The 57511-nt window shown below is 64.4% G+C and carries 49 protein-coding genes and 2 pseudogenes (1 of these 51 running past the window's edge); 32 read left to right on the top strand and 19 right to left on the bottom strand.

What is annotated here, in order from left to right:
- Positions 1 to 158 precede the first annotated feature (158 nt).
- The gene (locus tag DW352_RS12980) at positions 159 to 674 is read left to right on the top strand and encodes an isochorismatase family protein (RefSeq protein WP_162826934.1); all 516 of its coding nucleotides are present in this window, start codon (positions 159 to 161) and stop codon (positions 672 to 674) included.
- A gap of 4 nt (positions 675 to 678) precedes the next feature.
- Here the strand turns inward: DW352_RS12980 and DW352_RS12975 are convergent, their stop codons facing one another.
- From DW352_RS12975 to DW352_RS12955, 5 genes are all read right to left on the bottom strand, one after another.
- Positions 679 to 3075: a xanthine dehydrogenase family protein molybdopterin-binding subunit gene (locus DW352_RS12975; protein ID WP_115691724.1), complete on the bottom strand. Its 2397-nt coding sequence runs from the start codon at positions 3073 to 3075 to the stop codon at positions 679 to 681.
- Positions 3072 to 3560, bottom strand: coding sequence for a (2Fe-2S)-binding protein (locus DW352_RS12970; RefSeq protein WP_115691723.1), 489 nt, complete (start codon positions 3558 to 3560; stop codon positions 3072 to 3074). The genes DW352_RS12975 and DW352_RS12970 overlap by 4 nt, the downstream gene beginning before the upstream one ends.
- Positions 3553 to 4395: an FAD binding domain-containing protein gene (locus DW352_RS12965; protein ID WP_115691722.1), complete on the bottom strand. Its 843-nt coding sequence runs from the start codon at positions 4393 to 4395 to the stop codon at positions 3553 to 3555. Before DW352_RS12965 ends, DW352_RS12970 begins: the two co-directional genes overlap by 8 nt.
- Before the next feature lie 63 nt (positions 4396 to 4458).
- Positions 4459 to 5364 (bottom strand): NAD(P)-dependent oxidoreductase, encoded by a 906-nt coding sequence (locus DW352_RS12960; protein WP_115691721.1) that lies wholly within the window; start codon positions 5362 to 5364, stop codon positions 4459 to 4461.
- A gap of 6 nt (positions 5365 to 5370) precedes the next feature.
- The gene (locus tag DW352_RS12955; protein WP_115691720.1) at positions 5371 to 5757 is read right to left on the bottom strand and encodes a 5-carboxymethyl-2-hydroxymuconate Delta-isomerase; all 387 of its coding nucleotides are present in this window, start codon (positions 5755 to 5757) and stop codon (positions 5371 to 5373) included.
- 124 nt (positions 5758 to 5881) lie between these two features.
- Between DW352_RS12955 and DW352_RS12950 the strand changes: the two genes are divergently transcribed.
- The 4 genes and pseudogenes from DW352_RS12950 (at position 5882) to DW352_RS12935 (ending at position 9025) form a co-directional block, all read left to right on the top strand.
- Entirely contained in the window at positions 5882 to 6736 is an 855-nt protein-coding gene (locus DW352_RS12950) for a fumarylacetoacetate hydrolase family protein (protein ID WP_115691719.1), read from the top strand.
- Positions 6733 to 7557 (top strand): annotated as a pseudogene (locus DW352_RS12945) (shikimate dehydrogenase); the annotation flags it as partial. The gene DW352_RS12950 and the pseudogene DW352_RS12945, both read left to right, overlap by 4 nt.
- Positions 7558 to 7738: 181 nt before the next feature.
- The gene (locus DW352_RS12940) at positions 7739 to 8299 is read left to right on the top strand and encodes a DUF5666 domain-containing protein (RefSeq protein WP_245434430.1); all 561 of its coding nucleotides are present in this window, start codon (positions 7739 to 7741) and stop codon (positions 8297 to 8299) included.
- An 81-nt stretch (positions 8300 to 8380) separates the two neighbouring features.
- Positions 8381 to 9025 (top strand): hypothetical protein, encoded by a 645-nt coding sequence (locus tag DW352_RS12935; RefSeq protein WP_245434429.1) that lies wholly within the window; start codon positions 8381 to 8383, stop codon positions 9023 to 9025.
- Between the two features lies 1 nt (position 9026).
- Here the strand turns inward: DW352_RS12935 and DW352_RS12930 are convergent, their stop codons facing one another.
- The 5 genes from DW352_RS12930 to DW352_RS12910 form a co-directional block, all read right to left on the bottom strand.
- Positions 9027 to 12539, bottom strand: a complete 3513-nt coding sequence (locus DW352_RS12930; protein ID WP_115691716.1) for an error-prone DNA polymerase — start codon at positions 12537 to 12539, stop codon at positions 9027 to 9029.
- A 163-nt stretch (positions 12540 to 12702) separates the two neighbouring features.
- Positions 12703 to 14295: a Y-family DNA polymerase gene (locus DW352_RS12925; RefSeq protein ID WP_115691715.1), complete on the bottom strand. Its 1593-nt coding sequence runs from the start codon at positions 14293 to 14295 to the stop codon at positions 12703 to 12705.
- On the bottom strand, positions 14216 to 14986 hold the full coding sequence (locus DW352_RS26780; RefSeq protein ID WP_162826933.1) for an ImuA family protein: 771 nt from the start codon (positions 14984 to 14986) through the stop codon (positions 14216 to 14218). The genes DW352_RS12925 and DW352_RS26780 overlap by 80 nt, the downstream gene beginning before the upstream one ends.
- A gap of 408 nt (positions 14987 to 15394) precedes the next feature.
- Positions 15395 to 17590 (bottom strand): heavy metal translocating P-type ATPase, encoded by a 2196-nt coding sequence (locus DW352_RS12915; RefSeq protein WP_245434428.1) that lies wholly within the window; start codon positions 17588 to 17590, stop codon positions 15395 to 15397.
- A gap of 146 nt (positions 17591 to 17736) precedes the next feature.
- Positions 17737 to 18972 (bottom strand): bifunctional alpha/beta hydrolase/OsmC family protein, encoded by a 1236-nt coding sequence (locus DW352_RS12910; RefSeq protein WP_115691712.1) that lies wholly within the window; start codon positions 18970 to 18972, stop codon positions 17737 to 17739.
- Between the two features lie 164 nt (positions 18973 to 19136).
- On the opposite strand from DW352_RS12910, the gene DW352_RS12905 reads away from it, so the two are divergent.
- Positions 19137 to 20834, top strand: coding sequence for an NAD(P)/FAD-dependent oxidoreductase (locus DW352_RS12905; protein WP_115691711.1), 1698 nt, complete (start codon positions 19137 to 19139; stop codon positions 20832 to 20834).
- A 154-nt stretch (positions 20835 to 20988) separates the two neighbouring features.
- Here DW352_RS12905 and DW352_RS12900 read toward each other — a convergent pair whose 3' ends face one another.
- Positions 20989 to 21399, bottom strand: coding sequence for a hypothetical protein (locus DW352_RS12900; protein WP_115691710.1), 411 nt, complete (start codon positions 21397 to 21399; stop codon positions 20989 to 20991).
- A 44-nt stretch (positions 21400 to 21443) separates the two neighbouring features.
- Complete coding sequence (locus DW352_RS12895) at positions 21444 to 22745, bottom strand: DUF3422 family protein (RefSeq protein ID WP_115691709.1); 1302 nt, start codon at positions 22743 to 22745, stop codon at positions 21444 to 21446.
- 179 nt (positions 22746 to 22924) lie between these two features.
- On the opposite strand from DW352_RS12895, the gene DW352_RS12890 reads away from it, so the two are divergent.
- Positions 22925 to 23944 (top strand): LLM class flavin-dependent oxidoreductase, encoded by a 1020-nt coding sequence (locus DW352_RS12890; RefSeq protein WP_115691708.1) that lies wholly within the window; start codon positions 22925 to 22927, stop codon positions 23942 to 23944.
- A gap of 91 nt (positions 23945 to 24035) precedes the next feature.
- Here the strand turns inward: DW352_RS12890 and DW352_RS12885 are convergent, their stop codons facing one another.
- Complete coding sequence (locus DW352_RS12885) at positions 24036 to 24470, bottom strand: acyl-CoA thioesterase (RefSeq protein ID WP_115691707.1); 435 nt, start codon at positions 24468 to 24470, stop codon at positions 24036 to 24038.
- A gap of 4 nt (positions 24471 to 24474) precedes the next feature.
- A complete protein-coding gene (locus DW352_RS12880) occupies positions 24475 to 25674 on the bottom strand; it encodes an alpha-hydroxy acid oxidase (protein WP_115691706.1) in 1200 nt (399 codons plus the stop codon).
- A gap of 263 nt (positions 25675 to 25937) precedes the next feature.
- On the opposite strand from DW352_RS12880, the gene glmM reads away from it, so the two are divergent.
- From glmM to DW352_RS12865, 3 genes are all read left to right on the top strand, one after another.
- Positions 25938 to 27281: a phosphoglucosamine mutase gene (glmM, locus tag DW352_RS12875; protein WP_115691705.1), complete on the top strand. Its 1344-nt coding sequence runs from the start codon at positions 25938 to 25940 to the stop codon at positions 27279 to 27281.
- A 190-nt stretch (positions 27282 to 27471) separates the two neighbouring features.
- Positions 27472 to 27939, top strand: a complete 468-nt coding sequence (locus DW352_RS12870; RefSeq protein ID WP_115691704.1) for a carboxymuconolactone decarboxylase family protein — start codon at positions 27472 to 27474, stop codon at positions 27937 to 27939.
- The gene (locus DW352_RS12865; protein ID WP_115691703.1) at positions 27936 to 28796 is read left to right on the top strand and encodes a sigma-70 family RNA polymerase sigma factor; all 861 of its coding nucleotides are present in this window, start codon (positions 27936 to 27938) and stop codon (positions 28794 to 28796) included. The genes DW352_RS12870 and DW352_RS12865 overlap by 4 nt, the downstream gene beginning before the upstream one ends.
- Positions 28797 to 28826: 30 nt before the next feature.
- On the opposite strand, the pseudogene DW352_RS27350 reads toward DW352_RS12865, so the two are convergent.
- Positions 28827 to 28928: pseudogene (locus tag DW352_RS27350) on the bottom strand (YciI family protein); the annotation flags it as partial.
- Between the two features lie 373 nt (positions 28929 to 29301).
- On the opposite strand from DW352_RS27350, the gene DW352_RS12860 reads away from it, so the two are divergent.
- From DW352_RS12860 to DW352_RS12815, 10 genes are all read left to right on the top strand, one after another.
- Complete coding sequence (locus tag DW352_RS12860) at positions 29302 to 29523, top strand: (2Fe-2S)-binding protein (RefSeq protein ID WP_115691702.1); 222 nt, start codon at positions 29302 to 29304, stop codon at positions 29521 to 29523.
- 117 nt (positions 29524 to 29640) lie between these two features.
- The gene (bfr, locus tag DW352_RS12855; protein WP_115691701.1) at positions 29641 to 30126 is read left to right on the top strand and encodes a bacterioferritin; all 486 of its coding nucleotides are present in this window, start codon (positions 29641 to 29643) and stop codon (positions 30124 to 30126) included.
- A 246-nt stretch (positions 30127 to 30372) separates the two neighbouring features.
- Entirely contained in the window at positions 30373 to 31299 is a 927-nt protein-coding gene (locus tag DW352_RS12850) for an outer membrane protein (protein WP_115691700.1), read from the top strand.
- Between the two features lie 156 nt (positions 31300 to 31455).
- A complete protein-coding gene (locus DW352_RS12845; protein WP_162826932.1) occupies positions 31456 to 32187 on the top strand; it encodes an outer membrane protein in 732 nt (243 codons plus the stop codon).
- Positions 32165 to 33016, top strand: a complete 852-nt coding sequence (locus DW352_RS12840) for an outer membrane protein (protein ID WP_115691698.1) — start codon at positions 32165 to 32167, stop codon at positions 33014 to 33016. The genes DW352_RS12845 and DW352_RS12840 overlap by 23 nt, the downstream gene beginning before the upstream one ends.
- A gap of 120 nt (positions 33017 to 33136) precedes the next feature.
- Complete coding sequence (locus tag DW352_RS12835; RefSeq protein WP_115691697.1) at positions 33137 to 34309, top strand: phosphoserine transaminase; 1173 nt, start codon at positions 33137 to 33139, stop codon at positions 34307 to 34309.
- 157 nt (positions 34310 to 34466) lie between these two features.
- Entirely contained in the window at positions 34467 to 36050 is a 1584-nt protein-coding gene (serA, locus tag DW352_RS12830; protein WP_115691696.1) for a phosphoglycerate dehydrogenase, read from the top strand.
- Positions 36051 to 36187: 137 nt separating this feature from the next.
- Positions 36188 to 38023 (top strand): PHA/PHB synthase family protein, encoded by a 1836-nt coding sequence (locus DW352_RS12825; RefSeq protein ID WP_115691695.1) that lies wholly within the window; start codon positions 36188 to 36190, stop codon positions 38021 to 38023.
- 181 nt (positions 38024 to 38204) lie between these two features.
- The gene (locus DW352_RS12820; protein ID WP_115691694.1) at positions 38205 to 39494 is read left to right on the top strand and encodes an adenylosuccinate synthase; all 1290 of its coding nucleotides are present in this window, start codon (positions 38205 to 38207) and stop codon (positions 39492 to 39494) included.
- A gap of 65 nt (positions 39495 to 39559) precedes the next feature.
- Complete coding sequence (locus DW352_RS12815; protein ID WP_115691693.1) at positions 39560 to 40897, top strand: hypothetical protein; 1338 nt, start codon at positions 39560 to 39562, stop codon at positions 40895 to 40897.
- Positions 40898 to 40944: 47 nt separating this feature from the next.
- Here DW352_RS12815 and DW352_RS12810 read toward each other — a convergent pair whose 3' ends face one another.
- The 4 genes from DW352_RS12810 to DW352_RS12800 form a co-directional block, all read right to left on the bottom strand.
- Entirely contained in the window at positions 40945 to 41448 is a 504-nt protein-coding gene (locus tag DW352_RS12810; protein WP_342634901.1) for a PadR family transcriptional regulator, read from the bottom strand.
- Complete coding sequence (locus DW352_RS27345) at positions 41445 to 41690, bottom strand: hypothetical protein (protein ID WP_245434426.1); 246 nt, start codon at positions 41688 to 41690, stop codon at positions 41445 to 41447. The genes DW352_RS12810 and DW352_RS27345 overlap by 4 nt, the downstream gene beginning before the upstream one ends.
- Positions 41691 to 41789: 99 nt before the next feature.
- A complete protein-coding gene (locus tag DW352_RS12805) occupies positions 41790 to 42374 on the bottom strand; it encodes a D-glycero-alpha-D-manno-heptose-1,7-bisphosphate 7-phosphatase (protein WP_245434425.1) in 585 nt (194 codons plus the stop codon).
- Positions 42305 to 43273: a lysylphosphatidylglycerol synthase transmembrane domain-containing protein gene (locus DW352_RS12800; RefSeq protein ID WP_115691690.1), complete on the bottom strand. Its 969-nt coding sequence runs from the start codon at positions 43271 to 43273 to the stop codon at positions 42305 to 42307. Before DW352_RS12800 ends, DW352_RS12805 begins: the two co-directional genes overlap by 70 nt.
- A 371-nt stretch (positions 43274 to 43644) precedes the next feature.
- Here DW352_RS12800 and DW352_RS12795 point away from each other — a divergent pair, with 371 nt between their 5' ends.
- The 12 genes from DW352_RS12795 to DW352_RS12745 all read left to right on the top strand — a co-directional run.
- Positions 43645 to 44631: a UDP-glucuronic acid decarboxylase family protein gene (locus DW352_RS12795; protein ID WP_115691689.1), complete on the top strand. Its 987-nt coding sequence runs from the start codon at positions 43645 to 43647 to the stop codon at positions 44629 to 44631.
- An 87-nt stretch (positions 44632 to 44718) separates the two neighbouring features.
- Positions 44719 to 45678, top strand: coding sequence for a GDP-L-fucose synthase (gene fcl / locus DW352_RS12790; RefSeq protein WP_115691688.1), 960 nt, complete (start codon positions 44719 to 44721; stop codon positions 45676 to 45678).
- A gap of 177 nt (positions 45679 to 45855) precedes the next feature.
- Entirely contained in the window at positions 45856 to 47097 is a 1242-nt protein-coding gene (locus DW352_RS12785) for a nucleotide sugar dehydrogenase (RefSeq protein ID WP_210209976.1), read from the top strand.
- A gap of 2 nt (positions 47098 to 47099) precedes the next feature.
- Entirely contained in the window at positions 47100 to 47858 is a 759-nt protein-coding gene (locus DW352_RS12780) for a glycosyltransferase family 2 protein (protein ID WP_162826931.1), read from the top strand.
- Complete coding sequence (locus DW352_RS12775; protein WP_115691686.1) at positions 47855 to 49765, top strand: nucleoside-diphosphate sugar epimerase/dehydratase; 1911 nt, start codon at positions 47855 to 47857, stop codon at positions 49763 to 49765. The genes DW352_RS12780 and DW352_RS12775 overlap by 4 nt, the downstream gene beginning before the upstream one ends.
- Before the next feature lie 14 nt (positions 49766 to 49779).
- Positions 49780 to 50361 carry a D-sedoheptulose 7-phosphate isomerase gene (locus DW352_RS12770; RefSeq protein WP_115691685.1) on the top strand — a complete coding sequence of 194 codons (582 nt, stop codon included), beginning with the start codon at positions 49780 to 49782 and terminating at the stop codon, positions 50359 to 50361.
- A 147-nt stretch (positions 50362 to 50508) separates the two neighbouring features.
- Positions 50509 to 51366: an IclR family transcriptional regulator gene (locus DW352_RS12765; protein WP_115691684.1), complete on the top strand. Its 858-nt coding sequence runs from the start codon at positions 50509 to 50511 to the stop codon at positions 51364 to 51366.
- A gap of 49 nt (positions 51367 to 51415) precedes the next feature.
- Complete coding sequence (locus tag DW352_RS12760) at positions 51416 to 52585, top strand: zinc-dependent alcohol dehydrogenase (protein WP_115691683.1); 1170 nt, start codon at positions 51416 to 51418, stop codon at positions 52583 to 52585.
- 139 nt (positions 52586 to 52724) lie between these two features.
- Positions 52725 to 53633, top strand: a complete 909-nt coding sequence (locus tag DW352_RS12755; RefSeq protein ID WP_115691682.1) for an FAD binding domain-containing protein — start codon at positions 52725 to 52727, stop codon at positions 53631 to 53633.
- The gene (locus DW352_RS27495) at positions 53626 to 55503 is read left to right on the top strand and encodes a molybdopterin-dependent oxidoreductase (protein ID WP_170153523.1); all 1878 of its coding nucleotides are present in this window, start codon (positions 53626 to 53628) and stop codon (positions 55501 to 55503) included. Before DW352_RS12755 ends, DW352_RS27495 begins: the two co-directional genes overlap by 8 nt.
- Positions 55503 to 56525 carry a xanthine dehydrogenase family protein molybdopterin-binding subunit gene (locus DW352_RS27490; RefSeq protein WP_281011469.1) on the top strand — a complete coding sequence of 341 codons (1023 nt, stop codon included), beginning with the start codon at positions 55503 to 55505 and terminating at the stop codon, positions 56523 to 56525. Before DW352_RS27495 ends, DW352_RS27490 begins: the two co-directional genes overlap by 1 nt.
- Positions 56526 to 56603: 78 nt before the next feature.
- Positions 56604 to 57511, top strand: partial view of a Bug family tripartite tricarboxylate transporter substrate binding protein gene (locus DW352_RS12745; protein WP_162826930.1) — the 5' portion only. 70 nt of this gene lie beyond the right edge of the window; only the first 908 of its 978 coding nucleotides appear in the window; the start codon lies at positions 56604 to 56606; its stop codon lies beyond the right edge, outside the window.

Below are 57511 nucleotides of genomic sequence, written 5' to 3'. Positions count from 1 at the left end.
CGTTTCCTCGTGTGTTTTCGTTGTCGCGGCCGTGTGCAAGGGCTCGCTCGAGGCAATTTTGGCGGGCCGCCGGTGTTTCATCAAGCGGGGGTACTGCTTTCGTGCGACTTGGCTATCATCGCTGTGACGAACCGCCTCATGGTTCAGGGAGAAGTTTCATGAAGTGCAAACTGTTGGCCGTGGCCGCTGGCGTACTGTTGGGCACCGCTGCTCACGCGAACATTGTCGATCAATGGTCCAGCATTCCGGCGCCGGCGCCGCCCGCACTCAAGCCTGTGACAGTGGACCCGAAGACCACTGCGCTTCTCATGCTCGATTTCATGCCGGCCAACTGCGGGAAGAACGAGCGATGTCTGGCCACGCTGCCGGCCATGAAGAAGCTGCTGGAGCGCGCCCGCGCGGCCAAGATGCCGGTGGTTTACACGGTGATCGCGAATACGACGGCCGCTGACGTGTTGAAGGACGTTGCGCCGCTGCCGGGCGAGCCGAGCGTGTTGTCGGGCCCCGACAAGTTCGTTCGCACCGACCTTGAGAAGATACTCAAGGACAAAGGCGTCAATACCGTGATCACGGTCGGTACCGCGTCGAACGGCGCGGTGCTGTTCACGGCGGACGCGCAGCGATATGATCAAGTTCTGATCTTCTTATCCCTCCCCGCAACCGGGGAGGGATAACAGTTCATACCTTCCCGAGCGCCTGCAAAATCTTGTCCGGCGTGAATGGCATATCCGTGAGCGGCTCCGCGGCGAGGGGACGGAGGGCGTCGTTGATGGCGTTCATGATGCAAGCGGGGGCGCCGGCCGTGCCGGCTTCACCCGCGCCCTTGGCGCCGAGTTCGGAATCGGCCGTGGGCGAAACGACATGGCCGCATTGGATATCGGGCATCTCGGTTGCCATCGGCACGAGATAGTCCGCCATGTTGCCGTTGAGCATCTGGCCGCGTTCGTCATAAAGACATTGCTCGTAAAGGGCCGCGCCGATGCCCTGCACGACACCGCCGCGGATCTGTTCGTTGACGAGCTGCGGATTGATGATGGTGCCGCAATCCTCGACGCACCAGTGGTCGAGCAGCTTGACGAAGCCGGTATCGATATCGACCTCGAGATAGCTCGCCTGGATGCCGTTGGTGAAGGCGAACGGCCAGCCGCGCGGCACATAATGCCGCGTTACCATGAGTTCGGCCTGGACGCCGGCCGGCAGGGTGTCAGGCCGGAAGTAAGCGACTCGCGCCAACTCTTCGAGCGGCAGACGTTCATTGCCGGTCCCTTTGTCGACGACGACACCATTGCGGATGTCGAGATCGCCCGGCTTCGCCTGCAGCATCGCGCCCGCGACTGCGAGCACATTGTCGCGCAGCGCTTTGCCCGCCTGCCATGCCGCTTCGCCGCCAATGCCGGCGGCGCGCGAGGCCCACGTGCCGCCGCCATAGGGCGTATTGTCGGTATCGCCGATAATCACGCGCACTTTGTCGATCGCGATGCCAAACGACGAAGCGACGCACTGCGCGAGCACGGCCTCGGTGCCCTGGCCCTGCTCGGTGACGCCGGACTGAATCACGACCGCGCCCTGCGCATCGAGCTTCACCGTGGCGCCGTCCTGCGAGGTGATGCGCGCGCCGCCAACGCCGTAGAACGCGGCGGAAGGGTTGGTCACCTCGATGAATGAAGCAAAGCCGATGCCGCGATAGATCCCTTGCGCGCGCAAGCGCTTCTGCTCCGCGCGCAAGCCGGCATAATTCATCATGCTGTCGAGATGTGCCAGCGCCTCATGATGCGACAGCAATTCGAACTTCAGGCCGGAGGCGGACTGAGTTGGATAGGCGTCATCTGGAATGAGATTGCGACGGCGCAGTTCCAGGGGATCCATGCCGATCTTGGCGGCCGCGAGTTCGACCAGACCTTCGGTCACCGCCACGGCAACAGGATGGCCGACGGCCCTGTATTGGCACATGACGTTTTTGTTGGTGAAGACGACACGCGTCTGTGCACGGTAGTTTGGGCATTTGTAGGGTCCACCGACGAGGTTTACCACTTGGTTCGCCTCGATACCCGATGTGCGCGGATAAACCGAATAGGGGCCGATGCCGGTCAGGTCGTCGATCTCGAAGGCGGTGATGGTGCCGTCGTTCTTGACGCCGATCTTGGCCTTGATTCGATGGTCGCGCGCGTGAATGTCGGTGACGAAGCTCTCGATGCGGTCGGCGACGAACTTGACGGGCCGCTTGAGCAGCTTCGACAGCGCCACCGCGGCCATTTCGTCGGCGTAAGTGTGTACCTTGATGCCGAACGAGCCGCCGACGTCCTTGGTCAGGACGCGCACCTGCGCGTAAGTGAGCCCGAGATGCTTGGCGAACAGGTCTTGCATCATGTGCGGCGCCTGCGTGCCCTGATAGACGGTCAGGCGTTGTTCGCCCTCGTTCCAGTCGGCGACGATGGAGCGCGGCTCATTGGTGACCCCGGTATGGCGGCCGGTGCGGAAGGTCGTTTCCACCACGGCATCGGCTTCGGCGAAGGCTTTGTCGACCTCTCCGGCGTCGAGCCTGCGTTCGAAACACAGGTTGTCGCCGAGGCTTTGATGGATTAACGGCGTCTTCGGATCGAGCGCCGTTTCCGGATCGACGACCGCGGGCAGTTCTTCGTACGTCACCTCGACCAGCTCCGCGGCATCCTCGGCGCGGGCGCGGGTGGTGGCTACAACGGCGCAGACGGCTTCGCCGCGCCAACAGGCGCGGTCGACGGCGATGGCGTGCTGCGGCGCCGATTTCAGGCCCTTGAGATGCGTCAGCACGCCGACCCAGGGTGTCATCACCTCGGCGAGTTCGGCGCCGGTGACGACCGCGATCACGCCCGGCGCCTTTTTCGCGGCGTCGGTGGCGATACCGACGATGCGGGCATGGGCGTGCGGCGACCGCACGAAGGCGACATGCCCCATGCGCGGCAGCATGATGTCGCTGACATACTGGCCGCGGCCTTGCGTCAGGCGCTGCAGGTTCGGCCGCGGCACGGAACGGCCGATATAGGAGTTCGGCCGATCGAGCGCGGTCAGCACGGGTGGCGAGTCGTCGACGATCTTCATTCCGCAGCCCCCGCGCGTTGCTTGGCGACCGCCTCGACGGCGTCGACGATGGCATGATAGCCGGTGCAGCGGCAGTAATTGCCGGAGATGTGCTCGCGGATTTCCGCGCGGCTCGGCACGCCGCCACGCGCGAGCAGGTCCTGCGCCGTCGCCACCATGCCCGGGGTGCAGAAGCCGCATTGCAAGGCGTTGCGCTGCTCGAACGCGCGCTGCAGATCGGCCACCTCGCCGGAGTCAGAGAGCCCTTCGATGGTCTCCACGGTCGCGCCGTCGCATTGCACCGCGAGCGTCAGGCAGCCGCGCACGATCTCACCGTTCATGCGCACGGTGCAGGCGCCGCAGACGCCATGCTCGCAGCCGACATGGCTGCCGGTGAGGCCCAACGCCTCACGCAGGAAGTCGACCAAGGTCGTGCGCGCATCGACACGCTCGGCTACGGCTTCGCCATTCACCGAGAGCGATATGTCGAAGCTGTGCTCAGGCATGAACCGCCTCCATCAATTGCTTGGCCACGCGCCGGAGCAAGACGCCGGCCAGATGCTTCTTGGTCGCGGCGGTAGCCTGCACATCGTCGTGCGGCGAGAGGTCAAGCGCGCCGACGGCGTCGTCGATGTTGCCCTCCGCCAACGCGGTTTCCGCCTTGCGCGCGCGAACCGGCGTGTCGCCGACGCCGAAGTAAGCGAGCCGGACGTCCGCAAGTTTCTCGCCCGTCGTGCGTGCGGTCGCGGCAAGTCCAACGATCGCGTAATCCCCGTGGCGGCGCGCCAATTCGGCAAAGCCGATACGGCTGTCGGGCCTGGCCATCGGAACGCGCAGCGCGGTCACAATCTCATCGGGCGACAACGCCGTCTCGAACAGGCCCTTGAAGAAATCGTCGGCCTTGATCGCCCTTGTGCCGTTCGGGCCGCTCGCAACGATCGCGCCGCCGAGCGCCAAAAGACAGGCCGGCAGCTCCGCCGCCGGATCGGCAAAGGCGATCGAGCCGCCGAGCGTGCCGCGGTTGCGAATGGCGGGATGCGCGATATGCGGCATCGCGCGGGCGATCAGCGGGACATGCTTGGCAATGACATCGGATCGTTCGGCCTGCGCGTGGCGCACCAGCGCGCCGATCTCGATGGCATCGCCTTTCACCTCGATGCGGTCGAGCCCGGCGATGCCGTTGATGTCGACGAGCAGGGTGGGCGCCGACAGCCGCATGTTGAGGGTCGCGATGAGGCTCTGCCCACCGGCCAGCAGCCGCGCATCCTTGTGGGCGGCGAGGTGGGCCAAAGCGTCGTCGAGCGACCGCGCCTTATGATACGCGAATGGCGCCGGCTTCACCTGTTTCCCCCTTTATTCGTTACGTTCATTGTGGCTGGGAAACGGGGCCTGCGCAATGCGTCGCTAGGTCCCGATCGTTTTCACGATATCGATGGCCCGCCGCAGCAATGTCATCGAGGCCTCGGCGGTGCGGAAGGCGGCGTGCGCCGTCAATGTCACATTGGGCAATTGCGCCAGCGGGTGGTCCGCCTTGAGCGGCTCGTTGTGGAAAACATCGAGGCCGGCATGGCGGATGTCGCCGCTCTTGAGCGCGTCGATCAGCGCCTGCTCGTCGACCAGCGCGCCGCGGGCGGTGTTGACCAGAAGCGCGCCGGGCTTCATGCGCGCGATGCGCTCGTGCGAGAGGAAGCCGCGCGTCTCGTCGTTGAGCACGAGATTGAGCGAGACCACGTCGGACTCTGCCAGCAGCGTGTCGAGATCGACCAGCGGGCAGGGCGTGTCCGCGCGTGGCGTGCGGTTGTAGGCGATCACGTTCATGCCAAGGCCTTTGGCCATGCGCACGACCTCGCCGCCGATGCCGCCGATACCGATGACACCGAGCGTCTTGCCGAGAAGCTGCATGCCCTCGCGCGGTGTCCAGGCGCCCGCGCGCACGTCGCGGTCCATGCGCGCCACATCGCGGGCCGCGGCGAACATCAGGGCGATGGTGTGTTCGGCCACCGCCGTGTCGCCATAGCCCTTGATCGTGTGGACGGCTATGCCGCGCTCTTTCAGCTCGGCAATGTTCATGTAGCTCGCCGCGCCCGTGCCGAGAAAGACGATATGCTTGAGGCGCGGGCACTGCGCGACCAAGGAGGTCGGCATATAAGAGTGATCGTCGAGCGCGATTTCGTTGTCGCCGATCACCTGGGGCAACTCGTCGCCCACGCGGTCGGTGTGGTGGACGGTGATCGCCGGATCGTCGGGGCGGATGACCTTGGCCCAAACAGGCGCAAGCTGATCGTTACAATCGATGAAAATGGATTTCATGATACCTTAAGCGACGTTCTCTGCGCGTTCGCGTAACGTGTTGCGGCGGAAGGTGAGATGATCGATCTCATGGATCTCGACGGTCAGGCCGAGAGGATGCGCTTTATATACTTCAGCAAGCCGTTTGTCGGCGGCATCGAATAGCAGTTGTCCGAGGTTCTTGCGCTGCTCCTCGCTGCGCCCGACGCGCAGACGCGCCACAATGTGAACGAAACCATTGGCGGGGTTGCCGTCGGCGACGCGACAATGTAAGCGCCGCGCGGCACGGCTGCGGATGGCCGCGAGTTCCGCCACTTGGGCCTCGATGGCCGCCCGGTGCAAATCATCCACAAGTCCTTGGACGTCGAGACAATCTTCCAGATTGGCCGAATACTCGGCGATGATATGCGGCATGCGCCCTCCGGCGTTGACGGCTCCCCGGGCTGCGGACTAGATCGCTGCCGCAGGTCTGCTAAGCATATCGCCGAACCGTAACTTTCTCCAAGCGGCCCGTGGCCGGTCAAAGTCTGGACAGCCGATGAAATTGGCAAGCTACAGGGTGAGGGGGCGCGAGAGCTATGGCGCGGTGGTCGGCGACGGTGTGGTCGATCTCAAGCTGCGGCTCGGAACGCGCTACGAAACCGCGCTCGATCTGCTGCGCGACGGCGCGCTCGACAATGCGCGTGCCGCCGCCGAAGGCGTGCGGGCGGATTACCGGTTGAGCGAAGTGGAAATGCTGCCGCCGCTCCTGGCGCCGGAGAAGATCCTCTGCATCGGCATCAATTACCTCAATCGCAATGCCGATTACGGCGACCAGGAGATTCCGAAATATCCGAGCATGTTCTATCGCGCGCCGGATTCGCTTGTCGGCCATCGGCAGCCGATCGTGCGTCCAGTCGAATCGGAGCAGCTCGATTACGAAGGCGAGATCGCGATCGTTATCGGCAAGGTGGGACGCCGGATCGCGCCCGAGACCGCGCTCGATCACGTCGTCGGCGTCACCTTGTGTAACGAAGGAACCATTCGCGACTGGCTGCGCCATGGCAAGTTCAATGTGACGCAAGGCAAGAACTGGGACGCGACCGGCAGCATCGGCCCCTGGATCGTCACCAGCGACGAAGTCGACCTCACCAAGCCGTTGCATCTCACGGTCCGCGTCAACGGCGCGGTCGTGCAGGACGACAACACCGGCAACATGATCAAGTCGTTCGCGGACCTCATTGCCTATGTCTCGACCTTCATGACGTTGAAGCCGGGAGACATCATCGTGTCCGGCACCCCGGTGAAGCTCGTGAAGAGCGATCCGCCGGTCTGGCTGAAGCCGGGCGATACGATCGAAGTCGAATGTCCGGAGATTGGAATTTTGCGTAACGAGGTTGTCGCCGAACAATGACGAAGCGCGCGTGTATCATCGGCTGGCCTGTCGCGCATTCGCGCTCGCCGCTGATCCATAACTATTGGATCAAGCAGCACGGCCTCGACGCCGAATACCGGCGCGAGGAAGTGGCGCCCGACGCATTCGGCGACTTCGTGAAGAACCTGCGCGATCATGGGTATGTCGGCGCGAATGTCACCGTGCCGCACAAGGAAGCGGCGCTCGCCCTGACGCAGCCGGACGAGCGCGCCCGCGCTGTCGGCGCGGCGAACACGCTCTGGGATGCCGACGGCACGCTGCGTTCGACCAATACCGACGTTGAGGGTTTTCTGGCGAACCTCGACAGCGCGACGCCGGGTTGGGACCGGGGCCTCGAGAATGCCGTGGTGCTGGGCGCCGGGGGCGGCGCGCGCGCCGTGGTGTTCGCCTTGCTGGCCCGCGACGTGCAGCGTGTCTATGTGGTCAACCGCACCATCGAACGCGCCAAAATATTGCAGAAGCAATTCGGGGCGCGGGTGAAGCCGGCGGCTTGGGACGAAATCACGGGGCTGCTTGGCAGTGCCGGACTTCTGGTCAACACCACCTCCCTTGGCATGGTTGGCCAGCCGCCGCTGGAGATCAATTTGCGCTGCCCGCCGTCGTTGGTGGTCACCGATCTCGTCTACAGCCCTTTGGTGACCAAGCTGCTGGCGACCGCGCGCGAGCGCGGACTGCGCACCGCGGACGGCCTCGGCATGTTGCTGCATCAGGCCGTGCGTGGGTTCGAGCTTTGGTTCGGCGTGAAGCCGGAAGTGACGGCGGAACTCAGAGCCTTGGTCGAGGCCGACTTGCGCGAAAAGGTGCAAGAGAAGCTCCCGGCGGCCAAGCAAGAAAAAGTGAAGACGAAACCGGCCAAGTCGCAGGGGAATATGTAGCCGCGGCAGGGGTTCGTCCGGGCGCAGTCTTCAGCGCCTTCAGGAGGAACCCATGCGGAAGGTCACGGGGATTCGATCTGCTTTTGGTCTTGCGATAGCCGTTCTCATGATGACGGCCGCGTCGGCGCAGCAGCCGACACGCATCCGCGGCGAGATCGAGAAGACCGACGGCACAACGCTCCAGGTCAAGGACCGGCGCGGTGCGACGGTGAACGTCAAGCTGGCCGACGATGCGCGCGTTTCGGCGCTGGTGAAGGCCTCGCTGGCCGATATCAAGAACGATACTTTCGTCGGTGTCGCCGGCATGCCGCGGCCAGACGGCAGCATCGAGGCTTTTTCGATCCACATCTTTTTGCCGGCGCAGCGCGGCGTGGTGCCGGACCGGCATGGGCCGTGGGACGCACGTCCCGGCAGCACGATGACCAATGCCTATGTCGAGAGCAAGGTCGAGGCGAAAGACGGCGAGTCGCTCACCGTCAAATACAAGGACGGCGAGGCGAAGATCGCCGTCACGCCGGCAACCGTCATCACCGCCGTGGCCGTCGGCGACAAGAGCGAGCTGAAGCCGGGCACCGCGGTCATCGTTATGGGTGGCGACAAGCAGCCGGACGGCTCCGTGATCGCGAAAACGTTATACGTCGGTCGCGGTATCGTCCCGGCGATGTAGCTATATGTGTTCGCGATAAAGCATCGGGAAGCACCGATGTGGTTTGCGGGGCGACGCAACAGAGTGTTGAAAGGAATAGCTATGATGCGGTCTCTGCCGGCGGTGGCCGGTGCGATTTTTGCGTTTGCCCTTGTCCCGGCGTTCGCGCAGGTCAAGCCTTCCATCGTGCGTGGCACGATTGAGCAGGTGGACGGGCCGCTGTTGACCGTGAAGTCGCGCAGCGGCGAAACGCTGAAGGTCAAGCTCATCGATGCCAAGATCAGCGCCGTGGTGAAGGCCTCGCTCGCGGACGTCAAGGCGGGCGATTTCGTTGGTGCTACGGCCGAGCCGGCACAGGGTGGCGGCTGGAAGGCGGCCGAAGTGCACATCTTCCCGAGTGCAATGCGCGGCACCGGCGAGGGCGATCGCGCTTACGATTATCGGCCGAAGAGCACCATGACCAACGGCACGGTCAGTGCGATGGGCAATGGCGCGGCGGCGGGGCCGAGCACGGTGGGCGGCAGCGTCGCCAAGACGAGCGGCACGGCCCTGACGTTGAAGTATGGCGACAGTGAAAAGACCGTCGAGGTGACGCCGGAGACCAAGGTGGTCAGTCTCGTCGCCGGCAATAACGGCGATCTCAAGTCGGGCGCCCAGGTTGTCATTCCGGGGGCGACGCATCAGGCCGACGGCAACTGGGCCGCGGCGCGCATCATCGTCGGGCGCGACGTCGCGCCGCCGATGTAGATCAGCGCGCTTTGCGGGCGGGCGCATGCGCGGAACCGCGCGCATGCACGCCGAGATCGGCCGCTAGTTCCGGCATTTCGCGGATGAGCCGCGCCAGCCGACTATCGCGGCCGGCATTCGCGCGGGCCTCGCGCATCTCTTCGATCGGGCGCCGCACCTCGTCGCAGCGCGCGAGGCCGTCGATGTCGGCACCGTGTTCGGCAAGTCTCGCGAGCCACGGCGTCAGATCCTCGAGCTCTTCCGCGACCACGTGGATGACGCCCGATTCCGACTGCACGCGGCCGCGGATCGCGACGTAACGCGCGCCGAGCACGATGGGCCGCACGCGCTCGAAGACCTTCGGCCACACGATGGCGTTGGCCACCGCGCTTTCGTCTTCGATGGTCATGAACACCACGCCGTTGGCCGAGCCTGGCCGCTGCCGGCAGGTGACGAGGCCGGAGATCTGCACGCGCGCGCCGGAGGCGATGGTGCGCAGCGCTTCGTTGCGCAGGATGCCGCGGCGGCCGAGGTCCTCGCGCAGGAACTGCGCCGGGTGCGCGCGCAGCGACAGGCGCAGGAAGCGGTAGTCGTTCACGACCTCTTCGCCGATCGGCATGGGGGGCAAGGCAACGTCGGGTTCGCTTGTGCGGGGCATGACAGCGGAGTGGCGCGGCCTGCGGATGAACAATGGCAGATCGTCGTCGCCATCGCCGACGCGGCCGAGCGCCTTGGCGGCCCACAGCGCATCGCGCCGCGTGAGGCCGAGCGAACCGAAGGCATCGGCATCGGCGAGCCGCTCCAGGACGCGCGTCGGCAGGCCGGTGCGCAGCCACAGGTCGCGTACCGAGTCGTAAGACCCACCGCGCCGCGCGGCGATCAATTTGGCATCCTCCTCGCTCATGCCCTTGATCTCGCGCAGGCCCAGGCGGATGGCGTGCGTGGTGCGGATATCGCCATGCATGTCGCGGTGCATATCGTGCGGCGTGGCGAGCGGCGCGGGCTCCAGCGTCGAATCCCATGCCGAATGGTTCACGTCGGGCGGCAGCACCGTAACGCCGTGCTCGCGCGCGTCGCGCACGATTTGCGACGGCGCGTAGAAGCCCATCGGCTGCGCGTTGAGCAGCGCCGCGGCGAACACATCGGGATAATGGCACTTCAGCCAGGCCGAGGCATAAACCAGGATGGCGAAGCTCGCCGCATGGCTTTCCGGAAAGCCGTATTCGCCGAAGCCTTCGATCTGGCCGAAGCAGCGTTCGGCGAAGTCGCGCGCATAGCCTTTCGCCAGCATGCCGTTCACCATCTTGTCGCGGAAGGTGCCGATGGTGCCGGTGCGTTTGAACGTTGCCATGGCGCGCCGCAGCTTGTCGGCCTCGCCGGGCGTGAAGCCGCCGGCGACGATGGCGATCTTCATCGCCTGCTCCTGGAACAGCGGCACGCCCAGGGTCTTCTGGAGGATCGATTCGAGCTCGTTGGCCTCGCCATAAGCCGGCTTGGGGTAGTCGGGCTTCTCCAGTCCCTGCCGCCGGCGCAGATAAGGATGCACCATGTTGCCCTGGATCGGGCCGGGGCGGACGATCGCCACTTCGATGACGAGGTCGTAGAAAGTCTTCGGCCGCAGGCGTGGCAGCATGGTCATCTGCGCGCGGCTTTCCACCTGGAACACGCCGAGCGAGTCGGCGCGGCTGAGCATGCGGTAGACGGCGGGATCTTCGGGCGGGATGACTGAAAGATCGACGGCTGTCGTTGCATTCTCTTCCCTGGCGGGAGAGGGCAGGAGAGGCGCGAGCCGCGTTTGTGGCAGTGCTTTCGGATAGTGTTTGACGGCCAGATCGAATGCCTTGCGCAGGCACGACAGCATGCCGAGGCCGAGAACATCGATTTTGAGAATGCCGAGCGCGTCGAGATCGTCCTTGTCCCATTCGACGAAGGTGCGCTTGTCCATCGCCGCATTGCCGATCGGCATGACCTCGTCGAGCCGGCTGCGGGTGATGACGAAGCCACCGACATGCTGCGACAGATGGCGTGGGAAGCCGTTGATCTCGCGGGCGAGATCGAGGACTTGCCGCATCCGCGGGCTGGTCGGATCGAGGCCGGTCCGCTTGACCGCGTCCTGCGACACGTCACCGCCACCGCCGCCCCAGATCGACGACGACAGCGCGCCGATCATGTCCTCGCTCAGGCCGAAGGCCTTGCCGACCTCACGGATCGCCGAACGGCCGCGGTAGGAGATGACGGTGGCGGCGATGCCGGCATGGTCGCGGCCGTATTTCTCGTAGATGTACTGGATGACTTCCTCGCGCCGCTCGTGCTCGAAGTCGACGTCGATGTCGGGCGGCTCGTCGCGCTCGGTGGAGATGAAGCGCTCGAACAGCAGGCCGCCGCGTACCGGATCGACCTCGGTGATGCCGAGGCAATAACAAACCGTCGAGTTGGCGGCCGAGCCGCGGCCCTGGCAGAGGATGCCTTGCGAACGTGCATAGCGAACGATCTCGTAGACGGTGAGGAAGTAGGGCGCATATCGACGCTGGGCGATGAGCGCGAATTCGTGGGCAAGCGTCTGGCGGACCGCGTCGTCGATGCCGTTGGGATAACGCCGGGCCGCGCCTTCAAAGGCAAGATGCTCGAGCGCTTCCTGTGGCGAAGCGAAACCATCCACACGCTCGTCGGGATATTCGTATTTCAGTTCGTCGAGCGAGAAGCCGAGTGCTTCGCTCAGCGCGAGGGTTTCCTCGATGGCTTCCGGGGCGTCGCGGAACAGCCGCGCCATTTCCGCCGGCGGCTTCAGGAAGCGTTCGGCATTGACGGCGAGTTTGCGGCCGGCGCTGTCGATGGTGACCTTCTCGCGGATGCAGATGAGTACGTCGGCAAGCTGGCGCCGTTCGGGATGATGGAAGTGCACATCGTTGATCGCGATCAGCGGCACCTTGGCCTCGCGCGCGATGTCCTTGAGATGCGCAAGGCGCGCCCGATCGCGTCCACGATAGAGCATCGAAGCTGCCAGCCGCACCCGGCCGGGAGCGATGGAGCGGAAAGTGGAGAGAGTTCCCTTGAGTGCCTGCCCGGGTTGCGAATTTTCGTGCGCAAGTCGGCCAAGCCAAGCTTGCGATGGGGGAGGGGGCGGCAACTGAGAGAGCGCCTCAGACGTCGACGTCGTCATCACCACCAGTTCGATTCCAAACGCATGCGCGATCAAATCCTCGCGCGTGAGAATGCATTCGCCCTTCTTGCCGCGCAGATTGCCGATCGTGAGCAGCCGCGTGAGCCGCCCCCAGCCGGCGCGGTTCTTCGGATAGACGAGGATGTCGGGCGTGCCATCGGTAAAGACGAGCCGCGTGCCCGGATGATAGCGCAATGGCAGATTATGCTCGCGCTTGGCCAGATGCGCGCGTACGACGCCGGCGACGGTGTTGCGATCGCATAGGCCAAGACCGGTGAGCCCGGCATGCGTTGCCTGCATCATCAGCTCTTCAGGATGCGAGGCGCCGCGCAGGAAAGAGAAGTTCGAGGCGACGGCGAATTCGAGATAACGCATGAACTTGGTACTCTCTCGCGCCGACTAACCCTCTGCCCTCGTGGGAGAGCGTCGCGGCCGAAGCCTGCGGGGTGAGGGCGCTTGCTCGATCGTCATTTCCCCCACCCGGCTCGCAGCTAACGCTGCTCGTCACCCTCTCCCACAGGGGGAGAGGGTAAAAGAGTTACGCGCACGTGCCGTGCACATACCAGGCCGGTGCCGGCATGCCGGGCATCAGTTCGCGATAAAGGCCGGCGCGAAACAGCCAGAAGCGCAGCCCATTCTTGTCCTCGACGCGGAAGTAGTCGCGTGCGGGATTTCCTGAACGATGCCCGCCGTGTTCGCTCCACCAGACGCCTTCAATGCGTTCGGGACCTTCGGCGGCGACGATCTGATGATGTGCGCGGCGCCAGACGAAACGCAGCGGCGGCCCGTCCGGTACCTCCGCGATCGCCTCAATCGGCTCGGGCTGCGCCAACAATCGCAACGGACGTGGCGCCAGATCGGCATCGGCGCGATGACGGCGGAAGGTCGCCCAGCCATCGTCATCCCGGACAGCCTGCGCCGGCGCTGCCACTGCCGCGAGTTCGGGAATATGACTGTCCCGCGCGATGAGACGCCGCACGCGGCCGCTGCCGAGCCGCGCGCTTAAGTGATCGACCATTCGGCCAATCTCGGCGGCATCGCTGGCGCCGCCGATGCCGATCTGTTCCGGCGGGCATTGCTCGGCTGTCAGCACCGCCAGCCGCGCCATGTCGAAACCGAAACCGGGATCGAAGGCATCGGCGAGCGCGGCCAGTCGCTCGACGAACAAGGCGCGGATCTCTTGCGGATCGCGTAAAGGGCGTGACGTGCCGGCGGCGATGCGGCGCACGGCGCCGTCGGTGCGAAACAGCGTGAGCTCGAGGCGCCGGGCGCCGTCGCCGCGCCGTTCCAATGCGGTTTGGAGTCGCGCGGCGAGCCGCTCGGTCACCGCCAGCACATCCTCTTCACGCGCGATCGGTTCGGCAAAACGCTGCTCGGCGACGTAAGGCGCGACCGGCAAACGCGGCGTCAGGGGTTCGTGCTCGCGCCCCAAAGCGCGGTCGAGTTGCCGCATGAGATCGGCGCCGAAGCGGGCGGTGAGCGGTGCGCGCGGCAGGTCGATGATGTCGCCGATGCGCTTCAAGCCGACGCGCGCGAGCGAAGCCGCGGTTGCCGGCGTGATGCGCAGCGCCAAAAGGGGCAGCGGCGACAAGAGCGTGCGTTCCTCGCCGCCGGCATAGCGGCCGGGATTGCCGAAGCGCGCGGCGGCCCAGGCGGCGCCGATGGTGCCGGCAATGGCGATGGAAAAGGCAAAGCCCGCCGCTTCCAACCGCGTGCTCAGATCGGCGACGAGCGCGTCCTCACCGCCGTAAAGATGCGCACAGCCGCCAATGTCGAGCAGCAGGCCGTCGCGGCCGTCGCAGGCGACGAGCGGCGTATAGCGCAGGCACCAGTCGGCGATCTTCTCGAGCAGCGCCGCATCGGCTTCGGCATCCTCCGGCACGACATCGATCGCCGGATGCATGGCGCGCGCCTGCGCAAGGCCAAGGCCGGGCGAAAGCCCCAAGCTTTCCGCCGCCGCGTCGACCGCCACCAGCACATCGGCAGTGCCGCGTTTGCCGGCGACGACGACTTCTTTATCCTTCCCCTGGAGGGGGAGGGATAAAGAGCTCTCACGCGATCTTGCGATGCGGTCGGTGAGGAACCGGTTGAGCCACAGGCTGAGCATGCGTTGCGGGGATGAAGCGTGCATCGCTTTCACTCCATTCGATGATCCAGGTGCCGGCGGGACCACGGCGGTTGCGCACGAGTTGGGCGGCAAAGCAGGGGGTACCGAGGCCGTAAGCGTTCGGCGCCGAGGGAGCCGCGCCGATAATCCAGCGGGTGGCGGCGGTGGAGGCGTCGCTTGCAGGCATCGCGCGCAGCAGCACGGCGAGGGCGCCGCTTTCGGCCGCAGCGAGCGACAGGCGCCGCACCGCCATGGTGTCGAGCGCGCCACCGCGCAATTCGCCGATCACCACGCCGATCGAACGGCAGCGCAGGGCTTCTTCCATGGCCCATAACAGATCGCGCCGGTGTCCGGCCGCGACCATGACCAGCCGCTCAGGGGCGAGGCCGACATCGATGAGACCGGGACCGTGGAGCGAGCCGCTCTCGGCGAGCGCCATGTCCTCGGCGATCCAGACGGCGCCTTTGTGATCTCTCCCCGCTTTCAGAAAGCGAGATGGGGCGCACGAGAGCGCCGCCACTCCCGCGGCAAAGCCGGCGGCGGAGGGGATATGGGCCTCGCCGGCCGCGGCGATCTCATGCAGTGCGCCGCGGGTGAGGCCGCCACCGAGCACCTGATCGATGCCCTCAATCCCAAGCGGCACCGTGCCTGGATCGTCTTCGAGACCAGGCGGGCGCTCAAGCGCCTGGAGGCGTTGGCGTAATTCTTCGAGCATCCTATAAGCCTCTGGAGACGTAAGGTTATTCGGCCTTTGTTCAAAGCCGTTGGCGTCTCATTGTTCCCTATTTGTTCTAGTTTGGCCGAAGCCCCAGAGACCGTCAAGCCGCTACAAATGGCGGTGCTGAGGCACGTCGGGCCCAAGCTCAAGGAAGATAACGGGAAAGAATCTTCGCCTCAGATTCGCGCGACGTAGAGCACGAACACGGCCAGGGCGAGCACGGTGGCAGCCCAGACGAGGCGAGGATCGGCGCGGCGGTTGAGGTTCATGTCAGGCTCGTGCGCAATTCAATCATGTATGACTAAAGTATAACAAGCACGATTTGTGCCATGCCACGGCGCTGTAGTTGGCCTGCCGTCCCGTCCTATGGGGGGAAATTGAAAAAAGTGAGGTCGGGGCCCCGGTTTACCCGGCGGCCTTGGAACCCTTGAGCAGCCGCAGCCCGTTGAGCACCACCAGTAGCGATGCGCCGGTGTCGGCGGCGATGGCCGCCCACAGGCTGGCCATGCCGGCGAAGGTCAGCACGACGAAGGCCGCCTTCAACGCCAGCGAGAAGCCGATGTTCTGGCGGATGATGCCGAGTGTGCGCTTGGCGTGGCGCACGAGCCAAGCGAGCTTCGATACGTCATCGGTCATCAGCGCGATGTCGGCCGTTTCGATCGCTGCGTCCGAGCCGATCGTACCCATGGCGATGCCAAGATTGGCGCGCGCCAGCGCGGGGGCATCGTTCACGCCATCGCCGACCATCGCCACCGTGCCGTAACGTTTGACCAGTTCCTCGACCTTGCGGACCTTGTCCTCGGGAAGCAGTTCGGCGTGCACCTCGTCGATACCAACTTCGCGGGCAATGGCCTCCGCCGTCACACGGTTGTCGCCAGTCAGCATCGCGACGTGGGCAATGCCGGCCTCGTGCAACTGCCTCACCACCGCGCGCGCTTCCGGCCGGATCGTATCGGCAACGGCAATGAGGCCGCAGACATGGCGCTGGTTGCCGACGACGATGACGGTCTTGCCGTCCGCTTCCATCGCCTCGGCTGCGCGTACGATGTCAGGCGTACTTTGGTTGCGCTCGGCGACATAACGATGCGAGCCGAGCCAGAACTCCTCGCCGGCAAATGTCCCGGTCAGGCCTTTGCCTTGCAGCACCTGTACGTTGGTGGCCGGCTCGGCCGCGATGCCTTGCGCTTGCGCATAACCCAGGATGGCGCGCGCCAGCGGATGCGTCGAGCGGGCTTCGAGCGCGGCGGCGCGGGCGATGAGCTCCGCTTCGGTGTGGTTGCCGAGCGGAACGATGCGCGCGATCTGCGGTTCGGCGCGGGTGATCGTGCCGGTTTTGTCGAGCGCGATGGCTTTCAGGCGTGCCGGCAGTTCAATGAAGGCGCCGCCTTTGACGAGAACGCCGGCGCGCGCGGCCGAGGCGAGCGCCGCCACGATGGAGACCGGCGTCGAGATGACGAGCGCGCAAGGGCAGGCGATGACCAGCAGCACCAGCGCCCGATAGAACCAGTCGCCCCAGGCTTCGCCGAAGAGAAGCGGCGGCAGCACGAAGATGAGGATCGCGAGCGTCATCACGGCCGGCGTGTAGACGCGCGCGAAGCGCTCGACCCATTGTTCCGACGGCGCGCGGCGCGCGTGCGCGTCCTCGACCATCTGGATGATGCGGGCCAGCGTCGTGTCCTGCGCGGATTTGGTGGCGCGGACGATGAGCGTGCCGTCACCGTTGATGGTGCCGGCGAAGACTTCCGCCCCGGGCTGCTTTTCCACCGGCACGCTTTCGCCGGTGATGGGCGCCTGGTTGACGGCACTGAGGCCCTCGGTGACGCGGCCGTCGAGCGGGATGCGCTCGCCGGCGGGGACGACGAAGCGGTTGCCCGGCCTGACCTCGGCGACGGGCACGGTGATTTCCGCGCCGTCCCGGCGCAACAGGCGCGCCGTCGGCGGTGCGAGGTCGAGCAGCGCCGCGATAGCGCGGCGCGCACGGCCGACGCTCCAGCTTTCAAGCGCCAGCGACAGGGCGAACAGGAACGACACGGTCGCAGCCTCGAACCACTCGCCAATGATCATCGCGCCGATGACGGCGACGGACATCAGCAGATACATGTCGGGGCGCAGATTGCGGATGGCATACCAGGCCTTGACCGCGACGAAGCGCGCGCCGAGCGCCGCCGCGGCGGCATAAGCCAAAACTTCCGGCAGCGGCATCGGCTCTTCGGCGTGCGAGCCGAACAGTTTCCAGGCTTCGGCGAGACCGCCGGCCAGCGCGATATGGATGACGATGCCGATTAGCACGAAGACGCCGCTCGCCGCGGTGAAGAATATCTGCTGGCGGCGAACGGCGTCGGTTTCGTCCTTGCCGGCCGAGGCGCTCCAGGGCGTCGCGCTCATGCCGGTCGCGGCGACGGCTTTCAGGATCGCTTCGTCTTTGACGGCGCCGGCATCGGCCGGCACCGTCATGCGGGCATTCAGGACGTCGAAGGCGAGGCGCTCGCCGCCGCCGAACAGCGGACCAACCGCCTTGCGCAATGCCGCAACTTCGTCGGCGCAGCACAGGCCTTGCACCTTGTAAGCGCGGCCAGCACGAAAATCCGACGGCGCGGTCACGCTCTGTGCAGTGGCGCAAGCGCCGTCATGTTCGTGCGCGTGATCGTGCCGATGAGCGTGGTGTTCCTGCATCCCTCCCATATGGGACGGACGAGCGGTGTTATACAATCACGTGATAAGCCGCAGTCGGACGCGGGGATCGGCGTTTACGTCGTCTCCGGCACGGCGGGCCGCTCGAAGGTGCGGATATCGATCTCCGACGTCAGGGTCCGGTGCACCGGGCATTTGTCGGCAATGACCAGCAATTGCTTGTGCTGCTCATCTGTAAGCGCGCCCTCAAAGGTCAGATGACGATCGATGCGATCGAGCATGCCCTCCTTCGTCTCGCAGTTGAGGCAGTCCTCGGCGTGAATCTTGTTGTGCGTCAATCTGACCGACACGCGATCGAGAGGCAGCTTCTTGCGTTCGGCATAAAGCCTGATCGTCATCGCCGTGCAGGCGCCGAGAGCGGCCAGCAGGTAATCGTAGGGAGAGGGCGCCGAGTCGTCGCCGCCGACCTGTACCGGCTCGTCGGCCCGGAAACGGTGCGGCCCGCTGAGCACTTCCTGCTGCAGCTTGCCTTGCCCGGTCTCGCGCACCAGCACCGTGCCGGCTTCGACATCGGCATCCGTGCGCTCCTCGGCCTGTTCGATGTAGCGCGTGGTCCAGGCCGCGATCACATTGGCGACATAGGCGGCGTCGCTTTTCTTGCTCAGGAGATGATCGGCGCCGGAGAGCGAGACGAAGCTCTTCGGATGCTTCGCATGGGTAAAGATATAGGTGGCGCTGTCGATGCCGACTGTCTGATCGGTAGGCGAGTGGAATATCAGAAGCGCCTTGTGCAGATCGGCGAGATAGTCGTGCAACTTGTGCTGCGCCACGTCTTCGAGGAAAGCGCGCTTGATGCGGAACGGCCGTCCGGCCAGCGCCACCTCCAATTCGCCGTCAGCCTTGATCTTGTCGACGTCGTCCTTGAACTGCGCGGTGACGTGCATCGGATCGCTCGGCGCCGCGATCGTGACCACGCAGCGCGCCTCGGGAACCCGATGCGCGGCGGCAATTACGGCCGCGCCGCCGAGGCTGTGCCCGATCAGGATGGCCGGTGCACCGTGGTGCTCACGCAGATAATCGGCGGCGGCGACGAGATCGTCTACATTTGACGAAAAATGCGTGTCGGCGAAATCGCCCTCGCTGGTGCCGAGCCCGGTAAAGTCGAACCGCAGCACGGCGATGCCATTCATCGCCAGCCGCTCGGCGATGCGTTTGGCCGCAAGATTGTCCTTGCCGCAGGTGAAGCAGTGCGCGAATAGGGCGAAGGCGTCGGGCTTGCCGAGTGGGAAGTCGATCAGAGCAGACAGCTTCTCCCCTTTTGCGTTGGAAAATGAAAGACGCTCGGTGCGCATGCTGTCACCCTCGCTGGCGGTTCATACTAAATAGGCGCGGGTTCCAACGGCGCCATTGGGGCCCGATCACAGAATTGGGATGAGTCGACCACATCTTTCGCCGGGCCGACATACGGAATCTTTATGCTAAAGTTCGCCCGCCGGAGGGGCGACGGAGTTTTCTCATGAGTCTTGCTGAGACGCGTTTTGACCAACTGTACCCCGTGCTCGACGCGGCCCAGATCGAAATCGCTCGGCGTTTCGCCAGCGGTGAGGCGCGGCATTTCGCGCCGGGCGAGCTGATATACGACGTCGGCACGCGCAACGTGCCGTCCTGGCTGGTGTTGGAGGGCGGCATCGAGACGTCGCGCCGCGACGGCCTGCACAGCGAATCGTCCGTCGTGTCGTTGTCGAGCGGCCAGTTCAGCGGCGAGGTCAGTCAGCTGTCCGGCCGCGGCACACTGGCGTCCGGCCGTGCCGGATCCGAGGGCTGCACGGCGCTGCCGTTCGACGCGGCGCATGTGCGCGCTTTGGTCATCGGTTCGGCCGAGGTCGGCGAGATGATGATGCGCGCTTTCATCCTGCGGCGCGTGGCGCTGATCCAGGACGGTGGTGCCGGCTCGGTCATCATCGACCGCGGCCGTTCGGCCGAGTGTATTCGTCTGCAGGGCTTTCTGACGCGCAACGGCTATCCGTTCACGGTCATGGATGCGGATGCCGACGAAGAGGCACGCGCCGCAATCGAGCGTTTTGCGGTGCAGCCGCACGAACTGCCGTTGATGATCTGCCCTAACGGTAAGCTGCTGAGACGCCCGACCGACGCCGAAGCCGCAGTGTGTCTCGGCATCATGCCGGAGATTGCGCCCTGCGCATTGTACGACGTTGCGGTCGTCGGTGCCGGTCCCGCCGGTCTCGCCGCGGCGGTCTATGCCGCATCGGAAGGGCTGTCGGTGATCGTGTTCGACCAGCGCGCCTATGGCGGTCAGGCGGGCGCGTCCGCGCGCATCGAGAATTATCTCGGCTTCCCGACCGGCATATCCGGGCAGGCGCTGGCCGGTCGCGCCTTCACGCAGGCGCAGAAGTTCGGTGCCGAACTCGCCATTCCGCTGCAGGTGGAACGGCTCGACTGCGGTGGGCCGGAGCGCTGTTCGACGGATCCGTTTTCGCTCGAGATATCGAACGGCCTCACAATCCGTGCGCGCACCATCGTCATCGCTTCGGGCGCACGCTACCGGCGGCCGGATATTCCAAATCTTTCCGACTTCGACAGCAACGGCGTGTCCTATTGGGCGTCGCCGATCGAAGCCAAATTGTGCGAGGGCGAGGACGTCGCGTTGATCGGCGGCGGCAATTCCGCCGGGCAAGCTGTGGTCTATCTCGCGCCCAAAGTGAAGCGTCTCAAGCTGGTCGTGCGCCGGCGTTTGGAAGAGACCATGTCGCGCTATCTGATCGATCGCATCTCGGCATTGCCGAATGTCGAATTGAAGATCGGCGCCGAGGTGGCGGCGCTCGAAGGCAGCACGACTTGCGGCCTCATGAGCGCGACGCTCCGGACGCGAAGCGGCGAGATGCATCGGATTCCGTTGCGCCACCTGTTCCTGTTTATCGGCGCGGACCCTAACACCGGCTGGCTCGATGACTGTGTCGCGGTCGACGGCAAGGGCTTTGTCGTCACCGGCCAGGGCTTTCCGGCGGAGGACGATCCCGGCCGCCCGCCGCTGCCGCTCGAGACCAGCATGCCAGGCATCTTTGCCATCGGCGACGTGCGCGCCGGCTCGACCAAGCGCGTCGGTGCGGCGATCGGTGAGGGTGCGGCAGTGGTCGCGCAAATCCATCAGGTGCTGGCGCGAGCACCCGTGCCGGCGCGGCAGGCAGCGGAGTGATCAGCGAGCAGAGACCGTCTGGGTTGCGCTAGAGCGCTTGTGGTCGGGTTGAAATCCAGCGCGGCATTTGAATATTTGTGCTTTTGGCCGCTGGGCCCCCGCTTTCGCGGGGGCGAACGGAATGTGAGGCGTTGCCAGCCAGGCGCAATGCACTCTAGAAGAACTTGTTTAGGAACGCCGCCGCTTCATCGGAGATGCCGACGATCTTGTTCGTCGCCTGACGATAGAATTTGAAATTGAGTTCTGTCTGAGGCTGGCCGTCGTCCCAATCGGCGAAGCGTTTGAGCTCGTTCCGCCCCAGCGGTTGCTTCGCCAATTTTGTACGTTTAACGGTGACGCTTACACGCGGCGTTTGCCGGGCAATGCCGCGCTTCTTTGCAACCGCTGCGGCGGAAGTGACGATGCCGCGCGCGACGAGGCCCTGTCCGCCTTCGTTTTCGCTCGCGAACACGAAGATGGTGTCACCCGCGGTGATGTGCTTGCCGCCATACATCGTCTTCTGCGCGAGGAAGGCGAAGGCTTTCGCCCGCGGATCTTGAACTTCCACCTTGATCGCGAAGGCCATGTTTCCTCTCCGCGCCAGTGCCGCCGTTTAACCGAACGTGCTCGTTATTCCACGCCGCCAATATGCGTGCGCCTGATCCGTCGCACCACCCACCAGATCGCCAGCACCGCCACCGGCACGAACAGAGCGGTCGCCGCCGACACGTTCACCGGCACGCCTTCGCTGTGCACGCCCTCGAGAATGTGGCCGAACAGGGCGACGACGTAATAGCTGATCGCCGCCACCGACAAGCCTTCGACCGTGGTCTGCAATCGCAGTTGCAGGCGCGTGCGCTCGTTCATCGAGCGCAGGAGATCGCGGTTCTGCTGTTCGAGTTCGACATCGACGCGCGTGCGCAAGAGGTTGGCGGCGCGCGCCAGCTTCTGCGACAGGTTGGCTTGCCGCTCGGCGGTGGTGATGCAGGTGCGCATCGCCGGCGCCATGCGTCGAGCCAGAAACGACGACCAGGTCGGGAAACCCTCGACCTTGCGCTCGCCGATCGTCTGCAGGCGCAGGTGCACGATTTCCTCATAGGCGCGGCTGGCCCCGAAGCGGAAAAGGCTCGCCGCCGCGCCAGCCTCCAGTTCGGCAGCGAGCGCGGTCAGTTCGTCGAGCAGCCGGTGGTTGTCGACGAACTGCTGGGAGCGCCGCATCTCCTCCGTCACTTCGGCGAGACGCTGCTCGATGCGGCTGATCGAGGGCGCCAGCCGCTGCGCCTCCGGCAGGCCGAGCAGGGCCAAGGTGCGATAGGTTTCGGTCTCGATGATCCGTTGCACCAGCGCGCCCGCGCGCTCGGCGCCGAGGCCGCGGTCGAGCACGAGAATACGGATGAAGCCGTTCGGGTCGGCCTGGAAGTCGGTGGCGAACAACGCATCGCCTTCGGCGTTCTCGGCGACCGCGAGCGAGGCGCGGTCGAACAATTGGCCGGTGGTGGCGCTCGTCTCGGCATCGGGTAGAAGATGCAGGTCGAGCGCGACGATGAGCGGTCCGGGCTGCGGCAGCACGGTCATCGGAGTCGCCAATGCCGAGCCTGATGGCAGGAACGGCACCAGCGTCTCCGACGGTAACTCCCACGTGTAAGTCGTGAATTCGGAATGCTGCTCCCAGCGCAGCACGGCGCCGCCCAGGCGCAGACGGTGATGCTTGCTGCCGTCCTTCGGCGAATCGAGACCGCGCTGCCGGCATAGTTCGGTCAGCACGGCGCGGTCGGCGCGTGCGGCCTCGGCGGCGGTCTCGAAGGCAAAGTGCAGGACCCGGCGCGGCGTCTCGATCGGCGTGAACGGGCGCGCATGCACCTCGCTCAGCACCGCCGCGCGCAGCGGATGCGGTGCGAGTTTGCCGCCGTCCCGGATGATCACCTCAGCCATGGGGGCGATAAGGGCCACGCGCGCGCCGCTTTGGCAAGCGGGACCGTTCGCAATTCAGTGGTTGCTGTGCGTGCTGACCCAGCTTGCCGACCGGCGGATGACGGACCGTTGCAAGCCTGTCATGCTGCGACACGCAACGGTCATTCGACAATCACACACTTCGTCCCCACATGTCCCCCATGAAACACATCGGCTTCCTCTCCTTCGGCCACTGGACCCCGTCGCGACAGTCGCAGACGCGGTCGGCCGCCGACGCGCTGCTGCAATCCATCGATCTCGCCGTCGCCGCCGAGGAACTGGGCGCCGACGGCGCCTACTTCCGCGTCCATCACTTCGCCCGGCAACTGGCGTCGCCGTTTCCGCTGCTCGCGGCCGTCGGCGCGAGGACCAGGCGTATCGAGATCGGCACGGCGGTCATCGACATGCGCTACGAGAACCCGCTCTACATGGCGGAGGACGCGGGCGCGGCCGATCTCATCGCCGGCGGCCGCCTGCAACTCGGCATCAGCCGCGGTTCGCCCGAGCAGGTGATCGATGGCTTTCGTTACTTCGGCTACGCGCCGCCCGAGGGCATGACCGATGCCGATATGGCCCGCCGGCACACCGAGGTGTTCCTCGAGGTGCTGAAAGGGGAAGGCTTCGCCAAGCCCAATCCTCGGCCGATGTTTTCGAACCCGCCCGGCGCCCTGCGTCTCGAGCCGTTCTCGGAGGGCTTGCGCGAGCGCATCTGGTGGGGCGCCGGCACCAATGCGACGGCGGAATGGGCGGCCAAGCTCGGCATGAATCTGCAGTCGTCGACGCTGAAGATCGACGAGAGCGGCGAGCCGTTCCACGTGCAGCAGGCCAAGCAAATCCGGGTCTTCCGCGACGCGTGGAAGGAGGCGGGGCATACGCGCACGCCGCGCGTCTCGGTCTCGCGCAGCATCTTCGCGCTGGTGAGCGATCAGGACCGCATGTATTTCGGCCACGACGACAGATCGGACCAGGTCGGACTGTTAAGCGAAACCGAGCGCGCCATCTTCGGCCGCAGCTACGCCGCCGAGCCTGAAGCGCTGATCGAGCAACTCAAGGCTGACGAGGCGATTGCCGAGGCCGACACGCTGCTGCTCACCGTGCCGAACCAGCTCGGCGTCGATTACAACGCGCATGTGATCGAGGCGATCTTGAAGCACGTCGCGCCGGCGCTGGGCTGGCGGTAGTTACTATCGCCCCCGCGAAGGCGGGGTCCCATAAGCCCTGGCTTATCGAGAGGGCAGAGAGTATGGGTCCCCGCCTTGGCGGGGACGACGACTATCTATGCAACCCCGCCAGCGCCTTCTTCAGTGGCTCCGGCAGCGGCACCGGGCGGTTCGTGGTGCGGTCGACATAGACATGCACGAAGTGACCCTGCGCCGAGGCGGTTTTGTCGTCGTTGCGGAACAACCCGACCTCATAGCGCACGCTGCTGGTGCCTTGATGCACGACGCGCAGGCCGGCATGCACGGTGTCCGGAAAAGCGATCGGCTGGAAGTAATTGCATTTGGTTTCGACGACCAATCCGATCGTTGGGCCGTTCGCAAAGTCGAGCGCGCCGTGCTCGATCAGATAGCGGTTCACCACCGTGTCGAAGAACGAGTAGTAGACCACGTTGTTGACGTGGCCGTAGACGTCGTTGTCCATCCAGCGCGTGGTGATGGCCAGCACGTGCGGAAAGTCCGCGCGCTTGAGCGGTAGGGGCCGATCCATCGGTTCAACTGTCGCGCGCGGCGTTGCGCACGGCTTGCCGCACCGCCACGGCGATATCGCGCGCCTCGCGCGGCGCGATCACCTGCGGTCCGATATCCTCGATCCGGGAAACGCCGCACAACGCCATGGTGACATCGAATTCCTTGCGCAGGATCTCGATCGCTTTGGCGACGCCGGCCTGGCCGCCGGCCCCTAAGCCGTAGACGTATGCGCGGCCGATCAGACACGAGCGCGCGCCAAGCGCCAGTGCGCGCATGATGTCGGCGCCGGTGCGGATGCCGCCGTCGAACATGACTTCGGTCTTGCTGCCGACCGTCTCGACGATCTTCGGCAGCGCGGAGATGGAGGAGGGCGCGCCGTCGAGCTGGCGGCCGCCATGGTTCGACACCACGATGGCGTCGGCGCCGACGTCGAGCGCGATCTTGGCGTCTTCCGGATCCATGATGCCTTTGATGATGAGCTTGCCGGGCCAGTTGCTCTTGATCCAGGCGACGTCCTTCCAGTTCAGCGCCGGGTCGAACTGATCGTTGGTCCATTGCGCCAGCGAATTGACGTTCTCCATGCCGGGCACATAGCCCGAGATGTTGCCGAAGGTCTTGCGCTTGGCTTTCAACACGCTCCACGCCCAGGCCGGCTTGGTGGCGATGTCGATGATGTTCTTCAGCTTCATCTCCGGCGGCACCGTGAGACCGTTCTTCACGTCGCGGTGCCGCTGGCCGAGCACTTGCAGATCGACTGTCAGCACCAGCGCACTGCATCGCGCCCGTTGCGCGCGGGCCAGGATGTCCTTGGTGAAGCCCTTGTCCTTGATGACGTAGAGCTGAAACCAGAACGGCTGGCCGGTCGCCTCGGCGACATCTTCGATCGAACCGACCGACATGGTCGAGAGTGTGTAGGGGATGCCGGCCGCGAGCGCGGCGCGGGCGGAGAGGATCTCGCCGTCGCCGTGCTGCATGCCGAGAAGCCCGATCGGCGCCAGCGCGAAGGGCGCGTTGACCTTCTGACCGAGGATCGTCGTCGCGGTACTGCGCGAGGAGACATCGACCATCACCCGCTGCCGCAGTTTGAGGGTCCCGAGATCGGCGCGGTTAGAGCGATAGGTATCTTCGTTATAGGAGCCGCAGTCGGCGTAGTCGTAAAAGGCGCGCGGGACGCGGCGCCGGGCCGCGAGGCGCAGGTCCTCGATCGAAGGCAGGTTTTTCATGGGCAATGGCGCTTCCGGCTGGTAATCCTTAATCGGGTAGCATAGCGCGAAACGTGGTGGAACGCCTGCGGCGGTGGTATTCCCATTCGGCTGCGGGTGGTTTTTGCCGGTTAACGGCTTCGGTAATGTTTACTCACAATTTTTGAAGTAAATTCACCGGCTTGGTCCTATTATAAGGGCGCGCGGGCAGGCGGGGCCGCCCGGCCAACAAACCTATCATCAAGGCGCAAAGCCGGTACGAGGGCTGAAGGGGTTTAGGGTAGATGGTTCGTCGCTATTTCGGCACCGACGGCATTCGCGGCCGGGCCAACAAGGTCATCACGCCTGAACTCGCGCTGCGCGTCGGCCAGGCGGCCGGCCTGATGTTTCGCAACGGCGATCATCGTCATCGCGTGCTGATCGGCAAGGACACGCGCCTGTCCGGCTACATGATAGAAAACGCGCTGGTTGCTGGCTTCACCTCGGTCGGCATGGACGTGCTGCTCACCGGCCCGATCCCGACGCCGGCGGTCGGCATGCTGGCGCGCTCGATGCGCGCCGATCTTGGCGTCATGATCTCCGCCTCGCACAATCCGTTCGACGACAATGGCATCAAGCTGTTCGGGCCGGACGGCTTCAAGCTCTCGGATGAAGTCGAACTGAAGATCGAGGCCCTGCTCGATTCCGACCTCACCAAACAACTGGCCGAAAGCCACGATCTCGGCCGCGCCCGGCGTATCGACGGCGTGCAGGATCGCTACATCGAATTCGCCAAGCTGACGTTGCCGCGTCATCTTTCGCTCGAAGGCCTGCGCGTGGTCATCGATTGCGCCAATGGCGCCGCCTACAAGGTCGCTCCTGGCGCGCTGTGGGAAATGGGCGCGGACGTGATCTCGATCGGCGTCGAGCCCGACGGCTTCAACATCAACAAGGAGTGCGGCTCGACCGATCTTGCCGCGATTTCGCGCAAAGTGCGCGAAGTGCGCGCGGATATCGGCATCGCGCTCGACGGCGACGCCGATCGCGTCATGATCATCGACGAGCGCGGCCACGTCGTTGACGGAGATCAGTTGATGGCGGTCATCGCCGAAAGCTTCAAGGAAGACGGCCGCCTCACCAAGCCGGGCATCGTCTCGACGGTGATGTCGAATCTCGGCCTCGAGCGCTATCTCGGCAGCATCGGCCTCGACCTTTTGCGCACGCCGGTCGGCGACCGTTATGTGCTCGAGCGCATGCGCGCGGATGGTTACAACGTCGGCGGCGAGCAGTCGGGCCACATCATCCTGTCCGACTACACCACCACCGGCGACGGTCTCGTCGCCGCGCTGCAGGTGCTCGCGGTGGTCAAACGCCGCAACAAGCCGGTGTCGGAGGTGTGCCATCGCTTCGAGCCGCTGCCGCAGATCCTCAAGAACGTGCGCTTCAAGGCCGGCAAGCCGCTCGAGAGCGCGACCGTGAAGACGGCGATCGCCAGCGCCGAGGAAAAGCTCGGCCGCAACGGGCGCCTGCTGGTGCGCCCGTCCGGCACCGAGCCGGTCATTCGCGTGATGGGCGAGGGTGACGACAAGGCTGTGGTGGAAGCCGCGGTCGACAGCGTCATCGACGCGCTGAGCCAGGCTGCGGCGTAGTCGCTGTCGATCGGCAGACGCTGCAACACACTGATGCCGCTACCCCCGGCGCGGGGCGGCGGGCAAACGTCTTGTTCTGTCAACTACTTGGTGTCGCCTCCTGCGCCCCCTTCGGAATTTTCCGGCCCCCATGTCACACGGGCTGGGCCTCGCTCGTCTTGGTGTCGTAACCTCTAGAAGGAAGCGAACCATGAAAGTCGAAGAACTGCTTGCCGCCTGCCCGGACCTCATGAAGAAGTGGACCGCGACGTCCATGGCCATCGCCGGCAGCCTCGACCCGAAGCTCATGCACTTGGTCGAGATTCGGGCTTCGCAGATCAATAGCTGCGCCAATTGCATCAACATGCATGCGCAGAGCGCCCGTGAGCACGGCGAGACCGAGCAGCGGATCTATCTGCTGTCCGCCTGGCGCGAGGCGCCTTGCTACACCGATCGCGAACGCGCGGCGCTTGCGTGGACCGATGCGCTGACGAGGATCAGTGAAGGCGCCCCGATGGAAGGTGCGCGCGCGCTGCTCGAGGAGCATTTTTCCCAAGAGGAGCAGATCAAGCTGACGCTGATGATCAATATCATCAACGGGTGGAACCGCATCGCCGTCGGCTTCGGCATGTTCGCCGATCCGGCGCAAGCGAAGGCCAATCAGGCGGCAGCCGCATGAGCGCGGACTACGCACGCGAGGACGCAGCGGGTAGTTTCGATCCGCTGCGTCCGAAGCTCATGCGTGTAGCCTACCGCATGCTCGGCTCCGTCGCGGACGCCGAGGACGTGCTGCAGGAGGCCTTCATCCGCTGGATGAAGGCCGACCGCTGCGACGTGCGCGAACCGGAAGCCTATCTACGCCGCACCGTTACGCGCCTTTGTCTCGATCAGCTCAAATCGGCGCGGCATCAGCGCGAGACCTATCTCGGGCCATGGCTTCCCGAACCCGTGGTCGAAGAGGAGTCCGAGGAGGACGTCACCTTGCCGCTGATGCTGGCCCTGGAGCGTCTCTCGCCGCTCGAACGCGCGGCGTTTCTGTTGCATGATGTTTTCGGTCTCGAGTTCGACGAAGTCGGCGCGAGCATCGGGCGCGACGCGGCGGCCTGCCGTCAGCTTGCGGCCCGCGCGCGCGTGCATGTGCGCGAAACGCGACCGCGCTTCCAGCTCGACAAGCAGCATGGTCTCGAGTTGGCCAACGCGTTCTTCACGGCCTCGCGCAACGGCGATATGAAGGCGCTGGCGGCTCTTCTCGCGGCCGATGTCAGCACCCATTCCGACGGCGGCGGTAAGCGTCCGGCGGCCATGCAGCCGATCCTTGGCTTCGATGCCGTTATGAAGGTCCAGGAACGCCTGGCGGTGGTTTTCAAGCATCGGCGCTCGACGCTCGTGCGCGTCGGTTTCATCAACGGCTTGCCCGGTTTCATCACGCTGGAAGGCGATGGCGAGCTTCAAACGACCGCGCTCGACATCGAGGACGGCAAGATCGCGGCGATCTATATCGTACGCAACCCCGACAAGCTGAAGCATTTGCATTAGCGGCAGCGCGGATACTGGCCGTCATTCCGGACGCCGCGCCGGTTTGCGGCCGTCGTCTGCCTGCATGATGGCTGCCTTCACGCGTTCCTCGTTGAGCTTGCCCATCGCCTCGAACAGCTCAGTCGTGGGCATGAGGCCCGCTTCGCTATCCTTCGTGGCCTGACTATCGCCATCACGCGCCTATCGGATCGCCTGTGGTTCCATGCGAGGCCACCCCGGCCTCTGCTCAGACGACGAACGAGGGGCGCCGGATCGACATGCCTCCCAAATTTTTTTGCGCAGGCATCGTCGCATGGCCGCCGGGCGGGTGCGGCGCAATGTCCGCAAACTATTCTGCGGCCATCAAAAAGTTGGTTGCAGATGCGTAAGCGAGGCAAAAAACTGTTGTAATTCAATACTTTAGAACGTTTTTAAACTGCGTTTTCCTTTGACTTGGCGCAACGAAGCCGGTACCCAAACTGTCATCTTAGGTTCGCTCGAACGAACCGCCGGGTCTCGAAACGCGATGATTGTCTGTTCCTGCAACGTCCTTAGCGACCACGAAGTGCGCCGCGCCGTCACCTCGGCCAATCCGCGCTCTACCGGCCAGGTTTATGGCTGTCTCGGCTGTTCGGCCCAGTGCGGCCGCTGCGCCCGCACCATCCGCAAGATCATGGACGAGGCCATCGGCGCTGCCGGCTGTCCCACGGGTTGCGCCTGCGCCACGCACAGCCACCACAACGGCTGATCCGTCTTCGCTGTTGGTTGCGGCAACCGAACGTTTTTGCCAGATTAGAATTATGCTAATCAGCGTTTGATCGCGCCTGCTTCCGTTTGTTTGCATTCTACGAAAGGTGTTTCCGCCATGAAGGGCGACGCGAAGGTCATCGAATATCTCAACAAGGCGCTGCGCCACGAGCTCACGGCGATCAATCAGTATTGGCTGCATTACCGCCTGCTCGACAACTGGGGCTACAAGGATCTGGCCAAGCAGTGGCGCAAGGAATCCATCGAGGAGATGGAGCACGCCGACAAACTGGTCGAGCGCATCATCTTCTTCGATGGCTTCCCGAACATGCAGGTGCTCGACCCGCTGCACATCGGGCAGAACGTGAAGGAAGTGCTCGATTGCGATCTCGCCGCCGAGATGTTCGCGCGCGAGCTCTATCAGGAGGCCGCGACGCACTGTCATTCGGTGAAGGACTACGTCACGCGCGACATCTTCGAGAAGCTGATGAAGGACGAAGAGCACCACATCGACTTCCTCGAAACGCAGTTGACCCTCGTCGAGCAGATCGGCGTGCAGCTCTACGCGCAGCATCACATCGGTGAGATGCACGAAGGCGACTGACGTTTCTCATCGTTCTTGCTGCGATCCGAACGGCCGGGCCCTGGGTCCGGCCGTTTTTGTTTCTGGTTCGGATGCCCGCGTCACACCGGTAAACAGTTTGCTAAAACGGAACTCTGGTCGCGCAAAAGATGGTTAAAAACCGTAGTTAAAAAACAGGGTTAAGCGCCACTTAAGAATTTGCTGCCATCGTCGCCATTAATGGTCTGTCGCTTGGGGGAAGCGCCGGACTTGAGAAGGGACGATGAAATGGTACGGCGTCTGACGCTTTCAATCCTGGCGGGGCTTGCTCCGTTTGCATTCTCCGCGGCGCAAGCCGCTGACTACTCGCCGCCTCCGGTTTATGCGCCGCCGCCTCCGGTCGAAGAGTTCGCGGGCGGTTGGTATCTGCGCGGCGATATCGGCTTCAGCAACCAGCAGGTCGATAGCCTCTGGAACACCAACTACAACAATTTCTCGTCGGTCACGAACGTCGACAAGAGCTTCGATGCCGCGCCGACCTTCGGCATCGGTATCGGCTACAACGTCAACGACTGGTTCCGCGTCGACGTGACCGGTGAATACCGTGCCAAGGCGAACTTCCACGGTCTCGACGTCGGCCGTCTGCCGGATGGCTCCTGCATGAGCGGTCCGCCGTGCTACGCCAGCGATCGCTACACCGCGAGCAAGTCGGAATGGCTGTTCCTGCTCAACGGCTATGTCGACCTTGGCACCTGGGCGAACATCACCCCATTCATCGGCGCCGGCATCGGTACGAGCCGGAACACGATCAGCAACTTCGGCGACTTCTCGACCTGTAACGACAGCTCGAATTGCGCCGGCAGTGGCGGCAGCGACGCCTATGCCGGTTCGGCGAGCAAATGGCAGTTCGCCTGGGCGCTCTATGCGGGTGTCGGCTACAAGGTCACCAAGAACACGACGATCGAGTTTGCATATCGCTACGTCGATCTCGGCAATGCCCAAAGCGGCGACATCGCGCGCTTCGACGGCACCAACAACTACTACAATCCGACGGAGTTCCGTCACCTCACGTCGCACGATCTCCGACTCGGCGTACGCATGAACTTCGACGCATTCGACACGCGGCCTGCGTATTACGCGCCGCCGCCAGTCTATGCGCCGCCGCCGGTCTATCAGCCTGCGCCGGTTTATCCGCCGCTCCATAGCAAAGGCTGACCTGATGCGGCCGCCGCCCAGCTCACGGTTAACGGCGGCCGGTCATGGTGAAGATTTATGGTTAAGCCGCCCTTTACTTGTCTCCGGCAATTTAGGGCGGACGAAGCAGGCCACGACCGTCACGGCGGTCGCGCCGGCAGCGAAGGACGCGGTGTCATGCGTTGGCTGAAACTGTTCGCGATCGTCGGTGTTGTGGGGCAGGCGACTGTCGCCATGAACACTGCGATGGCCGCGGACATGCCGCAGAATCTGCCTCCGCCGCCGAAGCCGGCGCTCATCGTGCCGAACGGCGGCTGGTACGTGCGTGGCGACCTCGGTTACTACTGGGGCCATATCGATGGCGCACAATCGGCGCCCGGCTTTCCCAATCCCACCGGCAACAGTCTCGGCAACGGTTTTACCGGCGGCGCCGGCGTCGGTTACAAGAGCGATTGGATTCGCACCGACCTTACCGTCGATTACACCGCGCCGATGAAATACAAAGGCTCGGTTCTCTCGAGCGGCGACACCTCGGCGAAGGTGTCGGCGGTCACCGCACTGTTCAACGGCTATCTCGATCTCGGCACCTGGTACCGTGCGACGCCCTATATCGGCGCCGGCGCCGGCGTGTCCTATCTACGCACGACCGATTACGTGAGCACGGGCGCGCCGCCTTTCACGAGCGGCACCTCGAATACGCAATGGCGCTTCGCGTGGGCGGTCATGGGCGGTGTCGCCTATGCGGTCGCGCCCAATCTGATGGTCGATCTCGGCTACCGCTATCTCAATTTTGGTGATGCGACGACGGGAAGCGATGCCTTCGGCGCCATGACGCTGAAGACACTCGCCGCCCACGAGTTGCGTGTTGGTGTCCGTTGGAGTTTCGATGACTTCCCGTATGTACGATAGCGCCTTGCTGCGTCCCGTTGCAGCCGCCGCATTGCTCCTGGTCACGATCGGCGGCGCGCGCGCCGCGGATTTGCCGGACGACGACGATTGGCTGCGCGGCTCGTTCAGCGACACGCCGGCTTTTGTGCGCTGGGACGGCGTGCAGTTCGGCGCGACGATCGGCTTATCGAGCCTCAACGCCAACTTCGGCAACAGCACCAGCAGCCAGATCTCATACATCCTGCGTAACACCACCATCGAGAACGAGGGCAATGTGTCCGGCTGGACGACGCTGCCGTCGACCAGCTCGAACAGCCGTCAGTACGGTGGCTTCATCGGCTATAACTGGCAGTGGAGCGAGCTCGTTCTCGGGGCCGATCTGTCCTATAATTACATGTCTTCGTTGGAGGCTTCGGCAACCGACTCGATGAGCCGGATCTTCAATACCTCGGACGGCTACGAGAACTCAGTCACCGTTCGATCCTCGTCATCGATCAAGCTCGTCGATTACGCCACGTTGCGCGGCCGTGCCGGTTACGCCATCGGGCAGTTCCTGCCTTATGCGATGCTCGGTCTCGCGGTCGGCCGCTTCAACTACGTCAATTCCGCTTCGGTAACCGCGAGTGGGACCAGTGCTAGCGGCGGCTCGCCATATAACTTCAGCGGTAGCAAAACCGACGCCAAGAACAACGCCTTTGCGATCGGCTTCCTCGGCGGCGTCGGCGTGGACGTGGCGTTGCTGCCGAACGTCTTCCTGCGCGCCGAGTACGAGTTCATCTCGTTCTCGTCGGTGAACAGCATCCGCACCAATTTGAGCACCGGCCGTCTTGGTGTCGGCGTTCGCTTCTAGCGCTCACGCATTATTCCTTTCGACGGTATCGAAATGAGTTGACCCGGCGCGTCGCTTCGCCTATCTCCGCCAGTGGGACACCCCTCCCCAACGAGGGGCTGCTATCTGGAAGGATAGGTTATGACAGCGACGAAGCCCGGCGTGCGGCCGGTAACCCCGCACTTTTCGTCCGGCCCCTGCGCCAAGCGCCCCGGCTGGAACCTCCAAGCCCTCACAGACGCAGCTCTCGGACGGTCGCACCGCGCCAAGATCGGTAAGGCGAAGCTGAAGCGCGCCATCGATCTGACCCGCGAAGTGCTCGAAGTCCCCGCCGATTACCGCATCGGTATCGTGCCGGCCTCCGATACGGGCGCCGTCGAAATGGCCATGTGGTCGATGCTGGGCGCACGCCCCGTCACCATGCTGACCTGGGAATCCTTCGGCGAAGGCTGGGTCACCGACGTCGAGAAGCAACTCAAGCTGAAAGACGTGACGGTGCTCAAGGCGCCGTACGGCGAAATTCCCGACCTCAAGAAGGTCGATTTCAATACCGACGTGGTGTTCACTTGGAACGGCACCACCTCTGGCGTGCGCGTGCCGAATGGCGATTGGATCGCCGCGGACCGCAAGGGCCTCACCATTTGCGACGCCACCTCGGCGGCCTTCGCCCAGAAGCTCGACTGGGACAAGCTCGATGTCGTGACCTTCTCCTGGCAGAAGGCGCTGGGCGGCGAAGCCGCGCACGGCATGCTCATCCTGTCGCCCCGCGCGGTCGAGCGTCTCGAGACCTACAAGCCGGCCTGGCCGCTGCCGAAGATCTTCCGCATGACCAAGGGCGGCAAGATCAACGAAGGCATTTTCGTGGGCGAGACCATCAACACGCCGTCGATGCTGTGCGTCGAGGACTATCTCGACACGCTGCAGTGGGCGAAGTCGATCGGCGGGCTCAAGGCGCTGATCGCGCGTGCCGACGCCAACACCAAGGTGCTGGCGGACTGGGCGGCGAAGACGCCGTGGGTCGATTTCCTCGCGGTGTCGGCTGATATCCGCTCCAATACCTCGGTGTGCCTGAAGGTCGTCGATCCGGCCGTCACGTCACTGTCGAGCGATGCGCAAGCGGCATTCGCCAAGCAACTCGCCTCGCTGGTGGAGAAGGAAGAGGCCGGTCTCGACATCGGCCACTATCGCGACGCGCCTCCGGGCCTTCGCATCTGGTGCGGCGCCACCGTCGAGAAGGCGGACGTCGAAGCGCTGACGCCGTGGCTCGACTGGGCCTTCGCCGAAGCCAAGGCCGCGCTCGCCAAGGCGGCGTAACGCCGCCACTCCGACATTGATCCGTCACCCTGAGGTGGCCGCCGTAGGCGGCCCTCGAAGGGCGACGGCCCAGGAATCAAACAATTCGGCCGCCATCCTTCGAGGCTCTCTTAGCTCGCACCTCAGGACGACGGCGCAGACAGCAGGATCACATCCCATGCCCAAAGTTCTCATTTCCGACGCTCTGTCTCCGGCCGCCGTGCAGATATTCAAGGATCGCGGCATCGAGGTCGACTTCCAGCCGGCCCTCGGCAAGGACAAGGAAAAGCTTGCCGAGCTCATCGGCAACTACGACGGTCTCGCAATCCGTTCGGCCACCAAGGTGTCGCCGAAGATCCTCGAGAAGGCGAACAACCTGAAGGTCATCGGCCGCGCCGGTATCGGCGTCGACAACGTCGACATTCCGGCGGCGACCGCCAAGGGCATCATCGTGATGAACACGCCCTTCGGCAATTCGATCACCACCGCCGAGCACGCCATTTCGCTGATGCTGGCGCTTGCTCGCCAGATTCCGGAGGCCGACCGTTCGACCCAGGCCGGCAAGTGGGAAAAGAACAAGTTCATGGGCGTCGAGATCACCGGCAAGACGCTCGGTGTCATCGGCTGCGGCAACATCGGCTCGATCGTCGCGGACCGCGCCCTCGGCTTGAAGATGAAGGTGATCGCTTTCGATCCGTTCCTGTCGCCGGAGCGCGCGCTCGATCTCGGCGTCGAGAAGGTCGAGCTCGATGACCTGCTCAAGCGCGCCGATTTCATCACGCTGCATACACCGCTCACCGAGAAGACGAAGAACATCATCGACGCCACGGCGATCAACAAGACCAAGAAGGGCGTGCGCATCATCAACTGCGCGCGCGGCGGTCTGGTCGATGAGCAGGCGCTGCGCGCCGCGCTCGACTCGGGCCATGTCGCCGGCGCCGCCTTCGACGTCTTCGTCACCGAGCCTGCCACCGAGAACGTGCTGTTCGGCCATCCGAACGTCATCTGCACGCCGCATCTCGGCGCCTCCACGACGGAAGCGCAGGAGAACGTCGCGCTGCAGGTCGCCGAGCAGATGTCGGACTATCTGATGACCGGCGCCATCACCAACGCTGTCAACTTCCCGTCGATCACTGCGGAAGAGGCGCCCAAGCTCAGGCCGTTTGTCGAACTCGCCGAGAAGCTCGGTTCCTTCGCCGGCCAGCTTACCGAGACCGGCATCAGCAAGGTGCAGATCGCCTATGAGGGCACGGTCGCGCAGATGAACACCCGCGCGCTCACCTCGGCCGCGCTCGCCGGCCTGCTGCGGCCGATGCTCGGCGATGTCAACGTGGTCTCGGCGCCGGTCATCTCCAAGGAGCGCGGCATGGTGGTCGAGGAAGTCACCCGCGAAGTCGCCGGCGACTACGACAGCCTCATCACCGTGACGGTCGAGACCGAGAAGCAGAAGCGCTGGGTCTCCGGCACGGTCTTCGCCGACGGCCGTCCGCGCATCGTCAACATCAAGGGCATCCGCATGGACGCGGAATTCGCGCCGTCCATGGTGTATATCACCAATCTCGACAAGCCGGGCTTCATCGGCACCTTCTCGGGCACGTTGGGCGAAGCCAACATCAACATCGCGACCTTCCACGTCGGTCGCGAGGCGCCTGGCGGCAACGCCATCGCGCTGATCGAGATCGACGGCGATCTGCCCGAGCAGGTGCTCGCCAAGGTGCGCGCGTTGCCGCAGGTGCAGCAGGCCAAGCCGCTGCATTTCTGATAGCGCGGTCGGACCTGTAAGTTTGACCGGCCGGTGCCATGCGCGCCGGCGGGTTCTTTTTTTGCTTTGGTCACACGCGGGTCGCGATTTTGACCTAGGTCATGCGGCGAGGGTGGTAACGCCGCTAACGTGCGCCCATGGCCGAACACAGCACGCTGACGAAATCCGACGCGTTATCCGTGATCACGGTGCCGCAGCTACCGGCGCCGGCGATCGCGCCCTTACCCCTGCGCGACGAGCGCGATCCCTACGCCCTCACGGCTTTCGCCGACATCATCGACCGCTCGCAGCACGCCGCCATTGCGCATCTCACCATGGGCTTGTCGCCGACGGCGATGATGCAGGCTTATGTTGACTGGCTGGTTCATCTCGCCAGCCGCCCGGGCAAACGTCTGCAACTCGTGAACAAGGCGGTGCGCAAGAGTGTGCGCTTCGCGCAATACGCGGCGCAGTGCGCCGTGGATCACGAGGGCGGCCTTGCGCCATGCATCGAGCCGCTGCCGCAGGATCGGCGCTTCGCGGGCGAGGCATGGCAGAAGTGGCCCTACAATTTGATGTATCAGGGCTTCCTGCTCAATCAACAATGGTGGCACAACGCCACCACGGGTATGCGCGGCGTCAGCAAGCAGCATGAGAACGTCGTCGAGTTCATGTCGCGCCAGATCCTCGACATGATGTCGCCGTCGAATTTCCTGCTGACCAATCCGGAGGTAATGCAGCGCACGCTCGAGCAGGGCGGCAAGAACCTCGTCACCGGCTTCCAGAACATGCTGGAGGACTGGCAACGCAAGGTCAGCGGTAAGAAGCCGGTCGGCACCGAGAACTTCGTCGTCGGCCGCGATGTGGCGGTAACGCCGGGCAAGGTCGTGTATCGCAATCGGCTGATCGAACTCATTCAGTACGCGCCGACGACCGAGACGGTGCGGCCCGAGCCGGTGCTGATCGTGCCGGCCTGGATTATGAAGTACTACATTCTCGATCTGTCGCCGCACAATTCGATGGTGAAATACCTGACCGAACAGGGCTTCACCGTCTTCATGATCTCGTGGAAGAATCCGGACGAGGACGATCGCGACCTCGATATGGACGACTATCGCACGCTCGGCATCATGTCCGCGCTCGATGCCGTCAACGCCATTGTTCCGAACGAGAAGGTTCATGCCGTCGGCTACTGCATCGGCGGCACGCTGTTGTCGATCGCCGCCGCGGCCATGGCGCGCGACAATGACGACCGCCTGACGTCGCTGACCTTGCTCGCGGCGCAGACCGATTTCACCGAGGCCGGCGAACTGATGCTGTTCATCAACGAAAGCCAGCTCGCGTTCCTCGAAGACATGATGTGGGAGCAGGGTTTCCTCGATACCACGCAGATGGCCGGCGCCTTCCAGATGCTGCGCTCGAACGACCTCGTCTGGTCCTATCTGACGCGCAATTATCTGATGGGCGAGCGCGAGCCGATGATCGACCTGATGGCGTGGAATGCCGACGCCACGCGCATGCCTTACCGCATGCACTCGCAGTATCTGCGCAAGCTGTTCCTGGACAATGAGCTTGCCGAAGGCCGCTATGTCGTCGGCGCCAAGCCGGTGTCGCTCACCGACATCCGTGTGCCAATTTTTGCCGTTGGTACCGAGCGCGATCACGTCGCCCCCTGGCGGTCGACTTATAAGATCCACCGGCTGACCGAGACCGAAGTCACCTATCTCCTGACCTCGGGCGGTCACAACGCCGGCATCGTCTCGGAGCCCAACCACCGCAGTCGCCACTACCGGGTCATGACCACGCCGGGCGATGCCCTGCACGTCGACCCCGATACTTGGCTCGGCATCGCGTCGACGAAGTCGGGCTCCTGGTGGCCGGAATGGGCCGGCTGGGTGTCGGCGCACTCAGGTAGCCCGGTGCCGCCTCCCGGTTTTCCTTCCGCCGACGGGCCGCTGGCCGCCGCGCCGGGGCACTATGTGCTGCAGTCCTAGGCCAGGAGCCCCGCTGCGGGCCGGTAGCTTGTTGAAAAGTCAGGTAAAGTACCCAGCCGTCCGGCCCTGATCGGGGCCGCGCTGCCTTGCCTCGGCCGCCTGCATCCTTTATCCGAAGGTGCACCTGGCCGGCGGCACCCGGCTGAGCGTGTCCGGGGGCATACGGCAGGGAAAGATCCTGATGGCGAATGTTGTTGTGGTCGGCTCGCAATGGGGCGACGAGGGTAAAGGCAAGATCGTCGACTGGCTGTCGGAGCAAGCCGACATCGTCGTGCGATTTCAAGGCGGCCATAACGCCGGTCATACCCTGGTGATCGACGGCAAGACCTACAAATTGTCGCTGCTGCCATCCGGTGTCGTGCGCGGGGGCAAGCTGTCGGTCATCGGCAACGGCGTCGTCATCGACCCGCAGGCCCTGATCGACGAGATCGCCGCGCTCGAAAAGCTGGGCGTCAAGGTCAGCCCGGAAAATCTGCGCATCGCCGAGAACGCTGTTCTCATCCTGCCGCTGCACCGCGAGCTCGAGGCCATCCGCGAAAACTCGTCGGCGCGTATCGGCACCACGAAGCGGGGCATCGGTCCGGCCTATGAAGACAAGGTCGGCCGCCGCGCCATCCGCTTCATGGACCTCGCCGATCTGCCCTCGCTTGGTCCGAAGATCGAACGGCTCCTCGCGCACCACAATGCGCTGCGCCGCGGCAACAACATGCCCGAGCTGGCGCCGAAGGAAATCTACGACCATCTCGCGGCGATCGCACCGAAAGTGCTGCCGTATATGGATTCTGTGTGGTCGTTGCTCGACGATCGCCGACGCGAAGGCAAGCGCATCCTGTTCGAGGGAGCGCAGGGTTCGCTACTCGACATTGACCACGGCACTTATCCTTACGTCACCTCGTCGAATACGGTGGCAGCGCAAGCGGCCACCGGCTCGGGCCTCGGCCCCAACGCCATCGACTACGTACTCGGCATCACCAAGGCCTATACGACGCGGGTGGGCGAGGGGCCGTTCCCGACCGACCAGATGCACAACGAGGTCGGCAAGATCCTGGGCGAGCGTGGCCGCGAGTTCGGCACGGTCACCGGCCGCGCGCGCCGCTGCGGTTGGTTCGACGCGGTGCTGGTGCGCCAGACGGTGCGCACCTCCGGCATCGACGGCATTGCGCTGACCAAGCTCGACATCCTCGACGGCTTCGAGGAGGTCAAAGTCTGCGTCGGTTACCGGCTCGACGGCCGCGAGATCGACTATCTGCCGGCCGGCGAATTGGCGCAGGCGCGCGCCGAGCCGATCTACGAGACCATCGCGGGTTGGAAAGAACCCACGGCCCGCGCGCGCTCCTGGGCGCAGCTTCCGGCGCAGGCCATCAAATATGTCCGCCGGGTGGAAGAGCTGATCGGGTGCCCCGTCGCCCTCCTGTCCACCAGCCCGGAACGCGAAGACACGATTCTGATGAAGAATCCTTTCGAGACATGATTGCGGAAAAAAGACATCATGCGGGGCGAAGAGCACTCTCCTCATGCTCGAGCATATGACGCGGAATGGCTGACTATCACCCCCTGATCGCACGCGCGGTTGACGGACTCGACAACAGCACAGGCGAGACCCGCCGCGCCTTGTACGAGCGCGCGCGCACGGCGCTGGTCAATCAGCTCCGCGGCGTCGATCCGCCGCTCGAAGAGGCGGAAATCACGCGCGAGCGCCTGGCGCTCGAAGAGGCGATTCGCCAGGTGGAGGCGGAGGCCGTCCGCCGGGCGATGCCGGAGGCCCCGGTAAAGCCGCCGGCGGAAGAACCGCCGTCGCTGCGCGATCAGGCGCTGCGCAATTTCCGCGAGACCATGGCGGAGGTTGAAGGGCAGCAGCCCGAGCCGTCGCCCGCCCACTATTTCGATCCGCCCGCGGAAGAGCCGGCCGAGGAGCCGTCGCTTTACGCACCGCATCATGGTGCCCCGCATCCGTCGCCTTACGAAGCCAAGGCCGAGCCGGAGGAACCTTTGCCGCGCGCGGTGAAGCGCGAGCCGAAGCCGGAGGAGCCGCTGCCGGAAAGCTGGCCGCCGCCGCCGGCCGAGCAGTATGGCGACGACGACATTTATACGCGCCCGGCGCCGAACTGGGGCCGCATTGCCGTCATCGCCGCCGTCGTCATCGGCATCATCTGCGTCGTCGGCATCGGCTACTGGCAGCGCGGCGCCATCTCCTCGATGGTCGCCAGCATGCGCTCGAGCAGCCCGGCGCCGGTCGCGCAACAGCAGCAGCCGACGCAGCCCGCCGGCCAGCCGAAAATCACCGACCGTATCGGCGGTGACCAAGGCACCAGCGCCAACGCGCCGGCCGCGGCGGTGGCGCAGAAGGTCGTGCTGTACGACGAAGATCCCAACGACCCGCAAGGCAAGCGCTATGTCGGCTCGGCGATCTGGCGCACGGAAACCGTGTCGCCCGGCCCGGGCCAGCCGCCGGAGCTCGCCATCCGCGCCGACGTGGAAATTCCCGAACGGCACCTGCGGATGGTCTGGTCGCTTCGCCGCAACACCGACAAGGCGCTGCCGGCGAGCCACACCATCGAGATCATGTTCACGCTGCCGGCCGACTTCTCCGAAGGCGGCATCGGCAATGTACCCGGCGTGCTGATGAAGCAGAACGAGCAGGCGCGCGGCGTGCCGCTCGCCGGTCTCGCGGTGAAGGTGACCAACGGTTATTTTCTGATCGGCTTGTCGGCGGTCGATATCGACCTGCAGCGGAATATCCAGCTCCTCAAGGAGCGGGACTGGTTCGACATTCCGATCGTCTATACCAGCGGCAAGCGCGCCATTCTCGCGGTGGAGAAGGGTACCCCCGGCTCGCGCGCCTTCGAAGAGGCGTTCAGAGCCTGGGGGCAATGAGTGCTGACGGGGTATAAAACGCCCCGTCAGGACACGGCTTAGGTCCGTTATTGCAGCTTGCGGATCTCGTTCGCCGCGCGCGCCAGAATCTCCACGACTTTCGCCTCCGCATCGGGATCGTTCTTGAGGCGCTCGCGGGCGGCTTCGCGCATGCTGTCGAACGCGGCACGCACGAGCTGCCAGCGACCGCCGCGCTCGCCGTCCTGCTCGCTTTCCATGCGCTCGCGCATGCGCGCGGCCTTTTCGCCGATGAAGGTCAGCCGCTTCATCACCGCGTCGACGAGGTCCTTGTTCTCGGCGAGATGCGCCCGGCCTTCATCGGTGATGGTGTAGAGCTTCTTGGCGCCTTCCGGCTGTGAGGTGAGGTAGCCGACCTCTTCCAGATAAGTGAGTGTCGGATAGACGATCCCGGGGCTCGGCGAGTACCAGCCCGACGTCGTGTCCTCGAGCGCCTTGATGATGTCGTAGCCGTGCCGTGGCTGGCCTTCGATCAGCCTGAGCGCAATCAGGCGCAGATCGCCTTGGGCGAGCATGCGACCCGCGTGCATCATCTCGTCGTCGCCGCCATGACGGCCGCCGAAACGATGCCGGCCAAATCCGCGGTGCATTCCCCGCCCGTGCCTGCCTGCGCAATGGCGTTCGTGGCGCTCATCCCGATCGCCGAAGCGGCCCTCGCGACCTTCAAATTGTCGTCCAAACATGAGAACTCCTGTGTTTTCAGCAGTTTAGATATATCATAGAAAGATATATCTTTTGATGCATCGTAGATAGGGCCGATTTCGATATGACGCAAGATATATCTTTTCAGAAGGTGGAGCGATCCGGGGTGGGTGTAACGGCGTGGGGCGGGGTATGGGCGGGTTGGCGTGGCCGCTTATGGCGGCGCGCCGATCTATCGATCGCGCGCAGCGATTTCCTGGCGGACGAGCGCCGGCAAAGACTGCGTATTGGCATCGAACTTGATGCCGGGAATGTTGAAGGCTGCGGCGGCGGCAATGTCGCTATCCCGGTCGCCGATCATAAAGCTACGCGACAGGTCGACGGGCCAATCGCCGACGGCCTGGGCGAGCAGGCCGGGCAGGGGTTTGCGGCAAGCGCAGTCGACGGCGAATTCCTTGACGCTGCCGCGCGGATGATGAGGGCAATAATAAAAAGCGTCGATGCGCGCGCCGTGCTCGCCGAGACGCTCCTGCATATAGGCGTGGAAGCGAAGAATCGCGCCTTCGTCGTAATAGCCGCGCGCCACGCCCGATTGGTTCGTGACGACGATCACGTAATAGCCGGCCTCGTTCAACAGTCGCACGGCCTCGGGCGCACCCGCCACCCAGTCGAGTTGCTCGGGACGGTGTGCATAGCCGTGGTCGACATTGAGCACGCCGTCGCGGTCGAGAAAGGCGGCCGGACGCATCATGGCTCGTCGGCGACAGCTTCGCTCGCGCGCGGCAGTCGGCCGATTTTCACGCCGCTCGCGATCCACACCAGTCCGCCCAATGCGCCAACAACGAAACTGGTGGCGCCGAACAGAATCGACAGCATCAGCCCGTCGCTCGGCGCGAGGCCCGCCGACGTGAATGCCACGACCATGCTGCTTTCACGCACGCCCCAGCCCGCGATCGAGATCGGCACGGTCGCGATCAACAGCACCGGTGGCATCAGGAACAAGATCGGTGCGAAACCGACCGGCGCCGCGACCGCTTTCATGCAGCACCAAGCGACGGTGACGGTCATGATATGAATGACGATTGAGCAGATGGTGACGATCAACGCCGCACTGGGCATGCGGCACAACCGCCACGCCGCGCGTGACGTCTCGGCCAGGTGCCGCGTCACCATGAACCGGTCGAACCAGCGGCGCGGCAACATGCCGATGCCGATGAACACCAGCGCGCCAACGATCGCCCCGCCGCCGATCAACAGCAGCACCGCGCGCGCGAGTGCGTCATGGATCAAAGTCAGGGTCCACGGCAGGCACGCGATCACGATCAACGCCAGCATGAGTACGCCGGCAACGCGATCGATGAGCACGGAGTAGGTCGCGCTGGCCCACCCGCCGCCTCTGCGGCCGAGGAGCCAGACCCGTGCGGCGTCGCCGCCCACGCTCGAGGGCAGCACCTGATTGAAGAAATTCGCAATGAAGGCGATTTGCGTGATCGGCGGCAAAGCGATGTTGATGCCGGATACGGCGGCAATCTCGCGCCAGCGTATGGCCAGGAGCCCAACCTGCAGCGTGAGCAGCACCAGCGCGCCGCCGATCCAGAGCGGATCGAACTGGCTCAGGCGCGTCGCCACAGTTTCCACGTGCACCGAGCGCAGCGACAAATAGAGAAGCAGGATGGAAACGGCCGCTTTCAGCAGCAACGGCAAATAGCGTCGCATCGACGCAATGACCCCTTACGCGACCGATAGCCGCCCGGCCCAGCCTTTGGCATGCGGCCCCCCAGCATGCAAGAGCGCTGACCGAGCCCGCCAGAAGGCCAAAATGGGCTCGGAAAGCGCTCATAATGGCCGGATGGAACCCGATTGGTAACCAATTGGTAAGGGAATGTGGTTACTGCTCGGTAAACGGGCAATTCAGGGGTCGTCTGATGGCGAAGCGTGGGGCTGGTAAGCGTGCGAGCAGCAAGTCGGCGGCGACGGCGAAGCGGACCGCCGGTCAGGATCTCCCCAGCCTTCTATCCCCCTCGCTGGCACCGGCCGCATCAGCGCGCCTTCCCGCCACGGTTCCGGTAAACGATCCCGGCCGCATCATGCATCTCCAGCCGCGGGTGCTGGTTACCGGCGGCTCCGGCTTCCTCGGCTCGCATCTGTGCGAGCGGCTGCTGGAACAGGGCGCCAACGTCCTCTGCCTCGACAACTTCTTCACCGGCACGCGGCAGAACGTCGAGCATCTGCTCGACCACAAGCATTTCGAGCTGGTCCGCCACGACGTGACCTTTCCGTATTACGTGGAGGTCGACGAGATTTACAATCTCGCGTGCCCGGCTTCGCCGATCCACTATCAGCACGATCCGGTGCAGACGACCAAGACCAGCGTGCACGGCGCCATCAACATGCTCGGTCTCGCCAAGCGCGTGAAGGCGAAGATCCTGCAGGCCTCGACGTCGGAAGTGTACGGCGATCCGAACGTGCATCCGCAGACGGAAGACTATTGGGGTCACGTCAACCCGATCGGCCCGCGCTCCTGCTACGACGAAGGCAAGCGTTGCGCCGAGACCCTGTTCTTCGATTACCACCGGCAGCACAAGCTGCGTATCAAGGTGGCGCGCATCTTCAACACCTACGGCCCGCGCATGCATCCGAATGACGGCCGCGTGGTGTCGAACTTCATCGTGCAGTCGCTGCTCAACCGCGACATCACCGTTTACGGCGAAGGCTCGCAGACGCGCTCGTTCTGCTATGTCGACGACCTGGTCGACGGGTTGATGCGCCTGATGGGCACCGGCGACGCCGTGACCGGCCCGATCAACATCGGCAACCCGACCGAGTTCACGATCCTCGAGCTTGCCACCATGGTCATCGAGATGACCGGCTCCCGCTCTAAGATCGTGCGCCGTCCGCTGCCGGAGAACGATCCGCGCCAGCGTCGCCCCGACATCTCGAAGGCGCAGGAGCATCTTGGCTGGCAGCCGAAAACGCAGCTTCAAGAGGGGCTGGCGCGCACCATCGCCTATTTCGAGCAGCTCCTGACCCAGGAAGGGATCAAGGCGTCGCTCGCGAAAGAGCCGGCAGTCTGATCGCGGAAAATCCGCGCAATCCGGCGCATTTACAGCGCGTGGCGCTTTGCGGTACGACGGCGGATCGTTTCCGCCGTGAGATCGCCAATGACGCCGCCACTCCTGTTCGACCTGAAAGGCAAGCGGGTCTTTGTGGCTGGGCATAACGGGATGGCCGGCGCGGCCATCGTGCGAAGGCTGCAAGGTGAAGACTGCGAAATCCTGACGGCCGATCGCCGCGCGCTCGATCTCACGCGTCAGAGCGACACCGAACAGTGGCTGGCGGAGCACAAGCCTGACGCCGTCTTCCTGGCGGCGGCGCGGGTCGGCGGCATTTATGCCAACGATACTTATCCGGCGGACTTCATCGTCGACAATCTGGGCATCGCGCTGAATGTGATCCGCGCGTCGCACGAGGTCGGCGTCAGAAAACTGCTCAATCTCGGCTCATCCTGCATCTATCCGAAGATGGCGCCGCAGCCGATGCAGGAAGAAGCGTTGCTCACCGGCCCGCTCGAGCCGACCAACGAGTGGTATGCCGTCGCCAAGATCGCGGCCATCAAGATGTGCGAAGCCTATCGCAAGCAGCACGGCGCCGATTTCGTTTCCGCGATGCCGACGAACCTTTACGGACCCGGCGACAATTATCATCCGCAGAACAGCCATGTTCCGGCCGCGCTCATCCGCCGGTTTCACGAGGCCAAGCTGAGCGGCGCGCCGACCGTCGAGGTGTGGGGCACAGGCACGCCCAGGCGGGAGTTTCTGAGCGCGGACGATCTCGCCGATGCCTGCGTCTTCATTATGAAGCATTATTCCGGCGCCACCTTCCTCAACGTCGGCGCGGGCAGGGACATCACGATCCGGGAGTTCGCAGAGTTGGTCCGCGATATCGTGGGGTATCCGGGTCAGATCGTTTTCGACACCCGGCGGCCCGACGGTCCGCCGAAAAAGCTCCTGGATTGTTCGCGTCTCACCGCGCTGGGCTGGCAGCCGAAAACGCCGCTCCGTGAGGGGCTCGCGGCGGCTTATGCCGATTTTCTGAGCGGCAGCCGGCGTTCGGCCGCTTGATCGGGTAGGATAGAGCAGGGGGGCAGCCCCGCGAGGGTGGGAAATCCCCTTTTGCCCGGGTCGGCTATTTGCTACCTAACCGCCTGCAAAACGGCGATATTTGCGCCCGGGGGACCGGGACGCCCCAGGGGCGCCGTTTCGTCTCTTTGCTCGCCTGCAATCAGTTGAAGGTGCCGCGTGAATTATTCGTCGACCAAGGCTTTTGCTGCCGCCGGGGAAGAGACCGCCTTGGCCGATCTCACCGTGGTGGGCGGCGCAGGCCATGTCGGCATTCCCCTGGTGCTCGCCTTTGCCGAGGCCGGGCTGACCGTCAACATCAACGATCTCAATCAGGATACGCTCGCGACCCTGCGGGCGGGCAAGTTGCCGTTCATCGAATACGGCGCCGAGCCGCTGCTCGAAAAGGCTTTGGCGGACCGGAAGCTCGTCTTCTCCTCGTCGCCGGAAACGATCGGCAGACGCGGCCCCGTCATCATCACGATCGGCACGCCGGTGGACGAGTTCCTCAATCCCGTGCACGGCGATGTGCAGCGCTGCATCGACGAGTTGCTGCCGCACGTTTCCGACGACCAGCTTCTGGTGCTGCGTTCGACCGTCTATCCCGGCACCACCGACTGGCTTGCCGACTACCTCAAGCGGCTCGGCCGCAAGAATCGCATCGCCTTCTGTCCCGAGCGCGTGGTGCAAGGCTACGGCATCAGGGAACTCGGCTCGATGCCGCAGATCGTCAGCGGCACGTCGCCGGAAGCCGAGCAGGAAGCCGCCGATCTCTTCCGCAAGATCACGCCCGAGATCGTGATCTGCAAACCGCAGGAAGCCGAGTTCGCCAAGCTGTTCAGTAACGCTTATCGCTATATCGAATTCGCGGCGACCAATCAGTTCTATATGCTCGCGAAACAGGCTGGCGCCGACTACCAGGCGATCATGAAGGCGATGAAGACGAACTACCCGCGGCTCAAGAGCCTGCCGGGACCGGGCTTCTCCGCGGGACCATGTCTGTTCAAGGATACGATGCAACTCGCCGCTTACGCCCGCAATCAGTTCGGGCTCGGCCATGCGGCCATGCAGGTCAATGAAGGCCTGGTGTTGCAGCTCGTGGACGACATGCGGCGCAATTACGATCTCGCCAACATGACCGTCGGTCTTCTCGGCATGGCGTTCAAGGCGGAGATCGACGACACGCGCGCCTCGCTCAGCTATAAGGTCAAGCGTGCGCTGAAAGTCTGTGCGCGCGAGGTTCTGAGCACCGATCCGTTCGTAACGACCGATCCTTCGCTGTTGCCGCTCGAGCAGGTCATCGAGCGCAGCGACATCATGATTTTGTGCACGCCGCATTCGGCGTATGCCTCTGCCGACTTCAAGGACAAGCCCGTGATCGACGTATGGGGGTTCCTGAAGCACGGGAACGTTGTGCACTGAGCATGACGGCAAGGCTCGATATCATCATCCCCGTTTACAACGAGGGAAAAATCATCCTGGCGACACTCGCCGCGCTGCGCCGTGAGGTGAAGACGCCGTCGCGCATTCTGATCTGTTACGACAGGCCGGATGACGACACGCTCTCGACCATCAAGGCCAATCCGGGCGAGGTCGAAGGGCTGGACATCGCGTTTGTGCAAAACCGCGCCCGCGGCGCGCACGGCGCGGTGATGACCGGCTTCGCCGAGAGCCGCGCGGCCTATGTCCTGGTATTTCCCGCCGACGACGACTTCAATGCCGGCATCCTCGACGCCATGGTCGCCAAGGCCGAGCAGGGCAACGACATCGTCTGCGCCAGCCGGTTTATCCCGGGCGGCTGCATGGAAGGCTGCCGCTGGCTCAAGGCGGCGCTGGTGCGCACGGCCGCCTTCACGCTCTATCACATCGCCCGGCTGCCGACGCGCGATGCCACCAACGGGTTCCGCCTGTTCTCGCGGCGGGTGATCGATCGTATCCAGGTCGAATCCGACCGTGGCTTTGTCTACAGCCTCGAGCTGTTGGTGAAATGCCACCGCCTCGGTTGGCCGGTCGCCGACGTGCCGGCGAAATGGTTCGAGCGCAAACAAGGGGCGAGCCGTTTCCAGGTCTTGAATTGGGTGCCGGCCTATATGCGCTGGTATATGTACGCCTTCGCCACGACGTTCCTGCGCCTGCCGGCGAACTCGGTGAGGCAGCGTCAGACCTGGAAGCCCGCCGAATGAGACGGTTTCAGAGGCTCACGCCGCGTCAGTATCTAATCGTTCTGCACGATCTGGTGGCTACCGCGGCGGCCATCGTGCTGACCTTCCTGGTGCGCTTCGAGGGCGACAGCCTGGACGCGCGGGTCACCGGCTTGAAGCTGTTTCTGCCCTTCTTCGTGATCTATGCCGCGATCGTCTATTTCGTCATCGGCCTGCATCAGAACAAGTGGCGCTTCACGTCCGTTCCCGACCTGTTCAACATCTTCAAAGCGTCGACGGTTCTCGCCGTGTCGCTGCTGGCGCTCGATTATGTGCTGCTCGCGCCGAATTTCTACGGCACGTTCTTCTTTGGCAAGGTCACCATCCTGCTGTACTGGTTCCTGCAGATGTTTCTGCTTGGTGGGACCCGCGTTGCCTATCGCTATTTCCACTATGCGCAGACGCTGCAGCGCGTGCGGGTCGCCGACGCTACGCCGACATTGATTCTCGGCCGCGCCGCCGACGCCGAGGTGCTGTTACGTGCGATCGAAAGCGGTGCCGTGAAGAAGATCTGGCCGGTGGGCATTTTGTCGCCGGCGCGCAACGATCGCGGTCAGGCGATCCGCGGCATCCAGGTGTTCGGCGATATCGAGGATCTTGAGCAAGTGGTTGCCGACCTCGAGGGGCGCGGCAGTCGCGTGACGCGTCTCTTGCTGACTCCATCGGTATTCAACCCGGAGGCGCGCCCGGAAGCGCTGCTGATCAGGGCGCGCCGGCTCGGCGTCACGCTGAGCCAGTTGCCCTCGCTCGACGGCGGCGCGACGGCGGTCCAGCTTCAGCCGGTCGCGGTCGAAGACCTGCTGCTGCGGCCGAGCGTGAAGATCGACTATCAGCGCTTGGAGAATTTCGTTGCCGGCAAAGCGATCGTCGTCACCGGCGGCGGTGGCTCGATCGGCTCGGAGATCTGCGAGCGCGTTGTCACCTTCGGCGCCGGGCGCCTGCTGGTGATCGAGAACTCCGAGCCGGCATTGCATGCCGTGTTGGAGTCGCTGCGCGGCAAGCAGAGCGAGGCCGATATCGTCGGCCGTATCGCCGATATCCGCGATCGCCAGCGTATCATGCAACTGGTCGGCGACTTCAAGCCCGACATCGTTTTCCACGCCGCCGCGCTCAAGCACGTGCCGTTGCTGGAGCTCGATTGGGACGAAGGCATCAAGACAAACGTCTTCGGCTCGATGAACGTGGCCGACGCCGCGGCGGCGTCCGGCGCGTCCGCCATGGTGATGATATCCACCGACAAGGCGATCGAACCGGTATCGGTGTTGGGGGCCACCAAGCGGCTGGCGGAGATGTATTGCGAGGCGCTCGATCACGAGCTTGCGCGCAAGGGCAACGGCCAGCCGTCGACGCGCATGATCTCGGTTCGCTTCGGCAACGTGCTCGCATCGAACGGTTCGGTGGTGCCGAAGTTCAAGGCACAGATCGAAGCGGGTGGACCGGTGACGGTCACGCACCCCGACATGGTGCGTTACTTCATGACCATCCGCGAGGCCTGCGATCTCGTCATCACTGCCGCCACGCATGCCCTGCGTCAGGAGACGCGCGATGTGTCGGTCTACGTGCTCAACATGGGCCAGCCGGTGAAGATCGTGGATCTTGCCGAGCGCATCATCCGCCTGAGCGGGCTGGAGCCGGGGCGCGACATCAAGATCACATTCACCGGCGTGCGGCCGGGCGAACGGCTGCACGAGATCTTGTTCGCGCGTGGCGAGGAGATGTCGGAGATCGGCATTCCCGGCATTGTTGCCGCAAAGCCGTTCCAGCCCTCGATGGAAGCAATCCGCGGCTGGGTTGTGGCGCTCGAGCAGGGACTCGCGCGCAACGAACGCACGGCGATCTACAATTTATTGCGCGACGCGGTGCCCGAATTCCGCGGTGAAGCGGCCTGAGGAGGGTTCGAGCAATGGACGTGGCGGCCTTCTGGAAAGCCGAATTCACCGAACACCATGAGGCCGCGCGCCGCACGGAAGCGGCGCTTGGCGATGCTTTTGCGAAAGTGCTCGCGGCCTGCGTCACGTCGGTGCGGGCCGGTGGCAAGATCATGTTCTTCGGCAATGGCGGCAGCGCGGCGGATGCGCAGCATCTCGCGGCCGAACTGGTCGTGCGCTACAAGAAGGACCGCGCGCCCATTCCTTCTCTCGCGCTCAGCACTGATACATCCGTGCTGACCGCGGGTGGCAACGATCTCGGCTTCGATCAGATTTTCGCGCGGCAGATCGAAGCGTTTGGTAGGCCGGGCGACGTCGCGATCGGCATTTCCACATCGGGCAAAAGTCCCAACGTCCTCGCGGCGCTCAAGCGTGCGAAAGCGCTGGGTTTGGTCACCGTCGCCTTTGGCGGCAAGGACGGCGGCGATCTTCGTGACGTCGCGGATCATGTCCTGGTGGTGCCCTGCGACACCACGGCGCGTATTCAGGAAATGCATATCGCCATCGGACAGATGCTCTGTGGGGCGATCGAACTCGATCTTGGGCTCGTCAGCTAGTTCATCCGACAAGCAAAATTTCCAAGGGCCCGCATTGCGGGCCTTTTGTAACTATTTCACCAATAGAAATCGCAGTTCCTCATACTGAAACTGTCTTGACTCTCCCCGGCGGTGCGATGACGCTAACGGTCAGGGAGAAAACAACCAATGGACGCAACAATCCTGCCTGGGCCGGGTGCAAAAGCTCGGCCGCCACGCCCGCGCGCTGAAGGCGAACGCCACAGCATCCAATCCGTCGACCGCGCGCTGTTCCTGCTCGAAACGATTGCCGAGGCGGGGGGCGAAACGACGCTGACCGATCTCGCCAACCGGACGGGTCTGAACATCTCGACCTGCCATCACCTGTTGGCGACGCTCATTCAGCGCGGCTTCGTCGCGAAAGTGCCGGGCCGTCGTCTCTACGCCCTTGGTGCGCGCATTCTTTATCTCGGCCACGCCTGCCTTCAGGTCGATCTGCCACGTCGTGCGCAGCCCTACATGGAGGCCGTCAACCGCGCGACGGGCGAGACCGTGCATCTCGCGGCTTTGCAGGGCGACTCCATCGTGACGCTCGCGGTTCGCGCCGCGCGTCATGCCGTGCGTGTCGACACCGGCAAGATCGGCAAGATGGATGCGCCGCACGCCACCTCGATGGGCAAGGCGATCCTCGCCTGGCTGCCCGAGGACGAGATCCATCGTATCCTCGCGCATGGCATGAAGCGCTGCACCGACAACACGATCACCGAATTCCCGGTATTGCTCGAGTCGCTGCGGCACGTGCGCCGCAACGGCTATGCGCTCGAGCGCGAGGAGTTCCTGCCGGGCGTGCTCTGCATCGGCGCGGCGATCCGCGACCAAGCGGGTACGGTGATCGGCGGCATCAGCGCGTCGATGCCCTTGATGCGGGCGACGGAAGAACACATCGCGCTGCTGCGTGATGAGCTCGTCGGCGCGACGAAGGCTTTGTCCGCCGAATTCGGCGCACCCAACGCTCTCAACAACAATCAACAAGCCATCGCCAGTTGACCTGCGTTCTCGCGGATTGACGTGATCGAAGGGCGACGTCGGAGGAATTATGTACGCACCCCAAGGCGTAAAGACCAATCATAACGAATTCCCTGTTCCGGAAAGCCAGCGCGCCTGGGTGCTAGGCGGTCCGGGGGAACTCGTGTTCAAGGAAAAGCCGGTGCCGGTGCCGAAGAAGGCCGAGGTGCTGGTGCGCATCGACGCGGTGGCGATCTGCGCTACCGATCTCGAGATCATCTACCACGGCCCGCCGGCGTCGATTCAGGGCGGGCTGCCCTTCAACAAAGACTTCACCCCCGGTCATGAATACATGGGCACGGTGGTGGCGCTCGGGCCGGGCGTTGATGAATACAATATCGGTCAGCGCGTGGCCGTCGAGATTCACGCCGGTTGCGGCCAGTGCAAGCGCTGCCGCGAGGGCATGTACACCTCGTGCCACAACTACGGGCTCAATTACGGCGACGTCGACAAGGGCCATCGCGCCAACGGCTTCACCACCGACGGCGGCTTCTGTGAGTATCAGGTCAACAACATCAACACCCTGGTCTCGCTCGAAGACGAGATGACCGACGAAGAGGGCACGCTCGTCGTCACCGCCGGCACGGCGATGTACGCGCTGACCGAGCTCGGTGGCTTGGTCGCCGGCGAGAGCGTGGTCGTCACCGGCCCGGGCCCGATCGGTCTGATGGCCGTGGCCGTGGCCAAGGCGCTCGGCGCGCAGCCCGTCATTCTCACCGGCACGCGCGACAACCGGCTCGAAATCGGCAAGCAGCTCGGCGCCGATGCGGTAATCAACATCCGCAAGACGCCGGACGTGGTCGCCGAAGTGAAGAAGCTCAACGGCGGCAAGGGCGTCGACTACGTGGTCGAATGCTCGGCGGCGACCAGCGCCGTCAACGACGCGGTGCGCATGGTCAACCGCGGCGGCAAGGTCTGCCTCGCGGCCTTCGCGCATGAGGAAGTGCCGGTCGACGTGGCGCATATCGTGCGCAACAACATCTACGTCTACGGCATCCGCGGCGAAGGCAAGAGCGCCACGCACCGCGCCGAGGCCTATATGCGCCAGAAGCGCTTTGACGCGACGCTCATCCATACGCACACCTTCGACCTCGACGATCTGCCGACAGCGATCCGCTATGCCAAGGATCGTGTCGAAGATGCGATCAAGGTGGTGGTGAAGGCGAAGATGGGCGCCGCGCAAAAGGAAGCGGCGGAGTAGGTTCTTCTTATCCTCCCCCGCTTGTGGGGGAGGGTGGTCGCCGCAGGCGACCGGGTGGGGGTCCGTTGAAGTGACCCCACCCCGGCTCGCTTCGCTCGCCGACCCTCCCTTTTCAGGGGAGGGATGAAGAGGAGCACACATGCTCATCTGCGACGAATACATCACGCCGGCAACGCTAAGCGATGCCTTTGCGGCAATGGAACGCCATCGCGGCCGCTACCGCGTGGTCGCCGGTTGCACCGACACGCTGCCCTGGGCCCGCGAGGGGCGGGCGGGCGATGTCGAAATTCCGGTGCTGATCGATGTTTCCAAGATTCCGGAGCTGAACGAACGCCGCGCCGATGGCGCGCATGTGCGGCTCGGCGCGGCGACGCCGGTGCAACGGTTCCTCGATGACGCCGTGCTCGGCCGCACGATGCCGGCAATGCCGCGCTGCGCGGTGTGGTTCGCCGACGACCAAATCCGCGCCCACGCCACGGTCGGCGGCAATATCGTCAATGCATCGCCGGCCGCGGACCTGATACCGTGCCTGATCGCGCATGATGCGGCCGTCGAACTCGCAACGGCGAACGGCAGACGCAGCTTGGCGTTGCGCGAGTTCACGCTCGGCCCCGGCAAGACCGCATTGCAGGAAGGGGAACTGGTCACGGCCATCGTTTGCGATGCGCTGCCGGGTTACGGCGGCAGCTTCGAGAAGGTCGGTCATCGCCGCTCGCTGGTCATCTCCACCGTCTGCCTCGCCGTGCTCGTCAAACTCGACGCCGCCGGTCGCGTGTTTGAAGACGTCCGTCTCGCCATTGCAGGCGTGTGTCCGGCGCCGCGGCGCCTGACTGAGATCGAACAGGCGTTGCGCGGCGTCCGGCTGTCGTCCGCGAAGCTCGAGGAAGTCGCCGACATGCCGCTGGACGTCGTCCAGTCGCGCACGCGGCAGGAATATCGCCGCGACGTCGTGCGCGGTTTCCTGATGCGTGGCCTGATCAACGCTGCCAAGCGCGCTGGTGCCGATCCAACCGCGCTGCCGCAAGACTTCGAGACCACTTATGCCTGACCTTCAGATCAAAGCGACGATCAACGGCCGCAAGGTTGCGCGGAGCGCCAAGCCGCATCAACGGCTGCTCGATTTCCTGCGCGACGATCTCAATCTCACCGGCAACAAGGAAGGCTGTGGCGCGGGCGAATGCGGCACCTGCTCGGTGTTCGTCGACGGCGTGCTGATGAAATCCTGCCTGCTGCCGGTCGCCAAGGCGCAAGGCACCGCGATCGAGACGGTCGAAGGTCTGGCCCGTGGCGGCGAATTGAGCGTGCTGCAGAAGGCATTCCACAAAGCGGGCGCCAGCCAATGCGGCTATTGCATCCCCGGCATGGTGATGGCGGCGACCGCGGCGTTGCGCGCCAATCCGTTCGCCGACCGCGAGGAGATCAAGGAGCGGCTCGGCGGCAATATCTGCCGCTGCACCGGCTACCAGAAGATATTCGACGCCGTCGAGCTGGCGCGCGATGTACAGAACGGCCGTCTGCCGGCGACGGCGCTGTCGGAGCAGGAGCATGCCGAAGGCGATTTCATCGGCAAGAACGTGCGCCGCATCGATGCGCCGAGCAAGGTGTCGGGTAAGCTCCGTTATGCCGGCGACATGATCATGCCGGGCATGCTGCATGTGCAGGTGCTGCGCTCGCCGCATGCGCACGCGCGAATCCTCTTGATCGACACATCAGCCGCCGAGGCCATGGACGGCGTCGAAGGCGTCATCACCTGCGCCGATGTGCCGGGCGAGGACGGTTTCGGTGTGTTCGTGCACGATCAACCGGTCATGGCGCGCGGCAAGGTGCGTTATGTCGGTGAAGCGGTCGCCGCCGTGGCGGCGGAAGATCCGGTGACGGCGCGCCGCGCGGTGGCTGCCATCAAGGTCGTCTATGAGCTGTTGCCCGCCGTATTCGATGCCGACGAAGCTATGCGATCGGGCGCGCCCGTGCTGCACGATTACGCGCCAGACAACATCACCAAGCACATCCCGATCCGGGTCGGCGATGTCGAGGCCGGCTTCGCGGCCGCCGATTTGGTGCTGGAGGAGAACTATTCGACCCAGGCCATCGAGCACGCCTATCTCGAACCGGAGGCGGGGCTCGCTTACGTCGACCATGACGGCGTCGTCACGGTGGTGTCGCCGAGCCAGAACATCACGCACCACCGTCACATGCTGGCGAAGATCATCGCCAAGCCGATCTCCAAAGTCCGCTTCATCATGAGCCCGGTGGGCGGTGGCTTCGGCGGCAAAGAGGACATGATCTATCAGGGCATGTTGGCCCTGCTGGCGATGAAAACCGATCGCCCGGTGCGGCTGGTGTTCACGCGGGAAGAATCGATGGCGTCGACCGCGAAGCGCCATCCCTCGCGCACCACCTTGCGCATGGGCTTCACCCGCGAGGGCCGCATCCTCGCCTCGCACCTGACCATGATCTGCGACGGCGGCGCTTACGGGCTGTCGACCGAAGGCGTGATGCGCAAGGCGGCGATTCTCGGCGCCGGCCCCTATGCGATCCCGAATGTGCGGGTCGATACCTACGGCATCTACACCAACAACACGCCGTCCGGCGCCTTCCGTTCCTTCGGCGCGCTGCAGACGCAGTTCGCCACCGAAAGCACGCTCGATATGGCGGCCGAGCGGCTTGGCCTCGATCCGTTCGTCATCCGCCGCATCAACGCCTTTCAGGACGGGGGCACGACGCACACCAAACAGAGGCTCGGCAAAGTGAGCCTCACGCGCGTGCTCGACGCGCTCGAGCAGGGCAGCGGCTGGGAGCAGGGCGTGCCGGCGGTGCGCGGCGGTGCGCGCAGCGATCTCGGCCGCAGCGATGTGCGCCCGGCTGTATCGCTCGGCGCGCGCTTCGCGGCGCACGACAAACAAGAGGCGGCGGAATAATGGCCCGTAAACGCGGACGCGGCATGGCGGCGAGCTGGTACGGGATCGCGCGGACGGCGACGGTGGACCGCGCCGCCGCCTGGGCTGAAATCGACGATGGCGGTTCGGCCAAGGTCGTCACCGGCGTCACTGAGATCGGCGAAGGCATCCTCACCGTGCTGGCGCAGATCGCCGCCCAGGAGATGGGCGTGAAGCCCGAGCATGTGGTGATCGGCGACAACGACACGGCACGCGCGCCGGAAGCGGCACATGCCGGCGCCACACGCCAGACTTACATGATCGGCAGCGCGGTGGCGCTGGCGTCGCGCGAGGCGAAGAAGCGGCTGGTCGAGGTGATGGCCGCTATCTGGGACGTGCCGGCCGACACGATCCACACCGGCAACGGCGAAATCTGGGCCGAGAACACCAATCACCGCATCAGCATGGGCGAGGCGGTGCATAGGGCCAAAGGCAAAGGCGTGGTGCCGGTCGGCTCCGCCACCTTCGGTACCGATACGACCGGCATCGCCGACGGCAAAGGCGGCGATGGATCCGGGCGGCCTTGGCAGGCTTACGTATTCGGCGCGCAGGTTGCGGAGGTCGAAGTCGACACGGTCACCGGCGAGGTGCAGGTGCTCGGCGTGTGGGCCGCGCACGACGTCGGCCGGGCCGTCAATCCGCAGGGCGTCGAAGGCCAGATCGAGGGCGGCGTCGTGCAGGCGCTCGGCCAGGGCCTGATGGAGGACTATCAGCTCGACAAAGGCCGCACGACGACGCCCGGTTTCGCCAAATACATCCTGCCGACGTCGCTCGACGTGCCGCGCGTCAATTCCATCATCGTCGAGGAGCCGGACCCGATCGGACCGCTCGGCGTCAAAGGCATCGGCGAGCCGGCGATGGTGCCGACCATTCCCGCCATCATGAACGCGATTTACGACGCGGTTGGCGTCCGCATCACCGCCCTGCCGGCGACGCCGGAGAAGGTGCTGGCCGCCATCCGCGAGAAGGAGAAGCGCGAAGCGCAAATGCAAGCGGCCGAGTAGAAGCCGCACGATCGGAGAAAGCCTCTGGTTCCGAGTGAACTGCCTAAAACCAAAACAAACTTTAGGGAGGAGGATGCCGTGAAGAAGACCTACGCTGCGGCTGTACTGACGGCTCTCGCGCTTGCTGTTGCGCCGGCGCTGGCCGAGGACTATCCGACACGTCCCATCATGATGGTCGTGCCCTATCCGGCGGGAGGCCCGAGTGACGTGGTGGCGCGCATCGTCGCCGACGGCATGAGCAGGGCACTCGGACAATCGATCGTCGTCGAGAATGTCGGCGGCGCCGGCGGCACCATCGGTACCGGGCGCGTCGCGGAAGCGCACGCCGACGGTTACACATTGCTCGCCGCCAGCATGGGCTCGCACGTTTCGGCGCCGGCGCTCTATCCCAATCTGAAATATGACTCGACCAAAGACTTCACGCCGATCGGGGTCACGGCCTATGCACCGGCCGCTATCGTATCCAAGAAGGATATTCCGGCGAATAACCTGAAGGAGTTTGTCGACTACCTTAAGAAAAATGGCGAGAGCGTGAAGCAGGCGCATGGCGGCGTCGGCGCCTCGTCGCACATGGCGTGCATGCTGTTCAATTCGGTGGTTGGTGCCAAACCGAGCCAGGTTGCCTATCGCGGCACGGGCCCGGCGCTCAATGATGTCATTGGCGGTCATGTCGACTTCTTCTGCGAGCAGGTCGTCAGCGTCATGGGCGCGGTCAAAGGCGGTTCGTTGAAAGCCTACGTCGTGTCCGGCGACACGCGCTCGCCGGCGCTGCCGGATGTGCCGTCGGCCAAGGAGGCGGGCATTCCCGACTACAGCATCAACGTCTGGAGCGGCGTGTTCGCGCCGAAGGGGCTGCCGAAGCCGGTTGCCGACAAGCTCGTCGCTGCCCTCGACAAAGCGCTCGACGATCCGGCAGTGGCCAAGCGGCTGCAGGAGCTTGGCGGTACGGTGCCGCCGAAGGCCGATCGCGGTCCGGGCCCGCTCGC

Source organism: Pseudolabrys taiwanensis (assembly GCF_003367395.1).
Classification (GTDB): domain Bacteria; phylum Pseudomonadota; class Alphaproteobacteria; order Rhizobiales; family Xanthobacteraceae; genus Pseudolabrys; species Pseudolabrys taiwanensis.
Note: the sequence above shows the minus strand (reverse complement) of the source record. Positions and strands in the feature narration are given on the sequence as shown.

Bases quoted from the DNA above. Each gene is read 5' to 3' on its own strand.
- DW352_RS12900 (WP_115691710.1), bottom strand. From the start codon at position 21,399: ATGGCCTTCGCGATCAAGGTGGAAGTTCAAGATCCGCGGGCGAAAGCC.
- DW352_RS12905 (WP_115691711.1), top strand. From the start codon at position 19,137: ATGAGTCTTGCTGAGACGCGTTTTGACCAACTGTACCCCGTGCTCGAC.
- DW352_RS12940 (WP_245434430.1), top strand. From the start codon at position 7,739: ATGATGACGGCCGCGTCGGCGCAGCAGCCGACACGCATCCGCGGCGAG.
- DW352_RS12890 (WP_115691708.1), top strand. From the start codon at position 22,925: ATGAAACACATCGGCTTCCTCTCCTTCGGCCACTGGACCCCGTCGCGA.
- bfr (WP_115691701.1), top strand. From the start codon at position 29,641: ATGAAGGGCGACGCGAAGGTCATCGAATATCTCAACAAGGCGCTGCGC.
- DW352_RS12820 (WP_115691694.1), top strand. From the start codon at position 38,205: ATGGCGAATGTTGTTGTGGTCGGCTCGCAATGGGGCGACGAGGGTAAA.
- DW352_RS12960 (WP_115691721.1), bottom strand. From the start codon at position 5,364: ATGAAATCCATTTTCATCGATTGTAACGATCAGCTTGCGCCTGTTTGG.
- DW352_RS12850 (WP_115691700.1), top strand. From the start codon at position 30,373: ATGGTACGGCGTCTGACGCTTTCAATCCTGGCGGGGCTTGCTCCGTTT.
- DW352_RS12870 (WP_115691704.1), top strand. From the start codon at position 27,472: ATGAAAGTCGAAGAACTGCTTGCCGCCTGCCCGGACCTCATGAAGAAG.
- DW352_RS12795 (WP_115691689.1), top strand. From the start codon at position 43,645: ATGCATCTCCAGCCGCGGGTGCTGGTTACCGGCGGCTCCGGCTTCCTC.
- DW352_RS12880 (WP_115691706.1), bottom strand. From the start codon at position 25,674: ATGAAAAACCTGCCTTCGATCGAGGACCTGCGCCTCGCGGCCCGGCGC.
- glmM (WP_115691705.1), top strand. From the start codon at position 25,938: ATGGTTCGTCGCTATTTCGGCACCGACGGCATTCGCGGCCGGGCCAAC.
- DW352_RS12970 (WP_115691723.1), bottom strand. From the start codon at position 3,560: ATGCCTGAGCACAGCTTCGACATATCGCTCTCGGTGAATGGCGAAGCC.
- fcl (WP_115691688.1), top strand. From the start codon at position 44,719: ATGACGCCGCCACTCCTGTTCGACCTGAAAGGCAAGCGGGTCTTTGTG.
- DW352_RS26780 (WP_162826933.1), bottom strand. From the start codon at position 14,986: ATGCTCGAAGAATTACGCCAACGCCTCCAGGCGCTTGAGCGCCCGCCT.
- DW352_RS12865 (WP_115691703.1), top strand. From the start codon at position 27,936: ATGAGCGCGGACTACGCACGCGAGGACGCAGCGGGTAGTTTCGATCCG.
- DW352_RS12770 (WP_115691685.1), top strand. From the start codon at position 49,780: ATGGACGTGGCGGCCTTCTGGAAAGCCGAATTCACCGAACACCATGAG.
- DW352_RS12885 (WP_115691707.1), bottom strand. From the start codon at position 24,470: ATGGATCGGCCCCTACCGCTCAAGCGCGCGGACTTTCCGCACGTGCTG.
- DW352_RS12835 (WP_115691697.1), top strand. From the start codon at position 33,137: ATGACAGCGACGAAGCCCGGCGTGCGGCCGGTAACCCCGCACTTTTCG.
- DW352_RS12800 (WP_115691690.1), bottom strand. From the start codon at position 43,273: ATGCGACGCTATTTGCCGTTGCTGCTGAAAGCGGCCGTTTCCATCCTG.
- DW352_RS12975 (WP_115691724.1), bottom strand. From the start codon at position 3,075: ATGAAGATCGTCGACGACTCGCCACCCGTGCTGACCGCGCTCGATCGG.
- DW352_RS12815 (WP_115691693.1), top strand. From the start codon at position 39,560: ATGGCTGACTATCACCCCCTGATCGCACGCGCGGTTGACGGACTCGAC.
- DW352_RS12950 (WP_115691719.1), top strand. From the start codon at position 5,882: ATGAAATTGGCAAGCTACAGGGTGAGGGGGCGCGAGAGCTATGGCGCG.
- serA (WP_115691696.1), top strand. From the start codon at position 34,467: ATGCCCAAAGTTCTCATTTCCGACGCTCTGTCTCCGGCCGCCGTGCAG.
- DW352_RS12860 (WP_115691702.1), top strand. From the start codon at position 29,302: ATGATTGTCTGTTCCTGCAACGTCCTTAGCGACCACGAAGTGCGCCGC.
- DW352_RS12765 (WP_115691684.1), top strand. From the start codon at position 50,509: ATGGACGCAACAATCCTGCCTGGGCCGGGTGCAAAAGCTCGGCCGCCA.
- DW352_RS12910 (WP_115691712.1), bottom strand. From the start codon at position 18,972: ATGCGCACCGAGCGTCTTTCATTTTCCAACGCAAAAGGGGAGAAGCTG.
- DW352_RS12825 (WP_115691695.1), top strand. From the start codon at position 36,188: ATGGCCGAACACAGCACGCTGACGAAATCCGACGCGTTATCCGTGATC.
- DW352_RS12845 (WP_162826932.1), top strand. From the start codon at position 31,456: ATGCGTTGGCTGAAACTGTTCGCGATCGTCGGTGTTGTGGGGCAGGCG.
- DW352_RS12895 (WP_115691709.1), bottom strand. From the start codon at position 22,745: ATGGCTGAGGTGATCATCCGGGACGGCGGCAAACTCGCACCGCATCCG.
- DW352_RS12840 (WP_115691698.1), top strand. From the start codon at position 32,165: ATGACTTCCCGTATGTACGATAGCGCCTTGCTGCGTCCCGTTGCAGCC.
- DW352_RS12775 (WP_115691686.1), top strand. From the start codon at position 47,855: ATGAGACGGTTTCAGAGGCTCACGCCGCGTCAGTATCTAATCGTTCTG.
- DW352_RS12980 (WP_162826934.1), top strand. From the start codon at position 159: ATGAAGTGCAAACTGTTGGCCGTGGCCGCTGGCGTACTGTTGGGCACC.
- DW352_RS12935 (WP_245434429.1), top strand. From the start codon at position 8,381: ATGATGCGGTCTCTGCCGGCGGTGGCCGGTGCGATTTTTGCGTTTGCC.
- DW352_RS27490 (WP_281011469.1), top strand. From the start codon at position 55,503: ATGGCCCGTAAACGCGGACGCGGCATGGCGGCGAGCTGGTACGGGATC.
- DW352_RS27495 (WP_170153523.1), top strand. From the start codon at position 53,626: ATGCCTGACCTTCAGATCAAAGCGACGATCAACGGCCGCAAGGTTGCG.
- DW352_RS12930 (WP_115691716.1), bottom strand. From the start codon at position 12,539: ATGCGTTATCTCGAATTCGCCGTCGCCTCGAACTTCTCTTTCCTGCGC.
- DW352_RS12810 (WP_342634901.1), bottom strand. From the start codon at position 41,448: ATGATGCACGCGGGTCGCATGCTCGCCCAAGGCGATCTGCGCCTGATT.
- DW352_RS12780 (WP_162826931.1), top strand. From the start codon at position 47,100: ATGACGGCAAGGCTCGATATCATCATCCCCGTTTACAACGAGGGAAAA.
- DW352_RS12755 (WP_115691682.1), top strand. From the start codon at position 52,725: ATGCTCATCTGCGACGAATACATCACGCCGGCAACGCTAAGCGATGCC.
- DW352_RS12760 (WP_115691683.1), top strand. From the start codon at position 51,416: ATGTACGCACCCCAAGGCGTAAAGACCAATCATAACGAATTCCCTGTT.
- DW352_RS12955 (WP_115691720.1), bottom strand. From the start codon at position 5,757: ATGCCGCATATCATCGCCGAGTATTCGGCCAATCTGGAAGATTGTCTC.
- DW352_RS12925 (WP_115691715.1), bottom strand. From the start codon at position 14,295: ATGCACGCTTCATCCCCGCAACGCATGCTCAGCCTGTGGCTCAACCGG.